Raw genomic sequence first — 57,671 nt, 5'->3', positions numbered from 1 at the left:
CCGCCGCCGCCAGTTCGGTGAGCCGGGCGGGCCCGTGCCGACAGAGTCTGTCCAGCGTCGAGACGCTGGTCAGACTGAGGTCGCCACCGGTCATCAGGTGGCGCAGCACCAGCAGTGCCGCATCTCCCAGTGCCTCGGCGAGTCCTTCGGGGCTCTGTCGGCTGCCTGTCTCGTGCATGAGCGGGGTTCCCGTACGCAGGAACGGTGGGGCGGGTGGGCAGCATCCTTTGCCGGCTGCCTTCGCGTTTCGTTTTCAACAATTACATAGGGATTCTATGACTTTTATGAGTAAAAAGGCGTTAAAAGGTGCATTATTTCTAGATCGCTGACTTGACAGAGCGATCATCCGTTGCTGGACGGGGCCGGGATACGGGGCCGCCCGTTCCGCCGTGGCCTGCAGGCCACGGCGGAACGGGCGGATGGTGCGACGCGGTCGCATCGCCGACAGGGGCGGGCCTCTTGTGCGTGCCCTGACCCTCTGGGGGGCGTCCGGGACGCCGAAGGGCCTCGCCGGCGGTTCAGCTGCAGGTCAGCAGGCCGGCCTTGTACTTGGCGTCGAGCACGCGGTGGACGCTCGCGTTGACCTTGGCGCGGAAGGAGGCGTCCTGCTGCATCCGGGCCTGGACGGCCTGTGCCATGGCCGGGACGGTGCTCGGATTCACCGTGAGGATCATGTCTCCGCCCGCCGAGACGAAGTTCACCGCGCGCTGGGCAGGGGTGAAGGACCGCACCGCGACGGCGTTGCCGAGGTCGTCGGAGATGACCACGCCCTTGAAGCCGAGCTGGGTGCGGAGCATTTGATTGATGACCGTCGGTGAGAAGGCCGCCAGGTGCTTGGAGTCGATCTTCTTGTAGGTGGCCAGCGAGACCATCACGAACGGCGAACCGGCCCGGATTCCGTTTCGGAAAGGCGTGATGCTCGAGCTGTTGGCGGTGGTCACGGAGTCCACGACGTTCGCGGTGGTGTCGGTGTTGCCGATCACCTGGCCCAGCCCCGGAAAGTGCTTGATGGTCGTCAGCACGCCCGACTGGGCGAAACCGGCGGCGAAGGCGTTGCTGTGCGAGGAGACGACGTCGGCGGTGTGACCGAACTCCCGGTTGAAGAAGCCGATCGGGCGGTTGCGGGTGCCGAGGCTCGCCGGAACCACGTCGGCGACCGGGGCCAGATTGACGTTGAGCCCGGCGGCCTTGAGCTGTTTGGCCCAGTCCGCGGCCCGGGCGCGCAGTGTCGTGGTCGACCAGCTGCCCTGAGTCAGTCCACTGGGCATGGTCGAGAAGCCGGGGCCGCTGAGCACCTGCACCCGGCCGCCCTCCTGGTCCGTGGAGACCAGCATCCCGACCCGTCGGCCGGCGACCTGGTCCGCCTGGCTCCGGATGGCGTCGACCACCTTCCTGGTGGCCGCCACTCCGGCGGTGCTGCGCCCGGTCAGCATGATGGAACCCACGTGGTATGCCCGCAGAGTGCGCAGCTGTGCCTGGTCGGGGCGGGCCGCGGAGACGCCGCCCATGAAGAGCTGCCCGACCCGCTGGGCCGTGGTCATGCCGTTGAAGTAGCGGTCGGTGCAGGTGGTGGTGGTTGCCGCCGGGGCGGCGCTGGTGACGGACGGGGCCTCACCGGTCGCGGAGCTGAGATCGGGCCCGGGGCTGAGCGTCCGGGGGGTCGCAGTCCGGGGCGTGGTCGCGCTTTGGCCGGTGGCTGACGGACGGGAGTCCTCGGAGCCCACGTGCAGGGCTGGTTCACCACAGGCGGTCGAGGCCAGCACCAAAGTGACCAAGGGGACCGCGGTGCGCAGGGTTGCTGAACGGCGGCCCCGCGGCCACCGGACACGTGCTGTCATCGATCTTTCTCCTGCCCTAGGTGCTTCCCGGACCGCTTGGGGCCGCGGGCTTCAGAGCCGCTTCCGGCACGGCGGACTGGGCCCACCGCGTGAAACACACCGTACGTTATGCGTACTTGTCCGACTCTTTGCATGTCTGGGTGATATTGCGACCTGAACGGGGCGGGGCGTGCGCTGCGGGCGCGGGATTTCCGCGTCGGCACGGTCCGCGCGTGTGTCCGAGTCGGCCTGCTCCAGGCGTCGGAGGTGCCCGCGACGCAGCCCGGCAAACCTTGTCGGAGCTGCCAGGTGCTCGTTCGACCGATGGTGTGAGGTGGCGGAAGCGGCCGCCGCCCCACCCCGCGGCAGTGCCGGGCCCGTTGATCATTCCGCCGGGGGAACACCCCGCGGACGTTTCGTGCGGACATCCGCCCGTTGCCGACGGACCGGAGGGCACCCCCGTCCGGGAGAGCTTCGTCCGTTGGCGCAGACGGGTCGCGCAGCGGGGAAGCGGTCGCGGCGACGGCATCGATGCGAGCCGGATGCGGCCTGGTCGCTCGGTCGGACTCCACGGCCGGGCTCGTTCACCCCAGAAAGGCCGCGACGGCGGCGGTGAAACGGTCGGCGTCGTCGAGCCACGGAAAGTGAGCCGCGCCGGGCTGGACGACCAGCTCGGCACGGGGGAAGAGCCGGGCCGTCTCGGCCACCGCCGGGGGAGGGGAATTGAGATCGACCTCCCCGGCGAGCAGGAGCACCGGCTGCCCGAACAGCGCCAGCGCCGTGCGGGTGGCGTCCGGAGCGAAAGCGCCCTCCGCGCCGAAGACGCCCGCGGCTTCGCTGTTCCGCTGCGTGTTTCCCGCAACGTGATGTGCCTGGGCCGCTTCGTCCCAGCGGCCGTACCAGAACGGTGCGATGTCCTGCCACGAGTCGGCGGTCGCCCGGCCGGAGGTGATCGATTCCAGAGCCGCGTACGCCGCCGGAAACCACGGCTCGCCCCGGCGGAGCCGTGCCGTCTCGCGTCGCACGTCCCCGGTGATCGTGACGCCGACCGCGGCGACGCTCGGCGTGATCAGCGCGAGCCTGCCGACATGTGCCGGGTGTCGCTCCGTGTAGAGCAGCGCCAGGTTCGTACCGGCGGAGTGCGCGAGCAGATCCATCCGGTCGAGGCCGAGGTGCTCACGGAGAGCTTCCACGTCGTCCACGAGCCGATCGCAGCGGTAGGAGGCGATGTCCTTCGGTGCCGCCGACCGTCCTGTGCCTCGAAGATCCAGCATGATCAGCTGCCGGTGCGCGGAGAGACCGCCGAGCTCGGCGAGGTACGCCGAGTCCTGCATGGGTCCTCCGGGCAGGCAGACCAGGGGAGGACCGTCCCCGAACGCCTGGTAGGCGAGCTCGGTTCCGTCGTGGGCGGAGAAGGAAGGCATAGGGCATGACCTTGCCAGTGGGGCCGCCGTGGAACAACCTCATTGGGCGACGCGCCTGAAGACCGCACCGGGAAGAGTGGGTTGAGTGCGCCGGAAGTCGACTTCCGCAGCGGGCCCGCCGCATCGATGACGGTGGCGTCCAACGTGCCCTGAAGGTGGCCGAGTTGTCAGGCGGCCGAGACCTCGATGAGCTCGATGAGATTGCCCTCGGGGTCGTGGACGTAGGCGTAGCGCATGCCGTCGGTCACACCGGGGGAGGGCGGCGACACCCGCACCGCGCCGCACTCGTCGACCAGCCGGGCGAAGGCGGCGTCGAGGTCGGGCACCTGGAGGGCGAGGTGGGTGAAGGTCTGCGTGGCGGTGGCGGCGAAGGGGTCGCTGTGGCTGATCGGTGTGGATCCGGATCGCTCGACGAATTCCACGCGCAGGCCGGCGGAGTCGCTCAGCACGGCGGTACGCACACCCGCGTCGGGAAGTTCGAGCCGCTCCTCCACCCGAACGAGACCGAAGGCGGCTCGGTACCAGCCCTCCTGTGCGGGCAGATCGGCCACGGAGAGGCTGATGTGGTGGAAACGGTAGGTGGGAACGGTGGCCACGGGTCCTCCTGGTTAATGCTTATTACCTGGTGAGTGATGTTAACCTTAGGCCCGTGAGCTCACCTGTCAAGCGGCGTCCCACCGGTCACCACCACGGCGACCTGCGCAATGCCCTGCTGCGAGCGACGCTGGAGCTCGTGGCCGAGCGCGGGCCGCACGGCTTCACCCTCGCCGAGGCGAGCCGCCGGGCCGGAGTGAGCGTGGCGGCTCCGTACAAGCACTTCGCCGACCGCGACACGCTGCTGGCCGCGCTGGCCGCACAGGGCTACCGCGAGCAGTGCGGGCGCTTTGCCGCAGCCGTGGGCACCAGTGACGACCCCGTGGAACAGTTGGCGGCCTTCGCCGCCGCCTATGTGCGCTTCGCGGCGGACGAGCCGGCCCTGTTCGACATCACCTTCCACGCGGGGCTCGACAAGTCCCGCCACCCTGAACTCGAGGCTGCCGGGCGTGAGGTGGCGGAGACTGTGATGCCGATGGTCGGCCGCCTCACGCCGGATCCCGACAGCGCCTACGATCTGCTGCTCCGGGTCGCCGGAGCCGCCCACGGCCTCGCCGTCTTCCTCCGTCAGGGCCTCTTCGGGGTGACGGAGAGCGCACTGGCCGAAACGGAGGACAGGGCCGCACGGACGGCTCGGGCGATCGTCGAGCAGGGTGGGTGAGCGGGGCGGCCGGCGCTTCTGCGCGAGGAAGTCCGCCCTGGTACCGAGCCGCAGTGTCGCCAAATGAATGGGGCGGATCGCATCCATTAGCCCTGGAGTTACCCTGGGGGTATGAGCAATGAGGGTGTGATCACGAGCGCGCCGCTGCTGGGCGAACCACTGCCGGTCGAGCTGATGAACACCGTCACCGCCGACCACGGCCGTACCCACGACGCCCTCGACAGCGAGTCCGGCGCCGCCGCCTGGTTGCGTGCCGTCGCCGACCGGCTGGCCACCGACAGCGCGATCACCGCCGAGCAGCTGGACGAGGACGCGGTGCGCGCGGTCGCCGGCCCCCTGCGCGCACTGCGCGACGCACTACGACGGCTCGCGGCGGAGACGACCGAGGACCCACGCCCTCCCGCCACCGCACCCGGCCTGGCCCGCCCGGAAGCGATCGGCACCCTCAACCGCCTTGCGCAGACCTGGCCCGAGCTGGTCTGGCCCACCGACGGGCACCCCACACGGACCTACCGAGGACCCGGCACCGCCGCCGACCACGCCGTCCAGCTCCTCGCCCACCAGGCCGTCCAGCTCTTCGCCGGCCCCGACCGCGACCGGCTGCGCCCCTGCCTGGCACCCAACTGCCTGCTCTTCTTCGTCAAGAACCACGCACGCAGGGAATGGTGCTCACCCACCTGCGGCAACCGCATGCGCGTCGCCCGGCACTACCGTCGCCACCACACACCACCACACGCCTGAGGCCGCAGAGCCGCCTCCATGGCGACGGCGCGAGTACGGGCTCACCTCGGATGGCCTGTTCGTCCACGAGCCCTTCACCGAAACGGTCGCCGGCGAGGTCGTGCGCCGTTGGTGGCAAAGCGTTCCGCGTCCGCTTGCGCCTACCGGCCGGTGTGCCCGGCGCGCTCAACAATCTCCCTGGTCATGTCGTAGGGGACATGTCGAGCAGACCGAGGAGAACGGCCGATGGACAGGACGGGACAGCCGGATCGCAGAACCCTGCTGGGCAGCGGGCTTGCGGTGGCCGCCATCGGGCTGGCGGGGTGTTCGTCCACGCGTACGGCACCGCTGGCCGCCCGCGCTCCGGCGGACGCGCGGCCGGTCACACCGGCCCAGGCCTTCGCAAGACTCATGGACGGCAACGACCGCTGGGTGAGGGGAGACCTCCGGCATCCCGACCGGGACCCCACCCGACGCGAGTTCGTGGCCCAGAAGCAGCAGCCCTTCGGGTCGGTCCTCGCCTGCATCGACTCGCGAGTGCCGCCCGAACTCCTCTTCGACACCGGGCTGGGCGACCTCTTCGTGATGCGCACGGGCGGCGAGGCGGTCGGCCCGGTGGTCACGGGTTCCGTGGAGTACGGACCCATGACGAGCGGCACTCCGCTCGTCGTGGTGCTCGGACACCAGCGCTGCGGTGCCGTCGAGTCGGCCCACAAGTCCATTCGGGACGGCAAGCCACTGCCCGGCAACCTGGAGGCGATCGCGAAGGCGCTGCGGCCCGCCTACGAACAGGCGGCCCGGGACGGCGGGTCCGACCCGGTCGAGACCATGGCCCGGGCCCAGGTGAGGCTGACCGCCGACGCGTTGCGCTCCAACCAGGACCTGGCCCCGCTCGTGGAAAAGGGCTCGCTCGCAGTGGTCGGCGCCTACTACTCGCTCGACGAGGGCAAGGTGGAGGTCCTGACCGGCGCGCCCTCCTGAACGAAAGAGGCCGCCGGCCGCGGCTCACCGCACCGACTGCGCCGGCGGCCGCTCGCGCAGGGCACCGTAGCCGATGAAGTACGCCGGCAGGCGCTTGAGCCAGGGTGAGCCGGCGAGGAGTTCGCTCGCCCGCTCCGCCAGCCGTGCGTGGCCGAACGGCGGGTCGCCCGCGAGTACCGGGGCGATGACCCGCGCATGAGCGAGCCGCTGCAGTGCCTGCGTCAGCGCGGTGGTCGGCCATCGGCGGCGCTGGACACCGCGTACGTCGCGCAGGCCGACCTCGCCCCTGAGCAGAGGCTCGACGAGGTACCGCGCGGCGGCCACCGCGTCCTCGACCGCGAGGTTGATGCCGATACCGAAGACCGGTGACATCGCGTGCGCGGCGTCTCCGATGCACAAGAGCCCCGGGCGGTGCCAGCGCCGGAGGCGGTCGAGACGCACATCGAGCATCTTCACCTCATCCCAGGACCGCAGCGCGTGGGTGCGGTCCCCGATCCAGGGCACGGCAGCGGAGAACTCGGCCATGAACCGGTCGAGACCGTCCCCGCGGCGCTCGGAGTCCGTCCCCTTGGGAATCAGCGCGGCACACTGCCAGTACTCCCCGCGGTCGATCATGGCGGTGATGAACCGGTCGCCCGCGCCCCCCACCAGTCCGTGCGGGTCACCGTCCCGCCGTGGCAGCCGGAACCACCAGGCGTCCATGGGGCAGGTGAACTCCGTCAAGCCCAGCTCGGGACGGGTACGGGCCAGTGAACCCCGGCCGTCGCAGGCCACGGTGAGCGTGGCCCGCAGTTCGCCGCTACGGCCGTCGGAGGTGCGGTAGCGCACTCCGGTCACCCGTCCGCGCTCCACCAGGAAGGAGGTGGCCTCGGTGTTCATCCGCAGCGAGAAGGACGGCTCCTTGCCCGCCTCGTCGGCGAGGAGGTCGAGCAGATCCCACTGCGGCACCATCGCCACGTAGTTGTAGGGACCCGGAAGCGCGCTGATGTCCGAGACGGTGATCAGTGCGTCGTCGGCGCCGAGCGGAAGTTGGAGTGCGGTCACCCTGCGCTGCGGCAGTCCGGCGAAGCGCTCGGCGAGTCCCAGGTCGTCCAGCAGCGCCAGGGTCGACGGATGCACGGTGTCGCCGCGGAAGTCGCGCAGGAAGTCGGCGTGCTTCTCCAGAACGGTGACGGCGACCCCTGCCCTGGCCAGCAGCAGACCGAGGATCATGCCCGCGGGACCGCCGCCCACCACGCAGCACGTTGTCCGCTCCATCACAGCCGGCCCTTCTCTTCGACGACACCCACGACTCACGCCACTTCGAGATATATCCCTGCCCGGGAATCGACGTCACGAGGCGGGGCGGCGAGTGGCGCAATCGGGCCGGGAACGTGACGGAACCGCAGCGCCCGTCGTGCGGTCTCGTTGTGGTCGGACGGTGGATGCCATGCCGGTTAATCATGTGACCCGTGGCGCCCGGTCGTCGATAATCCATGCGTGGCCACCACGAAGGTCGACCGGGCCAAGCGCGGCCCGTCGCCCCGATCATCCCTGACCGGACGGGCCGTCGGAGCGATCCCGCCGACGGCGCTGGTACTGCTCGGCATCGTCAGCGTTCAGTTGGGCTCCGCATTGGCCAAGCACCTGTTCAGCGAGGTGGGCAGCTTCGGGACCGTCGCTCTGCGGCTGTTCTTCGCGGCGGCGGTGCTGATGTTGCTGTGGCGGCCGTCCCTGCGATTGAAGCGTCGCACATGGTTCGTCGTGCTCGGCTACGGCGTGGTTCTCGGCCTGATGAACCTGTGTTTCTATCTGGCCCTGGCCCGGGTCCCGTTGGGGATCGCGGTCACCGTGGAGTTCCTCGGGCCGCTCGCGGTGGCCCTCGCGGGGTCGAGGCGCTGGCTGGACGGCTTCTGGGCCGTGCTCGCGGCAGGCGGTGTGGTACTGCTGATGGAGGGGCGGGGCGACCTCGACCCCGTCGGCGTTCTGTTCGCCCTCGCAGCGGGAACGTGCTGGGGGGTGTACATCCTGCTCGGCGCGGCGCTGGGCCGCCACACCACGGAAGGCAACGGTCTGGCGCTGGGAATGGTCGTCGCGGCACTGGTGGCGGTGCCGTTCGGCGTGGCCGAGAGCGGAGCGGCGCTGATGCAGCCCTGGGTCCTGGTCGCGGGGCTCGGCGTGGCGTTGCTGTCGTCGGTGATCCCGTACTCGCTGGACCTGGAGGCGCTACGCAGGATCCCCCCGCGTGTGTTCGGCATCCTGATGAGCCTCGAACCGGCGATGGCGGCCCTCATCGGACTCGTCGTGCTGCAGGAGCGGCTGCACTGGGCGCAGTGGATCGCGGTGCTGTGCGTGGTGGCCGCATCGGCGGGCGCCACCCGCGGCGCCCGCCCGGACGAAGCCCGAACGTCGTCGGGGCCCACGAGTTCGTGATCCGCCGAGCCGCTGCTCACTGCCGAGGACCGCGAGGTCCTCGGCGTCCACGGACGGAACGAGCAGCCCGGCAACCGAACCCCTGGCCCATACGGATGATCCCCCCGCGCTGCCGGGTGAACCACGCACTCGTGTGCCCCGCGCCGCGATGACCTGCGGCTCACGGCCGATAGCGTCCACTCTCGTGTCGCTGAGCTATGCGTTTGTGAACCTGAAACCCGGAGTGGGAAAGACGACCAGCGCGGTCTGGTTGGCTCACGCACTTCACGAGTCGGGTCTGTCACCGCTCCTGGTCGACAGCGATCCCGCGTCCTCCGCGCTGCGTTGGAGCGAATTGGCAGGCGGCTTCCCCTTCCCTGTGATCGCCCTTCCGGTGGGGGACGTGCACCGGCGCGTGAACGACTTCCTGGGCAACCGGCAGGCCGTGGTCTTCGACGCCCCGCAGATGGAGGACCACGCACACATCACCCGCAGCATCATGAGGTACGCGAGCGAGTGGATCGTCCCGGTGACCCCGGCCCCCATCGAGCTGGACCGCATGGCGCCCATCGGCGGTGAGATGGGTGACGTGCAGTCACTGCGGGTCAGTCCGGCGCGCGCCGCCGTGCTGCTGAACCGCACCAACCGTGCCGACGCCACGCGCACCGGTCCCGATGCCGATGCCCGGGAAGCCCTCACCGAGCGGGGCTTCGACGTGCTGTCGACCCATGTCCCACGGCTCGACCTCTACGCCCAGTCGTTCGGCAGCCCGGTCCGGGTCAAGGGCTCGGCGTACATGGATCTCGCAGACGAACTCATCAAGCGTCAGGACAAGCCGTGAACCAGCGCAAGGACACCTACCGGGCCGCTCTGCAGCGCGGACCGGAGGCCACCGCACCGCGTCCGGCCAAGGTCGCCCAGCTGCACACCCGGTACGTCCGGGTGACCATCGAACTCGACACCTCCCTGCCGCGCGATGTGATGCGGTGGGTGGAGGGACCCGTGTCCGCGATCGTGCGAGCCGGTGCCGCCGTACTGCAGCCGTTGAGAAGCACCCCGTAGGGGAGCGGCGCTGCGCGGGCAGGCCGACGTCTGTCCCCGGAGGAGGAGGTCCGCGGCGCGTTCGGCGATGCCGCAGTCGGTCGCGTTGATGTCGGCGGACACGGCCGGCTCCGCGGCGGTGTCCAGGGACTCGCGCCGACCGGCCTCCAGAACGAGGACGGTCGCCTCGGCGCTCCGTCCCCGTCGTGAGGCGAAAACGCACCCCGCCGTACCCGCCCCCACCACCACGAAGTCGTAGCCGGTCGGTCGTCTCCCCGAGGGAGGCTCGAGGTCATGCTTCCGGCCGGATGCGATCCGCGGCCCGTTCCGCGATCATCATGGTGGGTGCGTTGGTGTTGCCGCTGGTCACCGTCGGCATGACCGACGCGTCCACGACCCGCAGACAGTCCACGCCGTGGACCTGGAGCGCAGGGTTCACGACGGACTCCTCGTCCTCCCCCATCGGGCAGGTGCCCACGGGGTGGTAGCACGTGGCGCTCCACCGGTGAACGTGGTGTTCCCAGTCCGCCTGGTCGAGGTGGTCCAAGTCCGCACTGTGCGGAAGGTAGGGCCTTGTGAGGTGGTCGGCGAAGGGCGGGCACCGGGCGATGCCCACGGCCGCCCGGAGGCCTTTCACCATGAGCCGCAGATCGGCGGGATCGTCGAAATACCGGGGATCGATCAGGGGGTGTTTCCGAGGATCGGCCGACGCCAGACGGATCGACCCGCGCGCGGAGGGATTCAGGACGGTGGCGTTCATGGTGAACACCGAACGCCGAGGTACTTCTTCTCCGCTGAGGATGAGGGCGGTTGGACCGCCGGTGAGCTGGATGTCGGGCCCGGGCCCGCTGCCGGCGACGGAGAGGAAGGCCCCGACCTCACCGTAGTTGGAGGCGAAGGGCCCGTCGCCCGAGGTCCGCCACCGGGCCAGATTGGCGGGGGTGAGCAGGTCCAGGACGACGTCGCCGGCTTCCCGGGTCTCCCACACGAGGGGTACGAGGAGCTGGTCCTGGAGGTTCCGTCCCACTCCGGCCAGTGGCACCCGCGGCTCTATGCCCACCTCGCGCAGCTCGTCGGGCGGACCGATGCCCGACAGCAGCAGGAGTTGAGGGGAGTTGACGGCGCCGGCGCAGAGCAGGACCTCGGCGTCCGCGTACGCCGTCACCTCCCCGCCGTTCACGACGTAGGACACCCCCGTCGCTCTGGAGCCCGCCAGAAGGATCCGCGTGACGAAGGCACGGGTCCGTGTGGCGAGGTTCGGACGGCTGAGTGCGGGGCGCAGATATGCGTCGGCGGCGGACCAGCGGCGTCCGTCGTGGCATGTCACCTGAAAGGGGCCGGCGCCGAGGGGAGACCGCCCGGCGAAGTCGTCGTTGTACTCCAGTCCCCATTGCTGGGCGGAGGCCAGCCAGGCATGGGAGAGCCCGTGCGTGTAGGCGCGGTCCTCGACATGCAGCGGGCCGTCCTTGCCGTGGTAGGGCGGGCCCAGCCGGCGATGCGCTTCGGATTTCACGAAGTAGGGGAGCACGTCGTCGTACCCCCAGCCGACCGCATGGAAGCGGTCGCGCCAGCCGTCGTAGTCGTACCTGTTGCCGCGAATGTAGATCATGACGTTGGTGGAGGACGATCCACCCAACGTCTTCCCGCGCGGCCAGTAGAACGTGCGGCCCGCCTCCGGCTGAGCGACCGTACGGTAGTTCCAGTCCACCTCCGACTTGAACAGCATCCCGAGGGCGGCGGGTATGCGTATCGCCTCGTCGCTGTCCGAGCCGCCGGCCTCGAGCAGGAGCACGCGGGCGGAGCCGTCGCGGCTGAGCCGGTCGGCCAGGACGCATCCCGCGCTGCCGCCACCGACGATGATGTAGTCGAAGCTTTCCGTGCTGCGCATCGGTGCTCCCGGGCGTGTTCCGAGTCCGCGACGACTGCGTCGAGCAGCGTTCCACCGACGCGCCGAAGGTCGGTGACCGGTCGCCTGCGTGGAGGAGAACCACGCTCAGACGTGGATGCGACTCCGGTTCACGACATTCCGCGGCATGTGTCTCTTCCTTGTGTACCAGCTTACTTTTGTTCGACGAATTCAGTCGTGGTGGTCGCCGCACTCGCGACCGGGCCTGGATCCCGAGCCTCGGGGCCCTGCATCCGGTTCACGGAAGCTGTTGACAAGAACGTCGACAGACCTGCCCGCGGCAATGGGGAGGTTGTCGCTCGATTCGTGTGGGCATGTGCAACGGGGTGCAGAGGGCTGCCGGGGATCAGCCCGGCACAAGGGTGCGGTGCTGACCATGCCAACTGCGTGCTCAGGCCGCTGATTTGGTGTGCAAGACTGAGCTGATCGAAAATACTTTCTGATCTACTCGCGCGACGGAGCATGTCATGACGACGGGCACCCCCAACCCTCGGAAGATCGACACCAGTGTGGCGCATCCTGCACGGGTGTACGACTGGCTGCTGGGCGGCAAGGACAACTATCCCGTCGACGAGGCGGTCGGCAAGATGCTGCCGGCCGAGGCGCACGACGCCGCTCGACAGAACCGCGAGTTCATGCGCAGGGCGGCTGCCTGGCTGGCCGGACAGGGCATCGACCAGTTCCTCGACATCGGCACGGGCATTCCCACCGAGCCGAACCTGCATCAGATCGTGCAGGAGATCGTGCCGTCGGCGAAGATCGTCTACACGGACAACGACCCGATCGTGCTGCGGCATGCGGAAGCGCTTCTGGTCAGCCGTCCTGAGGGACTCACCGACTACATCGAGGCCGATGTCCGCCGCCCCGCGGAGATCCTCGAGCACGCCCGGCAGGTGCTCGACTTCGATCGTCCCATCGCGATGTCCCTGATCGCCCTCATGCACTTCATCCCCGACGAGCAGGACGCCCACGGCATCGTCGGCGAGCTGCTCGCCGCTCTGCCGTCGGGCAGCTACCTGGTGCTGTCGCACGCCGCGTCCGACCTCTACCCGGAACTGGCGGAGCAGGTCACCGCCGAGTACGCGAAGGGCGGGATTCGCCTCGGCTTCCGCACCCGCTCCGAAGTGGCCCGCTTCTTCGACGGACTGGATCTGGTCGACCCGGGCCTGGTGACCGCCACGGAGTGGTTCAAGGCCCCGCCGGCGCCCTCCGCCGAGGGCAGCGGTATCTACGCCGGAGTCGCCGGCCTCCGCTGACGCCGCCTTCGCCCCGTGGCCACCGCGGTGGCCACGGGGACGTGTGACGGTCCCGTCGGGCGCGTTCGGGCCTGCGGATGCCCGGTGTTGCGACGCGATGCCGATCCGGTCCGCCGGACATCAGAAGAGAGTTCGTCCGTGGCGACCGTCTGTCAGCAGGCGGTCGCCACGGCCTCCGGACCTTCGGATGAGCGGAGCGGCGGATCGCGCACCGCCGGAGGCGGGGACGCGGATCGCGTCGGCCGGAGCTGTCGGGCAGGAACCAGCAGCCCGGCGTGCCGCGTTCAGGGGCGGCGCATCACCGGACGGCCGGGGTGGTTGCTCCCGGTCGTGCGGGGGATGCGGTGGGATCAGACGAGAGGCTGCCCACCGTCCACGGACAGGGACACGCCGGTCATGAAGGTGTTCGTCATCGCGAAGAGGACCGCGTGGGCCACATCCTCCGGGGTGCCGATCCGCCCAACGGGGTTGGCGGCGGACAGACGCGCGAACAACTCGGCCTTCTTCTGTTCGCCGAGCGCGTCCCACGCGCCGGTGTCGATCGTGCCGGGCGAGACGGCGTTGACCCGGATCGGGGCCAACTCGACGGCCAGGGAACGCACCACGGTGTTGACCGCGCCGTTCGTCGCCGCGACCGCGAGGAATCCTGGGTCCGGCTCCAGGGCGGCCACGCCGGAGAGCAGGACGAAGGAGCCGCCCGCCCGCATGGTGGGCGCGAAGTGCTTGGCGAGCATGATCGGTCCGACGACCTTGGTGTGGAACGACCGGAGGATGGCCTCGGGCGTCAGTTCGCCGACGGTGCCCCTGGCCCGGGCGGAGGCGGCCGTGACCACGTGGTCGACAGGGCCGACCTCTGTCGCCAGTGCCGCGATGGAGGCCTCGTCGGTCACGTCGACGGTGGCGACGGTCACCTCGGTCCCGTCGTAACTCTCCTGCAGTGCGGCCTTGTCGCGGCCCGCCGCGATGACACGGGCCCCCTCTCCCAGGGCCACGTCGCTGACCGCGCGGGCGATTCCGCTGCCGCGGCCCACCACGAGAACTGTTCGGCCCTGCAGGGATGCTGACATCACTACTCTCCTTGTGATCGATCGGTGCCGAGGCCGGGACGAACAAGCCTCGTGCTGCACGGTTCTGATACGTGAATTTCCGTGCTCATGGCGTGGGTTCGCGAATAACGGCAGGCCGCCCGCGCGGGTGGACGTGCGGTCTCTCCCGCCGGCGGTGCGTGGTGCGGCCGGCGCCCCGGCGGTTCAGCGGGAGCCGACCTCGTCGATGTCGAGGCCGCGGTCGATGCCGTGCGGGACGACCTTCTGCCCGGGCTCGGGTGCCAGGTGCTTGCCGTCGAGCCGGACCTCGATCTTGTCGGGCTCGAACGACACCATGTCGCCGATCCGGCCGACCTGCTGGTAGGCGTCGGGGTACGACCAGGCGGCACGACGCGCGTCGCCGATGTCGTAGTAGTCGCACAGTCCCTTGTAGGGGCAGAAGGTCCGGCCTTCGACGGGGCGCAGCAGGCTCTCGTCGATGTCGGCGCGCGGGACGTACCAGCGCGGGGCGAATCCCGACTCGTAGAGGACGACCGGATGTTCGGAGCGGGCCACCACGGTGTCGCCGAGGCGGACCTCCAGAGAGCGCGAGGTGTCGCGGATGTCGATGCGGTGGTAGGGGTCCGCCGCGTGGCCCAGAATGCGCTCGTCCTCCTCGTAGAAGGCGTCCATCGCGCGCCATGCGAAGGCGACGCGGTCCTGGAACTCCGCTGCGTACTCGGGCGGCGCGGTGAACTCCCAGGCGGCGCGTTCGGCCGTGCGCTCGCCGGCGCGCACCGCGAACCAGGCGGTGTCGCCGAGATCCCTGTGGTGGGTGACCCTGTCGGTCGCGACCAGTGCCTTGTCGTCCACCTCTGCGCGCGGGAAGTAGGCCACCGGGTAGCGACCGGGCTCGTGCAGCAGGACGACGTCCTCACTGTCGGCGATCCAGGTGCCGTTGAACCTCACGCGCATGCGGCGGCGCAGTCGCTCGGCGAACGGCAGGCGTTCCGGCAGGGGTTCGGCGGTGAGGAAGTGTCCGATCGCTCCTGCGGACAAGGGGCCTTGCTGCCAGGACAGTCCCATGGCGTGTTCCTTTCGGGCGGGAGCGCGGCCTACGGCGTGCGCTCCGGGGTCGACCTGTCGCTGCGGTCGACGGGCCGGGGGGCGAGGACAGTGGGAACCGCTGCTCCGGGGGCCTTCGGAAGCCGGTCCGGATGACTGCCGAGTTCATGGCCATAACCCTTATAGGGTCTCTTTGCTGGTTATAGAGCCAGTCGACCATGTCGCACCTAACCTGTCAAGTGAAGAATGAGGGTTATGACTGATGGGTGCTGCGCCTGCCGGTCCGGCGTCACCCTCGGCGCCCCGCAAGGCGCAGGGTGCGATGGATGTCGGGGCTAACCGCTAGGGGCTGCTTGTTTGGTTAGGGCGGGTGTGTTCATGTAACCTGTCAAAGTAATCTTTCTGGTTAGGAGGCGGCCGTGGTGGTCGATCGGGAACAGCAGGACGCACTGCTCGAGCTCCTCAACACCACGCCGGTGGTCAACGGGGTGGTCGAGGATCAGCTGGCCGACCCGGAAGCGGCGAAGTCCTGGCAGATGGCACATGGCGGCCGCGGGGGAGCGGCGGAGCGCCGGCGCCTCCTCGACGCGCGCGACGTCCTTCAGGGTGTGGTGCGCGGCAGTCGGCCGGCCGAGTCACTGGCACCGTTCCTCGAGGGTGTCGTCTCCCGGCCGCGTCTTTCCCCGGCGGGCGTTTCGTGGGAGCTTGACGCGCCCAGGGAGCACCGGATGGCGGTGGAGGCCGTGCTTGCCTGGAGCGCGCTGCAGGAGACGATGCCCGGCAGGCTGCGGCCGTGTGACAATCCCGAGTGCCGCCGGTTCCTCCTCGACCGCAGCAAGACCAACAATGCCCGGTGGTGCTCCATGGCCGTCTGCGGCAACAGGATGAAGGCCAGGCGTCACTATCAGCGCACCCGCGACGGCGCGGCCGGATGACGGCGGCGGACCGATGGCGGAGACCTGTGGGCCGACCCGGTCGGCAAGCCGTCCTCGGGCAGAGGCCGCCGCACCTCTCGGCGATCGCGGCGTGACCGTGCGTGACTGCCGTTGGTCGACGCAAGGCGCAGGGCCCCCATTGCGCCGAACCGAACCGTCGAACCTGGGCGAGCGCCCGGCGGTCGGCTGTGCGTAATGAGGTCCGCCGTGGAATTCGGCGGCAAGAGGGCAACAGTGTCGCGCGGCGGTACACGTCCTCGCCACCGTGAAAGCATGCGGATTGTGAATCGCCCGGCGAGGGAAAACGAATGGGCGCGTTTTCGTGCGTCCCTCGGGAAATGTCAGCGATTGTGCCGGTGGACTCGGGATCACGGAATCGCGGCGCCACCGGGTGAAGAACTACTATCGGCCCGAGTGCACAGACCCGCGTGATGAGGGGTTGCGCCGGTCGGCCACCCACGCAGGAGGTCCGCGATGGCGACGCTGCTGTCCGTCAACGTAGGGATGCCCAAGGACGTCTCGTGGCAGGGAAGGACCGTCCGCACCGGGGCATGGAAGGCCCCCGTGGACGGGCCCCGGATGGTGCGGCGACTGAATGTCGACGGGGACGGCCAGGGCGACCTGGCCGGACACGGCGGCGAAATGCGGGCCGTACTCGTCTATCAGGTGGAGTCCTATCAGTACTGGCGGAAACAACTCGGCCGCGACGACCTGACCTTCGGGATCTTCGGAGAGAACTTCACCGTCGACGGCCTGCCCGACGACGAAGTGTGCATCGGCGACCGATACCGCATCGGCGAAGCGGAATTCGAGGTCTCCCAACCCCGCGTCACCTGCTATCGCGTCGGTATGCGCCTGGGCGAACCCACGATGGCCGCACTCCTGGTCGCCCACCATCGCCCCGGCTTTTATATGCGCGTCATCGCCGAAGGCCGTGTCCAGGCCGGCGACGAGATCAGCCTCACCCGAAAGGGCCCCGAGAGGCTCAGCGTCGCCGACACCGATGCGCTGCTCTATCTCCCCGACCGCGACCCCGTGAAGCTTCGCAAGGCGCTGAACATCCCCGCGCTCAGCCCCGGTTGGCAGGGCTCCTTCCGTGAACTGGCCGCCGCCGAGCAACCCGCTCAGGAACCCGGATGGCCGGACGAACGCGCCACCGCCCAGCAACACAAAGGCGAACCGGCATGGCCCGGCTTCAAGCCGATGCGGGTGGGCAGCATCGTCCCCGAGACTCCCGCCGTCTCGTCGATCTACCTCGACACCACCGACGGTATGCAACTGCCCGAGGCGCGCCCGGGCCAATACCTCTCCATCCGCCTGCCGGTAGGTGACCCCGCGCCCGCGGTGCGCAGTTACTCCCTGTCGTCGGCGCCCGGCGCAGGCACCTACCGCATCAGCGTGAAGCACGAGCCCCACGGTCTGGTCAGCGGTTATCTCCACACCAAAGTCCACCCCGGTGACCTCGTCGACATCGCCAGCCCTCGGGGGACCTTCGTACTGGAGGCGGGCACCCGTCCGGTCGTGCTCGTCTCCGCGGGCATCGGCGCCACCCCTGTGCTGGCCATGCTCCACCGACTGGCCACCACGAGGGACCCCCGCCCGGTGTGGTGGATCCACATCGCGCACGACCGGGCCCACCACGCCTTCGCGGCCGAGGCCCACGCACTCCTGACGCAGCTTCCGGGCGCCCAGGAGTTCATCTACTACACCCGCGAAAGCCCGCACGCCGACGAGCCCCGCATCGTCCATGGCCGGCCGACCGCCGCATCACCGGCGGCCATGGGCATCCCCCGGGACGCCGACGCCTACCTCTGCGGACCGGCCCCCTTCATGGACGACTTCGGCGGCTTCCTGCGCGAACACGGCCTGGGCTCCGAACGGATCCACGTGGAGCAGTTCAGTGCCCTGCCCGCCATCAACCCCGGTGTCACACCCACCGCCGCGGTCCGGCCGCACCAGCCACCCGGTCCCGAGGGCACGGGCCCGCTCGTCACCTTCGCCCGCAGCGGCATCACCACTCCGTGGTCGGCGGACCATACGTCCCTGCTCGACCTCGCCGAGGCCTGCGACGTCCCCACCCGCTGGTCCTGCCGAACGGGGGTCTGCCACACCTGCGTCACACACCTCGTCGAAGGCGATGTCACCTACACCACCCCGCCCTTGGAACTGCCCGAGCCGGGCACCGTCCTCGTTTGCTGCAGCGAGCCCACGACCGAAATCGTCCTCGACCTCTAGGCCGTTTCGGCTGGATCACCACGAGCGATTCTGTCCTGGAGGCGGGATCAATGCTTTCGCGTTGTCTCCTCGAGCAACGCCGTGTACTTCCGGGAGAGTTGGTCGTAGCGTGCATCGTCACCGCTCGCCTGACGCTTGCGCCTGGTCAGGAGGTACAGAGCCGCGGGCCCGGTGATCATCGAGACGACCGGGATCAGCGCCCACCACGGCATGGATCCTCCCCTGTGTGCGGTGGTCCGGGGGAGCACGGGTGCGCTCCGGTGGAAGCGTAGCCGCTGACGCGCCGTCGGCGGCTGCGTCAGCTCTTCGCCAGGTACGGCATTGGGCGGAATGCGTCTTTCCCGGCCTGGACGGCCTGTCGGCGCCGCCGGCCAATCATTCACCCCGCTTCCTGCTGAGTGTCCGCCTCACTCTCGAGACGGGGACGGCCGCGCTGGTGTCGACGGCCCTGGCGAGGCTCGGGACGGCCGAGGCGGCGCAGCCGGGGTGATCTGGCACCTTCACGGGACATGGTGAACAGTGGAGGGATGGGCATATGGAACAAACGGGACGACATGGTGGTGCACGAGGTCGAGCCGTACAACGCCGAATCGCCTCCGCAGGCCCTGGCCGGCCGTATCACTCCCGTGGACACGTTCTACGGCCGCAACCACGCTCCGATCCCGCAGCTCGACGCCGAGAACTGGCGGCTGCGGGTCGAGGGCCTGGTCGGCCGTCCTCTCGAGATGTCGATGGACGAGCTGCGGGACCGTTTCCCCGAGCGGAGTGTGGTGGCGACCTTGCAGTGTGCGGGAAACCGGCGCGCCGATCTGATGGAGGTCTCCGACATACCCGGTCTGGTTCCGTGGGGGCCCGGGGCGATCTCCACCGCGCGCTGGAGCGGGGTGAGCCTGGCCGACGTGCTGGCCGAGGCGGGAGTGCGGCCGGATGCCGCCCACGTCTCCTTCACCGGCGCTGATGTGTCGGACCAGGCCTATCCGCCGCAGCACTTCGGCGGTTCGATACCGATGGCGAAGGCGACCTCGCACGAGGTACTGCTGGCCTGGTCCATGAACGGGCAATCGCTCCCGGCCGTGCACGGCGCGCCGCTGCGGGTCGTCGTCCCGGGCTGGATCGGCGCCCGCAGCGTCAAGTGGCTGTTGCGGATCGGCGTACAGGCCGGACCGTCCGACAACTACTTCCAGACCGAGTACAGCATCCTGCCGCCCGAGGCCGACCCGCACACGGCCGAACGCGGCGAGGGCATCACGCTGGGGCCGGTGGCCATTCACTGCGCCATCCTGCGACCCGGCAAGGATGCCCGGCTGCCCGCCGGACCGACCGAGGTCGCCGGCTTCGCCTACGCCGGGGACGACCGGACCGTGGAACGTGTGGACGTCTCCGCCGACGACGGCGACACCTGGACCCACGCGAAGGTGGACCTCCCCGAGAGCCCCTGGACGTGGCAGCACTGGCACACGACACTCGATCTGCCGTCGGGCGATACCGAGCTCATCGCCCGTGCCTGGGACTCCACCGCCGCCGTGCAGCCCGAATCCCCGGCGACCGTGTGGAATCCACGAGGCTACGCCAACAACGCCGCCGCCCGGCTGCATGTCACCTGCCGTTCCTGACCACGCGGTGCGAGGCGCGCCCGGAACACGAACTCCACGCGGGTCGAGCCGTGTTCGTGCCCCGCACACCAAGTCGACGCACCATCGGTGAGCGGCCGGGATCCGGGTGCGGAGGAGGTCGGACGGGAGCAGACGTGCCCCCGCCCGCCGGGTGTCCCACACATCGGTTCGAGGCGGTTCAGGCCCCGGCCGCTCCCGTCAGGAAGCCCCTCAGGCCGTCGAGGAGCATGGTGCTGCCCTGCTCGGCCATGTCGCGTTCCTCGGCGGTGTCGCAGGTCTGGCGGAGCACGATCTGTGTGTGCCGGTCGTCCTGCTGGTCCAGTTCCACGGTCATGGTCTGGGGTGCGGGCTTGCCGGGTGCGTCCATGCCGATCACCAGCAGGCGGTTCTCGGCGACCTCGAGATACGAGCCGGTCAGCGGGTATTCTCCGCCGTCGGGTGTGACCACGGTGGCCTTCCAGGTCCCGCCCGGCCGTACGTCCATCTCGACGGAGCCGGGAGCGGCATAGGCCCACTGGGCGTACTGGTCGGGGGTGGTCCACGCCTGCCAGACCTTCGCGGCCGGGGCGTCCAGCGTTCGGGTGAGCGTGTAGGAGTGGCCGTCGGCAGTGGTGGTCTGCTCGGTGCTCATGTCTCGTCTCCTCGTCGTCGGGCCTGTCGCATCTGTAGACGCCCGGGTACGCGAAAACTCATCGCTCCGCCGGGGGTCTCCTCGGTGGACGGGCGGTGCCTGTTCTGGCGCTCGTCGCGCCGTGCACGCCGGGGCGGTCGGCGCGCCCCGCAGGACCGCTTCCGGCGCGGAGCGACGAGTGCGCCCCCGAGCAGCGCACGATTCGCTCGGGGGCGCGGTAGTCGGGCAGACGGTGCTAGGAACCGTGGGGCTTGACGACGTGCAGCGAGACCGGGATCGCCGGCAGCCAGTACGGACTGTCGCTGCGCAGGATCAAGGACGCCGTGCGGTCACCGGCTGATGTGATGTCGTGCGCGTTCAGCGTGACCGTGAACGACGCCTTCCGGCCGGGCTGCAGGGTCAGCCGACCGGGATTCTCCGACAGCCAGTCCACGTTCGCCTCGATCCGGTCGTATCCCGGCAGTTGCTCCACGGTGGCCACCGGTACGGGGAAGCGGCTCTGGTCGCTGCCGCCCACGCGATACAGGCCTGGGGTGGCGCCGCCACGGTAGACCGCCGTCGGGGCGGCGGGCAGAGCGGTCCAGGCGTCCTGGCCCGGGTCGTAGGCGTAACCCTCCGCCGTGAGGACCCTGTTCACCCCGACCCGCTTGAAGCCGCCGGAGACCAGAAGCTGCCCGTTGGCGGCGGTGTAGGCCGCGGTGGCGAGACCGACGGGCATGGGCGCGATGCTCTGCCAGCTGCGGGAGGCCGGGTCGTAGACGTAGGCTGCGTCCGTTTCGACGCCCTCGTGGATGCCGCCGGCGCAGTACAGCTTGCCGTTGACGGCGCCGCACGAGGTCCAGCTGATCGACTGGGGGTAGTCCGGGGCCTGCGTCCATCTGCCCGAGCCCGGGTCGAAGACGTACAGGGTGCTTGCGCACTCGGTGTTGGTGCAGCCGCCGACGACGTACAGGTCCCCGTCGAGGACGGCGCTCGCGGTGCCGAAGCGTGGCTGGGGCATGCTCGCCCCCTTCGACCAGGTGCCGCTCGCCATGTCGTAGACCTGCATGGTGCTGCTTACCGTTTCCTCGGGGCCCCAGCCGCCCACCGTGTAGAGCCGGCCGCCGATGACACCGTGCGCCGTGGCCTGCCGGGGCGCGGGCGCGTCGGCACCGCGCGTCCAGGTGCCCGCCGACGGGTCGTACACGTTGAGCTCGGCGGTGGGGCCGGAACCGTCCCACCCGAGCGCCGAGTAGAGCTTGCCGCCGTAGGTCTCCACAGCGTTGTCCATCACCGGTTCGGGAAGGTCCGGCACCTGGCGCCAGTCCGTGGCCGGTGCCGCGGAGCCGGGCCCGGTGCCGGTGCGTTCACCGAGCCGGAGCGTCGCGGGGGCGGTGCCCGTGTTGCGCACGGTCACCTTGCGGACCACCTTGCCCCCGGGGGCGGTGGTGGCGTCGATCCGTGTGGTGTCGAGCCTCAACCGGCCCGCTGCCAGGACGAAGGAGGCCCTGGTCACCCGGTCGGCGGAGACCGTCACGGTGCGGGCGTTCGTGCGGTACGCGGGTTTGGCGGCCGTGGCGGTGCGGCTGCCGCCGCCGGGGACGAACAGCCGGTACAGGCCGTCACCGACACGCGGGTCCCCCGTGGTGGGCACCGTCGGGGCCGAGGGGCCGTTCGTGGGGCCCGAACGCACGGTGGCGCCGACCAGGCCTTGCCCGGTGTTCGCGTCGGTGACCGTGCCCGTGAGCACTCCGCCGCGGACGGGGGAGAGGACCCGCTGCGCGATCGTCACGTCGTCGACGGCCCAGAACAGGCCGGGTCCGGTGAAGTGGAAGCGCACCTGCACCGCGTGCTTGCCCGCGTAGGCGGTCAGGGGGATCTCGACGCGGCCGATGTCCCACAGCTGGTCCTGGTGCCAGACGGTGGTCCAGGTCCTGCCGCCGTCGTCGGTGACGTCCACATCGCCCCGCTGTTCCGCGGAGCCCTCGTAGTCCGTGCCGAACACCAGCTCCGGGTCGCCCTTGCCTCCGAAGTCGTACACGGGGCTCACCAATTGGGTGTCGAGCGCGGTGTCCCAGCCGACATGGTCGTTGTCGGCGACGGCGAAACCGCCGGAACCGCCGGTGCCGTTGCCCCGGCCGCCCGGATCGTCGAACGCCCAGCCCTGCGTCGTTCCGGGGGCGTTGACCACGCTCCAGCCCTGCGGTGCCCGCGTCGGGACGTCGAAGGACTGGGTGTCCAGCGTGTCGACCTTCAAGGAGTAGGCGGGATCGTCGATCGCCCAGGTGTCCGCGGGAAGCGCCAGGTCCACGGTCCGGTCGGTGCTCCGCAACGCCACCTGCCGTACAAGGGACCGGTAGTGCGGATCGTCGCTCGTGACCCGCAGGGTGTAGGTGTGTTTCTCGGGCAGGTCGAGGCGGTACGCGCCGGTGTAGGCGTCCGACCACACCGGAGCTCCGGGAACCCCGTCCACGGTGATTCTCGCGTGCAGCGGCCAGCCGTGTCCGGATCCGTCGCCGACCGTTCCCGACACCCGGTGCACCGCCTGTTTCCGCAGGGCGAAGTCCCGGGTGACTGCCGCGGCGTCGGCGACAGGGACGGCCGATGCCTCGGCGGGCTCGTAGCCGTACACCGCGACGTGGACGTCGTGGCTGCCGACGGGCAGTGGCAGGGTGTAGTGGCCGCCCGCGTCGGTGGTAGTGCCGAACTTGCCCGCCGTGACCCGGGCCGCGGCCACGGGAGCGCCGGTGGCCCCGTCGGTGACGGTTCCCGTGACGGTGCCGTGCGGTCCCATACGGAAGGCCGACAGGCCGTCGGGGGTGCCGAGGCCGGTGGGTCCGTCGTAGCCCTGGCCGGCGGTGCACAGATACGCGGGTGAGCAGCTTCCGTTCGTGCCGGTCGTCACGTCATGAAGCCCGGAGCCGCCGGAGGCGTACGGGTACACGTTGGGTTCGGTCCCGGCGACCGGGGTGCCCGCGTCCGCGTAGACACCCGTGATGATGGGCGCCGAGGCGCTGGTGCCGCCGATCACGCCCCAGCCGCCGGAGGCGCTGTCGTACACGGCCACACCCGTGGCCGGGTCCGCCACCGCGGAGACATCGGCGACGGTCCGCCCGGCACAGCCGCCGTCGTGCTGGAAGGCGGGCTTGGGCTCGTACAGGGAGCAGCCGGAGCCGGTTCCGGCGCCGTCGTGGCTCCACACCGACTCGGTCCAGCCGCGAGTGGCGCTGGAGTCCCGGGTGAGTGTCGTACCGCCGACCGCCGTGACATGCGGGGATGCGGCCGGGTAGGCCACGCCGTAGCGGGAGTCGCCGGAGGAGGCGACGATGGCGACACCCGGGTGGTCGTAGTGGACGTCGGCCGCCGACTCGCCGGAGTCCTCCGGGAAGAACGCGTAGTTGGAGCCGTAGGAGTTGGAGACGTACCCCGCCCCGAGCGACACGGCCTGGTCGACGGCGGCACCCAGATTCTCGATGGTGGCGCTGTCGGCCTCGACCAGCACGATGCGGGCGTTCGGGGCGATGGCCGAGACCATGTCCAGGTCGAGGGAGATCTCACCGGCCCAACCGGCGTCGGGCTCCGGGTAGTGGGTTCCACCGCGCTGGTCGACCTTGGTGAAGCAGCCGTCGGCGCCGGTGCAGGGGGGCAGTGAGTACTGCTCGCGGTAGACCGCGAGGTCGGCCTCGGCGTCGGGGTTGTCGAAGGCGTCGACGACGGCGATGGTCCTGCCCGCACCGCCGTCCTCGGGAATCCCGTAGGCGCTGCGCAGGTCGGCCGGGCCGAATCCCTGTGGGGCGTCCTGTGCGGCCCTCAGCCCCTTGCGAGCCGTGACGTCGGTGCGGCGCAGGCCGAAGCAGGTGAACTCGTGCGGCTCGGGCGGCCCGCAGAGCGGCTCCACGTGCCCCGGCTGCGGGTGCGTGGACGGCGAGGCGGCCTTGGTCTCCTGACGGCCGGAGGCCAGGGCGGGGCTCTGGGCGCCGAGTGTCGCCAGGAGGGCGGCGCTCAGCAGGCCTGCACCGAGGGATCTGAGTCTCCGCCGGTGGGGCACGGGTCTATGCGATATGGACAAATCATCACTCCTGCGGACTTACCGTCTCCGGCGGCGAACGCCGCCCTTGGACAGGTGAGTTGCGGGAGGATCGAAAAAAGTTCGCCGTCCGTCCACAGAATTTCGGTCGGTGCGGATCGGCCTCCGCCCTTGAGCGCCGGTGCGCGGATGGCCGAGGTCGACGGGGCCGGCCCGGCGCGCCGTCCCTGGTCGTGCCGGAGAGCGATCGAAGGAGCCTCGATCGCCGCAACTGCCGCAATCACAGGGCGTATCAGCCGACGGGCACCACGGCCGTCGAAGGGTCCGGTTCGGGGAGAGCGCGGCGGCACGATCGCGCAGGGTGCGCGGCATGGCCTCTGAGCGAGGACGTGCTCATGTCGGCGATCCGGCGCCTCGGCCCACTGTCGTCGTGCGGCGCGCCCGGCTAGCCACCGGTGGTGTCCCGCCCGCCGCCGCGCATCGCCCGGTGGTCGCCCGCCCGCGCCGCTGCGCCGGGCATCCGCGTCGGGCAACGCTCCCGCCGCCGGGCGTCGTTGCCGACGGTGCAGGCGGCTCGGCGTCGGGACCGTTGTGCGGCTCCGCGGGGCCGTCGGGCCCCGCGGAGGTGATGACGGCCCGAAGGGCGGTCAACTGCCGACGTACGCCGCGAGGTGCGCCGCGGTGAGTGTGGAGCGAGCGGCGACCAGGTCGGCGGGTGTGCCCTCGAAGACGATCCGGCCGCCGTCGTGGCCGGCGCCGGGGCCGAGATCGATGATCCAGTCGGCGTGGGCCATGACGGCCTGGTGGTGCTCGATGACGATGACCGACTTGCCGGAGTCGACCAGCCGGTCCAGCAGACCGAGCAACTGCTCGACGTCGGCGAGATGGAGGCCCGTGGTCGGCTCGTCGAGTACGTAGACGCCGCCCTTGTCCGCCATGTGGGTCGCCAGCTTGAGGCGCTGCCGCTCACCGCCGGACAGGGTGGTCAGCGGCTGGCCGATGGTGAGGTAGCCGAGCCCGACGTCGGCGAGGCGCTCGAGGATGCGGTGCGCGGCCGGCGTGTGCGCCTCACCGGCGCCGAAGAACTCCTCGGCCTCGGTCACCGACAGGGCGAGGACCTCGCTGATGTCGCGGCCGCCGAAGCGGTAGTCGAGTACCGACGCCTCGAACCGCTTCCCCTCGCACTCCTCGCAGGTCGAGGCGACACCGGCCATCATCGCGAGGTCGGTGTAGACCACTCCGGCGCCGTTGCAGGTGGGGCAGGCACCCTCGGAATTGGCGCTGAACAGCGCCGGCTTCACGCCGTTGGCCTTGGCGAACGCCTTGCGGATCGGCTCGAGCAGTCCGGTGTACGTCGCCGGGTTGCTCCGGCGCGAGCCACGGATCGGGCCCTGGTCGACCGACACCACGCCCGCGGCGGCGGGGATCGACCCGTGCACGAGTGAACTCTTGCCGGAGCCCGCGACGCCCGTGATGACGGTCAGCACCCCCAGCGGCACGTCGACATCCACGTCATGCAGGTTGTTCGCCGACGCACCACGGATCTCCAGCGCGCCGTCGGGCTTGCGCACCGTCTGCTTGAGGGCGGCCCGGTCGTCGAAATGGCGGCCTGTGATGGTGCCCCCGGCGCGCAGCCCCTCGACGGTCCCCTCGAAGCAGACCGTGCCGCCTTCCGTACCGGCGCCGGGCCCGAGGTCGACGATGTGGTCGGCGATCGCGATGACCTCCGGCTTGTGCTCCACGACGAGCACCGTGTTGCCCTTGTCCCGCAGCCGCAGCAGCAGGTCGTTCATCCGCTGGATGTCATGCGGGTGCAGACCGACGGTCGGCTCGTCGAAGACATAGGTGACGTCGGTGAGTGAGGAGCCGAGGTGGCGGATCATCTTGACGCGTTGCGCCTCGCCGCCCGACAGGGTGCCGGCCGGCCGGTCGAGCGCGAGGTAGCCGAGTCCGATCTCGCCGAACGAGTCCAGAGTGTGCCGGAGTTTGGTGAGCAGCGGCGCCACGGACGGCTCGTCGAGGTCGCGGACCCATTGCGCCAGGTCGCTGATCTGCATCGCGCAGGCATCGGCGATGCTGATGCCCTCGATCTTCGAGGACCGGGCCCCTTCGCTGAGCCGCGTGCCGTCACACTCGGGGCAGGTGGTGAAGGTGACCGCCCGCTCCACGAACTCCCGGATGTGCGGCTGCAGCGCCTCGGTGTCCTTGGAGAGCATCGACTTCTGGACCCGCGGGATCAGCCCTTCGTAGGTCATGTTGATGCCCGCGATCTTCATCCGGGTCGGCTCGCGGTGGAGGAAGTCGTGCAGTTCCTTCTTGGTGAACTTGCTGATCGGCTTGTCCGGGTCGAAGAAGCCCGACTCGATGTAGAGACGCGAGTTCCAGCCGCCCCCCTTGTAGCCGGGGACGGTGATCGCACCCTCGTTCAGCGACAAGGAATCGTCGAAGAGCTGGCGGAGGTCGATGTCGGAGACGGCGCCGCGGCCCTCGCAGCGCGGGCACATGCCGCCGGTGCGCGTGAACGTCGCCTTCTCGGTCTTGCGGGCACCGCGCTCGACGGTGATCGCGCCGCTCGCCCTGACCGAGGGCACGTTGAAGGCGTACGCGCTGGGCGGGCCGATGTGCGGCGTGCCGAGCCGGCTGAAGAGGATGCGCAGCATGGCGTTGGCATCGGTGGCGGTGCCGACCGTGGAGCGGGGGTCCGCGCCCATGCGCTGCTGGTCGACGATGATCGCGGTCGTCAGCCCGTCGAGCACATCGACCTCGGGACGCGTCAGCGTGGGCATGAAGCCCTGTACGAAGGCGCTGTAGGTCTCGTTGATCAGCCGCTGCGACTCGGCCGCGACGGTGCCGAACACCAATGAGCTCTTGCCCGAGCCGGAGACTCCGGTGAACACCGTCAGGCGGCGCTTGGGGATCTCGACGCTGACGTCCTTGAGGTTGTTCACTCGCGCGCCGTGCACGCGGATCAGATCGTGGCTGTCGGCGGCATGCAGCGCAGGCGATTGCGCATCCACCTTCGTGACCTTGCTCATCGGGTCTCCATGTGTGAGGCGGGTCGGCCTTCGCGGTCTTCCCGTCGGCGTCGCCTGGCTCGATCTGACGAGCTTCGAGGGTACGTGCTTCGTCCGGGCGCGGGGCCCGCGTTTGAGGTCGGGGGTGACCTCCCGGTCACCGGCCCGGGCCGGAGGGGCTCATGGCCACGATCGCCGGAGGGCTCAACGCCGCTCGTTGATGCGGATCAGACTGCCCGCGGGATCCCGGACGGCGAAGTCGCGCACTCCGTACGGGTGCTCGGTGGGCTCCTGGACGACCTCGACGCCGGCGGTCCGCAGTCGCGCGAAGGCGCCGTCGAGGTCGGGGGCGGCCCGCAGGACGCGGGCGTAGCTGCCCTTGGCCATCATCTCGACGATGGTGCGGCGCTCGTCCTCGGTGACTCCGGGATCCGCGGCGGGCGGCTCGAGGACGACGGATGTGCCGGGCTGATCGGCGGGGCCGACAGTGATCCACCGCATTCCGCCGTATCCGACGTCGTTGCGGACCTCGAAGCCGAGGGTGTCACGGTAGAACGCGAGGGAGGCTTCCGGGTCGTCGTGCGGGAGGAAGCTCGCGTGGATGCCGATGTCCATGGCCGTCACGCTAGCCACCGGTCCGCGACCCGCGCTTCTCCATTCCTGACCGGTCCGCTCAGGAGCGTCGCCACGCGTGATGGAGCCGGCCGGCCAAGGGCGCTAGCCTCGTCACGGCGTCCTTGGCGTTCGCCGGCGGGCCGGTGCAGGATCCGGGCCCCCCTGCCGCCGCGTCCCCTCGCCCCCTCGGCCTCGGCACTTGTTTGCTGTGGGAAACTGAGCAGGTGAGAAGGCAGGACCTCGACGACCTCGTCCGGCTGCGGCGGGCCCGCGACCGGATGGACCGCGACTATGCCGAGCCGCTCGACGTCCCGGCCCTGGCGCGCGACGCCCTGATGTCGCCGGGCCACTTCTCCCGCAGTTTCCGCGCCGCTTTCGGGGAGACGCCCTACAGCTATCTGATGACCCGCCGTATCGAGCGGGCCAAGTCGCTGCTGCGCCGCGGCGACCTCACGGTGACCGAGGTCTGCTTCGCGGTCGGCTGCACCTCGCTGGGGTCGTTCAGCGCGCGGTTCACGCAGTTGGTCGGGGAGAGTCCGAGTACCTACCGGGCCAGGAGCCACGATCATGGCGCCGCCATCCCGGCATGCATGGTCAAGATCCATACGCGGCCCGTGAGGAACACCGGTCAGGAACGGAGAAGCGGGTCCCACGACTCGGCCGTAGCGTGAGCGGCATGGACATCACGCTTTCCCAGTGCTTCATCGCCGTCGACGACCACGACAAGGCGATCGCCTTCTACCGCGACGTACTCGGCCTCGAGGTACGCAACGACGTCGGCTTCGAGGGGATGCGCTGGGTGACCGTCGGGGCACCCTCGCAACCGGACGTGAACATCGTCCTCGAACCGCCCATCGCCCATCCGAACGCGTCGGCGGACGACAGGCGGGCCATGGCGGAGCTGATGGCCAAGGGCCTGCTGCACGGCGTCATCTTCGCGACGGACGACTGCGACGCCACCTTCGAGCGCATCAGCGGCGCAGGCGGTGAGGTGCTGCAGGAGCCCATGGACCAGCCCTACGGCGTCCGCGACTGCGCATTCCGCGACCCCGCGGGCAATCTGCTGCGCTTCACCCAGTCCCTCGGGAAGTGAGCCGGGAACACGGACACGCCCGGCCCCCGTCTCGCGGGTGGCCGGGCGCGTACGAAACCGCCCGGTGGTCAGGAAGGCGCGTTGTGCCGCCGCTCCGCCGCCGGGCGCGGTTCGGCCGCGGTGATCGGCCGGCCGCTCTGCGGTGCGTCCCCGGCAGGGCGATGGCCACCCCGCAGGGCCGAGGCGACGGCGGAGACCAGAGCCATGCCGGCGGCGACGCTGAAGACGATCGCCAAACCGTGGTGGAACGGTCCCGAGACCAGTTGCGGGAAGAAGCTGTGACCGGTCAGGGCGGCGTGCTGGGAGGGTGAGAGATGGTCGAGCGTCCCTTCCGACGAGAGCAGGTGCTCGATCGGGTTGTTCCCGAGGAACGTGGCGAACAGAGTGCTCACGGGTGGCAGCGATGCCGCATGCTCGGCGGCGCCGGACGGGACCCCGTGCGCCTCCAGGCCACCGCGGAGCGTGTCGGGCAGCGACGAGGCGAGGCCGGAGACCATCAGCGAGAAGAAGACGCCGATGGACAGTGCCGTGCCGGAGTTCTGGAACGTCGAGCGCATGCCCGAGGCGACTCCTCGGTACTCGGCCGGCACGCTACCCATGATCGAGGAGGTGTTCGGCGAGGAGAACATCCCCTGTCCCAGCCCGTTGAGCAGCAGCAACGCGGCGAAGACCCCGTAGTCGAAGTCGACGGGGAGCGCCAGCAGCCCGAAGAAGGACGCCGCGACGACGACCAGACCGGCCGTGGAGAACATGCGGGCGCCGAACCTGTCCGACAGATAGCCGGAGACGGGGCCGGCGATCAGGAAGCCCACCGTCAACGGCAGCATGAAGATGCCGGCCCACAGCGGGGTGTCCTCGAAGGCGTAGCCGTGCAGGGGCAGCCAGATGCCCTGCAGCCAGATGATCAGCATGAACTGCAGTCCGCCGCGCGCGATCGCGGTCAGCAGCGCGGCGAGATTCCCCGCGGCGAACGCCCTGATCTTGAACAGCGCCAGATTGAACATGGGCTCCGCGATGCGCGTTTCGACGACGCAGAAGACGAGCAGCAGCGCGACGCCGCCGATCAGGCCCGCGAGCACCCACGGGTTCGTCCAGCCGGTGGGGTGGGATCCGTAGGGCTGGATTCCGTAGGTGATACCGGCCAGCAGGATTCCGGCGCCCGCCGCGAACGTGGTGTTGCCCACCCAGTCGATGCGGCCGCGGCGGCCCGCCGACGTCTCGCGCAGGCTCAGATACGACCAGATCGTGCCGGTGATGCTGACCGGCACGCTCACCCAGAACACGGCACGCCAGTCGACGGCGGCCAGCAGTCCGCCGGCGAGAAGGCCGAGGAACTGTCCCGCGAGCGCGGTGATCTGGTTGATGCCGAGGGCCATGCCGCGCTGCCGCGCCGGGAAGGCGTCGGTCAGGATGGCGGCCGAGTTGGCCGTGAGCATGGAGCCGCCGAACGCCTGCACGATGCGCCACAGGATCAGCCACAGGGCTCCTGCGCCGGCCCGGAACGGGTCGAGGGAGAGTGCGACGGACGCGCAGGCGAAGATGAGGAAGCCGAGGTTGTAGATCTTGACCCGGCCGTACATGTCGCCGAGCCGGCCGAGGACGACCACGAGCACGGCCGACACCAGCAGATACCCCAGGATCATCCAGAGCAGATAGCCGATGTTGCCGGGCGCCAGGGGGTCGAGCCCGATGCCCCGGAAGATCGCGGGCAGGGAGATGATCACGATGGAGGCGTCCATCGTCGCGATCAGCACGCCCAGCGTGGTGTTGGACAGGGCGACCCATTTGTAGCCCGGGCCCGCGGGTGTGTCGTTACTGCGAGCCGACTGCAGGGTCCGCAGCGCGGAGGCGGTCCTGCCGCGCGGGCGGTCGGTGTGCCGGTCGCCGGAACCGGGGCCGTGCGCCGTCACAGCCGCTCCGCCAGTCGGTCGAGGAGGGGCAGGGCCGCGGCGAGGGTCTGGCGTTCCTGCGCCGTGAACTCGTCAAGGGCGGTGGAGAGCCGGTGGACGGATTCCGAGCGCCGCTCCGCGAGCATGGCCCGTCCCTCCTCGGTGATCGCGACGATGGCGCGACGTCCGTCCGTCGCGTCGGGGGTGCGGCCGACGAGCCCGCGCTGTTCGAGCACGGCGAGCGTGCTCGCCATGGCCTGCGGCCGTACGCGTTCCAGTTCGGCCAGGGATCCGGGGGAGTCGGGGCCGTCGGCGGCCAGTCGCGCGAGCACCGAGACGCCGGAGAGCGACACGTCTCCCACGGCATGCGCCTGGCGCAGTCGCCGGGTCATGCGGCCCACGGCCAGCCGGAGGCGGTACGCGAGCCCCGCGGTGTCACTCGAGCCGCGTGGATGCTCGTGTCCTGTCTGTGCATCGATGTCCACAGGTATTAATAGTAGGTTTATCAGTCTGGACTGTTCAATCAAGGGTTAGTAATGATCGGGACGGTGGGCGCCACCTGTCGGTGGCCGATCGCCGGACGGTACTGACACGGCCCGGGTGGGGGCGCGAGGATGGCGGCACAAGCCGGGCCGGGGGTTCGAGTGGGGAGATCAGCACACATGAGCACAGTTGCCGTCACGGGTGCCACCGGGAAGACCGGTCGGGTCGTGGTCGCGGATCTGCTGGAGCAGGGGTACGACGTACTGGCCGTGGACGTGTCCGTGGGCCCGGTCGAGCGTGCGTGGGCGGACGGCCTCGGCCTGCAACTGCTGCGCGCGGACCTCACCGACTACGGTCAGGCGGTGGATGCCCTGAGCGGCGCGGGAAGCGTTGTCCACCTGGCCAACATCCCGGCCCCCGGCCTCCGGCCCGCCGCCCTCACCCTCACCACCAACACGGCGATGAACGACAACGTCTTCCTGGCCGCCGCGCACAACAAGCTGGACCGCGTGGTGTGGGCCTCCAGCGAGACGACCCTCGGCCTGCCCTTCGACGTCCCGCCCCGCTACGCCCCGGTGGACGAGGACCACTATCCCCACCCCACCTCCACCTATGCCCTGTCCAAGGTCCTGGGCGAGACCGCGGCCGAGCACATCTCCGGCTGGTCGGGCATTCCCTTCGTGGCCCTGCGCCTGTCCAACGTCCACCTGGTGGAGGACTATGCGCGTGTGCCCGGCTACTGGTCCGACCCGCACGCCCGCAAGTGGAACCTGTGGGGATACGTGGATGCGCGGGACGTGGCGCAGGCGTGCCGGCTCGCGCTGACCGCCGCCGTCACGGGCGCCTCCAGCTACGTCATCGCCGCGGCCGACACGATCATGGACCGCCCCTCCGCGGAACTGCTCGCCGAGGTCTTTCCCGAGGTGAGGTTGACCCGGGAGATCGGCACCCACGAGACGCTGCTCAGCGTGCGGCGGGCCCGTGAGGTGCTGGGGTACGAGCCGCGGTACTCATGGCGGGACGTACTGGACCACTGAGGCGGCCAGGGGCCGTGTCCCCGGCGGGCCGGGGGTTCGACGGGCGACGGGCACCAGGACCCGGTCGGCGGCCAACCGTGGAACGTGCCCGAGGGGGTGGGGGTCAGCGGGTCGCCCACGCCTCGAGGGCGGTCGTCACCGGTGCATGCGTACGCGCCGACTCCTCGACGGCGAGGGCGAGGAGGTGGTCCTGGCAGCCGTCGGCAAGGGGATACGGTTCCGGTCCGGAGTCCCGTACCCATGCCCCGGTACGGCACAGCAGGTCCACCACCGCCAGGTCGTCCTCGGAGAGACTGGCCCCGAGATGGTCGTTGCGCCACACGACCTGTCCGTCGAAGGAGATGTGGTGCACCTCCGATCCCTCGAGGTTGAGGTCGGTGCCGGTGCGACGGCGCACCAGCGGGGACTCGACGGGCGTGCGCGGGTCGGCCATCCGCACCACCGTGTCGTCGACGATCTCACCGAGCGAGCCGCGCACCACGATTCGGCGGGCGCGCAGAGGGTTCCACCACTGGTTGTCGGTGAAGTCGTACAGGCCCGTGCGGGCTTCGCCGAAGTCCAGGAACGCGAGCGTGGTGGTGGCGTCCCTGGGGGTGAGGTCGTCCGACCAGCCGCGTGGGGAGAGTGGGTCGGCGAGCGGGGCGATGAAGGCCTGTGCCGTCACGGTCGTGGGCTCGAATCCGACACCCAGGGTGTGCCGGATCAGTGACATGGCGTGGTACATGTGCGTCGACGACACCTGGACCGAGGTGGGCCTGCCGATGACCCCCTCTCGCACGAGCGCGATGCGGGCCGCGTGACCGGGCATCAGGGTGTACTGCTCCGCGACCTGGACGAGCCCTCCGCCGTCCGGCCGTGTCACGCCGCCCACGGCGGCCCACAAGGCACGCAGTCCCTCCGCGTCGGGTGCGGGGGGAGTCTCCGCGAGAACGGGCACGCGTTGCTCGACCAGGTCCCGGACGACCTCGGGCGTGATCTGCCACGGCACCGACGCGATGACGAACTCCGGCCGGGTGCCGCGCAGTTCGCCGATGCTCCGGAAGGCGGGCACCCCCCACTCCGCCTCCACCTGCGCTGCCCGCGCGGCCGAGCGGGTCACCACGCCGGATACCTCCAGCCGCCCGGGCAGCGCCCTGGCCAGCCGGGCGAAGAACTCGGACCGCCAGCCACTGCCGACCATGCCGAACCGTATGGGTGCCTGGCTCACGTGTCCGCTCCTCATTGGCCATCCAGTCCTGCGCCGCGGGCGGTCCGGTGCCGTCCGTCGTGGACCACCGGCGCGGACCCGGGCGGTTTCGGGACGCGGGGTCCGGCCGGCCGCAACCACTCGCCCGGACCGCACTCGCCGTCGGCGCCCCGGACCGCAGTGGGCGGCGCCCCATTATCGCCACGCGCCTGTGGCAGGCCCTCGGCGGGGGCGTGGGGCCGGCGAGGACTTCGACGCGGTGAGGGGGGTGCTCCTCGCGTCCGGGGAGGCGGAACACCGGTCTCCCGGACGCGAGCAGTCAGAAGAACATCCCTGCGCTACCGGACCGTCACGGTGTTCTGTGCGTCGTGTTGGTCACGAAGCCCGCCACCGCCCGCGCGAAGTCCGCGGGTTCCTCGATATGGCCGAAGTGCCCGCTGTTCTCGAGGATCAGCAGTTCCGAACGGGGGATCAGCTTGTGCAGTTCCTCCGCCCAGCGCACCCCGCAGATGACGTCATGGCGGCCTACGACCACCAGGGCGGGCACCGAGAGCGCACCGAGAGCCTCACGGTCGTCGATGATGTCCGGGACGAGGTCCTCGTCCAGCCCCGAGACGTAGGTGGCGCTCAGTGAGGCGCGCAAGGGAGCGAACTCCTCCTCCCGTCCCCAGTAGTCGGTGAAGTACGACGGCAGCAGGCCCTTGGCGACGGATGTCATCCGTGCGTCGTCGGAGATGGTGGGAATCGCTTGGAAAGCCTCCAGGACCTCGGGGAGCTCGGGGCGGCCGGCATGACGCACGGCGAACTCCTGGACCAGGCGCATGGCCTCGGCGCCGTGCTCGGGACCGGTGAGCGGTGCGCTGTCGTAGAGGATCACTCCGGCGATCCCTTCGGGGTGGTGCAGGGCGTGGTACTGCACGACGAAGCCGCCGTGCGAATGACCGAGCAGATGCACCTCCGGGACGCCCAGGTGAGCGACCAGGGCGCCGAGGAAGCGGCTGTAGCGGCCGCGGGTGTAGCCGTGGGGGTGGGAGGGCAGGCGGCCGGAACCCCCGGTGCCGACCGGCTCCGGGTAGACCACGGTGAGATGCTGCTCCACCGCGGGCATGCGCAGGTACTCCCAGTGGATGCCGGGACCGCCGGAATGCGCCACGCACACCGGTCCTGTGCCATGGACGTGGTAGCGCTGCACGATCCCGTCGACATCGAAGGTGTGGGTGCCGGGGGCCAGAGGATCGGCCGGGGAGTTGTTCACAGGTGTCTCCTGTCCAGCTGGTGTTTACGACACCGGCCAGACGCGGGAGAGCCGGGCAAGTTCGATCCCGATCATGTGACGGTCGTCACACATAGGACGCCGGGTCGGTGGCCGGCGTCTGCCTCGAGTGGAAGAGCCGCAGCCGGTGCACCCGGCCGGCGCCGTCCAGGGTCATGAGCCAGGCGACGGCAGGCGGGCAGTGCTCCGGATTCTCGGGCGGATTGAGCAGGTCCATCTCCCACACGGCGAGCGACCGCCCGGCGACGGCGTGGAAGAGCCGCTGCCGCACACCCGCCTCGAGGTCGCCGTCCATGCCGCGTACCAGCAGGTCCCCGTTGCCGACCGGGGTGTTCCCGCTGAGCAGCGCGACCTCGGGGGACCACCGCTCCGCGAGCAACGCGGCGAAGCGCCCTTGCTCGGCCGCGGCCAGCGTCTCGTGTGCCTCGATGCGACTGGCCCGAACGCGCCGTGCGGCGTCGGAGTGCGGGGCATCGGCCGTGGCGGCGAGAGCCGCGGCCAGCTTGGCGCGTCCCAGGTTGAGACGACTGCGGACGGTACCGACCGGGACACCGCACGCGCGGGCTATCTGCTCGTAGGAGGTGACGCCCGTGCTGAAATGGCGCAGAACCAGGGGCATGCGCAGTGCCGGGGACAGTTCCTCCACGGCTTCCCAGATCCAGTCCCGCAGTGTGTTCTGCTCCAGCCAGCGGTCCGGACCGCTGTCCGTGACGGACATGTTCAGGTCCTCGACCGGCTGGGACCTCACGGAGTCCCGCAGCAGGGAGCGGCAGGTGTTGCGCACGATCATCCGCAGCCATGCGCCCACCGCCGCCGGGTCGCGGACGTCGCGTATGTTCCGGAGCGCCCGCACCGCCGCGTCCTGGAGCACATCGTCGACATCGGGACCCGGCCCCAGAATGCTCAGGGCCACCGCCCGCATACCCGCCCGGTGCCGCTCCAGCAGCAGGCCCAGTGCCGTGGCCTCACCCGCCTGGGCAGCACGGGTGAGCTGCGCGTCCTCGAGGCGCGCGGCTTCGTCCTCGTCCCGGATCATGCGGTCCCTTCCGGCCTTCTTCCCCCACACGTAGTGTGCCGCGTCCGCCGACCGAACTGCCCGGCGGGAGCGGGTCGCTCCCGCGATCGTCCGGGTACCGCCGAGGTCGACCCGGGCTGCGATCTCCGGCGCCCGTGGGGCCGACCGTATGCCGTCCGGCCTCGATCGCATGCTGAGTGGTCGTCAACTCCCTGGCGGGCGCGCGGGGATCACGGTAGCGACTGTCGCGGGCAGAAGCGGCGCTGCCGATTGCGCGTTCGCGTGTTCCGGCCCGTGAGGCGGGTCCAGTGGCAAGAAGGCGGTGCACGTGTCACCCGCAGTACTGGCCGGTCGGGTCCCATGGATCCGCGTGGCCGTGGCAGCGCGAGCCCGGCAGGGTCGGCCGCGGTGTCGACGCGCGTAAAAGGTTCGAAGGGCGCGTCGGCCGGCCTGGCGTTCGCGCAGGTCGGAAGGGTCGGGCTCGGGGCGGGCCGGCGGCGGGCCGGGAACGGCGGCACCGCAGTGTAGAGGGCCGTCACGGCTGGGTCTAAGGTCGGAAACACGGGACCAGAACGATGGGAGGCAGTCGGAAATGGCGCAGGACGAGGCCGTGATCGGCTGCACGGGGGAACTGCTCATCGGCACTCGTGGGTCCGCCGGTCCCGGCGAGATCCTGGTGCGGGTCAGAGGCGGTTCCGAGACATTCCTCGCCTGGTCGCAGGAGCCCCTGCCGACTGGGGCCACCGTGCTCGTGATCGACTCCCGCGGACGCCGCGAAGTGGACGTCATCGAGTGGGTCGATCCGTTGGATGCGTTGTGCGGCGACGCCGCCGACGCCGGCTAAGGAGAAGAGGATGTTCGGTTACCGCGTTCCCGCCCCCGACGAGGCGATGCTGATCTCGGGAGGACGGCGGGGACTGGGGGGCGCGCCGTTCCGGGTGGTGACGGGGCACGGGAAGTTCGTGCTGCCGGTTTTGCGCAAGGTCCGTTTTCTCACCTTGTCGATGTGCGAGGCCGAGGTCACCGAGACTTGTGTGACAAGGCAGGGCATCGCGCTGAACGTGCGTGCCGTGATCGCCTTCAAGGTCGGCAACGACACGGAGAGCATCATCAACGCCGGCCAGCGGTTCCTCTCCGACCAGGACCAGATGTCGGTCCTGACCGGGAGGATCTTCGCCGGTCATCTGCGGGCCATCATCGGCTCGATGACGGTCGAGGAGATCGTCACCGAGCGGCAGAAGCTCGCGGCCGAGGTGCTGGACACGTCCAAGACGGAGATGGCGAAGATCGGCCTGATCGTGGACTCGTTGCAGATCCAGTCCATCGACGACGGCGACACCGGCTACATCGATGCGATGTCCGCGCCGCACAAGGCGGCCATCCAGCGCCAGGCCCAGATAGCCCAGGCCCAGGCCAACCAGACCGCGGCCGAGGCGGAGCAGGACGCGGCCCGTAAGCAGGCCGAGTACGCCCGGCAGACGGCGGTGGTGAAGGCGGAGTACTCGGCCGAGGTGGACCGCGCCCAGGCGCATGCGGCCCAGGCCGGACCGCTGGCGCAGGCCCACGCCCAGCAGGAGGTGCTGGCCGCCCAGACCGAGCTGGCGCTGCGCCAGGCCAAGCTGCGGCAGCAGCAGCTCGTGGCCGAGGTCGTGAAGCCCGCCGAGGCCGAGGCGGAGCGGGTCAGGATCCTCGCCGCCGCGGAGGCGGAGCGCATGAAGATCCAGGCCGAGGCCGCGGCCTCGCACGACCGCGTCGCCCTGGACCGGATGCTGATCGACCAGCTTCCGCAGATCGTGAAGGAGGCGGCCGGTGGCCTCTCCGGTGCCAACGTCAACGTCCTGAACGGTGCGGACGGACTTGGCGAGATCGCGGCCGGTCTGGTCGCCCAGGGTCTGACGATCCTGGACTCGGTCCGGCAGAACCTGAACGGTCAGAGCGGCCAGAACTCCCCGAATTCCGGCGGCCGGCCGGAGCAGGGCAACGGGCGGCTCGAACTGCAGGGCCCGCGGTCGCGGGAACAGGGCACGGGCGAGGAGAGCTGACGCGTTTCGCAGTGGCAAGCCCGGGCGCGTGAGGCCCGGGACGGTGCCTGACCGCCCACGTACCTTCCGTACGTGGGCGGCCTTCGTCCGTGGGGTGCGCAGCACCGGACGCCGCGGCCAGGCTCAGGCGCTGGCCGCGGTGCTTCTTCTCCAGCAGTTCGGCGTAGTTGTGCGCCGCGTTGCCCCGGCCCCATGGACCCGCAGGCGCGTAGGAGTGGGTGCCGTCCCGCATCGCGCTCAATACGGCCTCGGCGGCCGTCCACCCGAAACCGGATGCTCCCATCGGGGTAGGCGCTGACACGCACTTTCCGTCCGTCGGGACATCGCATGCGGCGCGATAGCGGGACATCTGGGAACTCGATCGATCCAACTCCTTTATTGTCCGACAGGAGCGTGGATTTCCAGAACTATGTCACTATCCGGAACAGGTAAGCCAATACGGCCATACCGCCTGACGGGCCATCACCTCGGCTACCCCATCGGTGAAATTGCCGACGCCCTTTTGTCCCGCTCCAGTTGGATTCGGTTCCGTGGTGCGGAGGTCCACGACGGTTGCCGTATCGGATCAGGGTTGTGCTGCCTCCGGCCTGCAACCCGCCTCATTCTCAATAGTTGGCCGAAAACCCACATCGGTCGGCGGGGGTTCGGTCCGGCGTATACGGTGATGGGCTGACATTGCACCCGGAACGCCGCTTTCGGCCTACGCAAGATCGGTCATGATCGGCGACCGATCCGGTACCACGCACCAGTCCCGTGGTGGTCATTTCCCGTCGAAGTGAATTCGTACGGAGGTCGAACTCATCGGCCGGTACCGGTGTTCTCGGCCCGGTGACTAGCATGTGCGGCAAAACCCTGATCCGGAACAGCGCCGCCCTCGGTCGGCCCCCTTCCGGGCCGTCGGCGTTGTTCAGCCGTCCAACCACCCCTGCTCTCACGGACCGAGGGACCGCGGAATGTCAGTGCCAACTCGCCCCCGCCAGCGCCGAAGCGCCAAAGGAGGGCGATCGTCCCCGGTCGCGTTTCCGGTGATCCTGCTCGTCACCGCCGCGGGCGCCGCGGCAGCGGGTGTCTTCGCTCCCCAGGACTCCCGCACCTGGGTCCTGGCTACGGCGGTTGTCGCCTGGTGCTGCGTCGCCGTTGTCGTCGGCACCGCCTCGTATCTGGTGCGCCGCGCCCACCGGCAGGCCGTCGCGCAGGGCAGCGAGCTCGAGATGAGCGAGAGCGTCTGGCGCCAGCAGGTCTCCGAGAGGTCGCACCTGGTCAACACGACCATGCCGGGGGTCGCCGAGAAGGTGAAGAACGGCGCGGAGGCGGAAGAGGCCCTGTCGCGGTTCCCCGTGCCTTCGGACCCGCATCTGCGGCAGCTGTCACAGGTGTTCGCCACCGTGCTCGCCGAATCGGTCCGGCGGGCAACCGCGGCCGAGTCCGACCGGCAGCACCTGCGCTCCGAACTGGACCGCGGCAAGGCGGAGCTCGAGCGGCTGGCCGAGGAGACGCTGCCCGCAGCGGTGGAGCTGTTGCGGGAGGGAAGCTCCGCCGACACCGCGCTGGCCAAGGTCGACTGGCCGCAGAGCACCCTGCTGCGGGAGTTGGCCGAGTGGGTCGTGCGTGAACTCGCCTACAGCGAAAGGCGTTCCGCCGCCGCGCAGGCCGCTTCCGCCAAGGCGCTCAGCCGAGTTCAGGCCAAGACCGTCAGCATGCTCGCCGATCTGCGCGAGATGCAGGACCGCCACGGTGAGGAGGTCTTCGGCGACCTGCTGCGTCTGGACCACAGCACCTCGCAGCTGGGCCTCATGACCGACCGGCTTGCGCTGCTGATGGGCGGGCGCTCCAGCCGCGTATGGAACAAGCCGATCGTCATGGAGAGCATCCTGCGTGGTGCCGTCGGCCGTATCGCCGCCTACCGGCGGGTGCGCCTGCACTCCTCCAGCAAGGCCGCGATCAACGGTTTCGCGGCCGAGGGCGTGATGCATCTGCTCGCCGAACTCATGGACAACGCCGCCAACTTCTCCCCTCCCATCGACGAGGTCCACGTCTATGTGGAGGAACGCAGCGCCGGCATCGTCGTCACCATCGAGGACAGCGGTCTGAAGATGTCCGACGCGGCCATGCGCCGGGCGGAGGAGTCCGTGTCGGGCAAGGTAGTCGACCTCGCCGCGCTGCAGGGAACCCGGCTCGGACTCGGCGTGGTGGGACGGCTGGCCGTCAAATACGGCATCAGCGTCAACTACCGCCCGTCCTCGCGCGGCGGCACCGGTGTGGTCGTACTGCTGCCGCCTCAGATGGTCGCCCAGCAGCGCGAGCCGATCGTCTCCGAGCCTCTCCGGGGTGGCACCTCCGCGCCGAGCGTGCCCGCCCCCGCGGCCGAACCCCCGGTGATACGCCCGCAGTCGGTCGCGCCGGCCGAAGGAGGACCCGCGCCCCGCGCGGACATCCCCAGCAGGCCTGCCGGGGCCGCAACCGGCGGCCTGCCCTTGCGGACCCCGGGTCGGACCATGGCAGAGGCGGAGCGGGAGCGGCGGAAGCAGGGCCCACAGACGCCCGCCGAGCCGGGTGAACCCGGCCCCGCACGCGACGCCGGCAGCCGCTTCGGGGCCTTCCACCGCGGTCGGCGGAGCGCCGGCGGCGCCCAGGGCGGTGAGGACACGGGCCACGCCTCCACCGACGACTGAGGGCCGGACCCTCCGCACAGCCTGGGCGCCCCAGCCCACCACCCCCCGCATCGATTCGCCGCACCACGTTGGATTGGAGGAACGGGTCGGGTGACCTTCGACCGGTCAGAACCCGCCCCGCCCACGATGGAGACCACTGACAACAGCCTCACCTGGCTTCTGGGAAACCTGCTGGAGCGTACGCCGGGCACGCGCCACGCTCTCGTCCTGTCGCGGGACGGCCTGAAGCTGTGCTGGACGGAGCACTTGACCGAAGACCAGGCCGACCAGCTGGCGGCCATCTGCTCCGGTATCCAAGCCCTCTCCCAGGGCGCTTCCGCCGAGTTCGGTGACGGATCGGGCGGTGTCCGGCACTCCATGACCGAGTTCCACGGCGGCCTGCTGTGCATCGTGGAGGCGGGCGAGGGCGCGCACCTCGCGGTCGTCGCGCAGGAGAGCGCCGACCCGGGCGTGGTGGGTCATCACATGACGGAGCTGGTGGAGCAGATCGGGGACCATCTGAGGGCCGAGCCGCGCGCCTCCGTCGGCCCGGGTGCCTCCGCGTGATCCGCAAACCCGTGGACGTCGGCGATCCGGACCGGCTGTACATGGTCACGGACGGTCGCAGCGAAGCCGACGACACCTTCGACCTCGTCACGCTGATCGTCAGTGAGTGCGAACCCACCGCGGGGCTGCAGTCGGAGCACGTGCGGATCCTCGAGCTGTGCCGGCATCCGACGGCACTGGTCGAGATCGCCGCCGAGTTGAAGCTCCCCATCACCGTCGTACGCATTCTGCTGGGCGACCTGCACGACATGGGCAAGGTCAGCGCCCGGCACCCCCGCGCCGCCGAGTCCGTCGCGGGCCTCCCCGAAACAACCCTGCTCCAGGAAGTGCTTGATGGACTCCGCCACCTCTGAGCTGCCCTTGCAGCGCACGCCGCTGGCCGATGCCGCCGAGACCGGTCTGAAGATCATCGTCGTGGGCGGCTTCGGCGTCGGCAAGACCACCTTGGTCCGCTCGGTCAGCGAGATCCGGCCGCTGAACACCGAAGAGGTGATGACGCAGGCGGGTGAAGGCATCGACGAGACGGCCGGTGTGGAACGCAAGACCACCACGACCGTCGCCTTCGACTTCGGGCGCATCAGCCTGAGCGAGCAGATGGTGCTCTACCTGTTCGGCGCGCCCGGTCAGGAGCGCTTCTGGTTCCTGTGGGACCGGCTGTTCTCCGGCACGCTCGGCGCGGTCGTCCTCGTGGACACCCGCCGCATGGCGGACTCCTGGTATGCGATCGACCGGCTCGAACACCACAAGACGCCCTTCGTGGTGGCGGTCAACCGCTTCGACGGCGACGAGAGCCGGTTCACGCTCGACGAGATCCGTCAGGCACTGGCCCTGGGTGAGCACGTGCCCATGATCGACTGCGACGCGCGGGTCAGGGGCTCGGTCAAGGAGGTCCTCATCGCTCTCGTGGACCACCTGTACACACTGGCGCTGGCCCAGGAGAGGACACCGTGAGCGACACCGCCGACTCCCCGTCCACGAACAATCCTCCTCCGGGGTGCCCCGCGCACTCGTCCGCCGTGCATCTGGCCGGACTGGAGTACCAGCAGACGCCGTCACAGCTCTACCGCGCCATGCGCCAGAAGCACGGGGCGGTCGCACCGGTGCAGCTCGACGGCGACATCCCCGCCTGGCTGGTGCTCGGTTACCCCGAGGTCTGTTATGTGACCGTGCACGACGAGCTGTTCGCTCGGGACTCCCGGCGGTGGAACCAATGGCCGCACATCCCGGACGACTGGCCTCTTCTGCCGTACGTGGGCTACCAGCCCTCCGTGCTGTTCACCGAGGGAGCTGAGCATCAGCGCCGCGCGGGTGTCATCACCCAGGCGCTGGAGGGCGTGGACCAGTTCGAGCTGGCCCGCGAGTGCCAGCTGATCGCCGATCAGCTGATCTCCTCGTTCTCCGGAAGCGGCCAGGCCGAGCTGATGAGCACGTACGCGCACGCCCTGCCCGCCCGTGGCGTGCTGTGGATGTGCGGCATGCCGCAGGGCAGCGCGGACACCGAGCGTCTCGTCGAGGATCTGCGGATCTCCCTCGACGCCGGCGAGGGAGACGACCCGGTGGCGGCGTACATGCGCGTCGGTGAACGCATCATGCAACTGGTGAAGGAGAAGCGGGAGCGGCCCGGTCCCGACGTCACATCGCGGATGCTGCTGGATCCCGCCGGGCTCAGCGACGAGGAGATCGTGCAGGACCTGATCTCCGTCATCGCCGCGGCACAGCAGCCGACCGCCAACTGGATCTGCAACACCCTGCGGCTGCTGCTGACCGACGAACGCTTCGCGGTCAACGTCTCGGGCGGTCGTGTCAGTGTCGGCGACGCGCTCAACGAGGTGTTGTGGCTGGACACACCGACGCAGAACTTCATCGGCCGCTGGGCCGTACGTGACACACAGCTCGGCGGACGCCTCATCCGCGAGGGCGACTGCCTGGTCCTCGGTCTCGCGGCCGCCAACACGGACCCGCACATCTGGCCGGAATCACACGTCGGCGCCGAGAACTCCGCTCATCTGTCCTTCAGCAACGGCGAACACCGCTGCCCGTATCCGGCACCGCTCCTGGCGGACGTGATGGCACGGACGGCGGTGGAGACCCTCTTGGAACACCTTCCCGACCTCGTACTGGCCGTGGAACCGGAGGAGCTGACGTGGCGCCCGTCCATCTGGATGCGCGGTCTGACCTCGCTTCCGGTGCAGTTCACTCCGCAGGTGCGGTAGCCGCATGCCCTCCGCGTGCCGGGCGGGATTCCCGGCACGCGGAGGAGGCAATTCAGCGGGACAGCGGCATCAGGCCGCGGACGGCGTGAAGTTCACCGGCAGGGCCTTCGGGCCGCGGGTGAAGACGCCCTGCTCGACCGGGTCGAATCCGTCGGCGAGACGGAGGTCGGGCATGGCGTCCAGCAGTTGGTTCACACCGACCTCGACCTCGGCCTTGGCCAGCAGCGCGCCCACGCAGAAGTGCCTGCCGAGCGCGAATGCGAGGTGGTCGGCGGCGGCGGAGAACGCCGAGGTCGTGGTGAGGTCGTCACGGAAGATGTCGAACCGGTCGGGCTCACGGTAGCGCTGCCCGTCCCGGTTGGCGGCGCCGATGAGGCAGGTGATGGTGGCGCCGGCAGGGACGGTGCCACCGGTGAGCTCGACCTCGGTGGCCGACTGCCGCATGATCATGTGGACCGGCGGCGTGTAGCGGAGGGTCTCCGCGAAGGCGGCGGGGATCAGGCTGCGGTCCTCGCGGACGGCCGCCAACTGGTCGGGGTTGACCAGCAGGTTCGCCAGGATGCTGGCGATCGCCTTGTCGGTGGTCTCCCCGCCGGCAGCCAGCAGCAGGCTGCAGAAGGCCTTGATGTCCTCGTCGCTCATGCGGACGCCGTCGACCTCGGCGGCACACAGTGTGGACAGCAGGTCGTCACCCAGGCTGTCGCGCCGCTCGCGGATGATCGGGATCATGTACTCGGCGAATTCCACCCGGGTACGTTCCCCTACGGCCGTCACCTCGGGATCGCCGGACAGGTTGCCGAGGAAGGCGATGACAGCCGTGTACCAGCCGTGGAACCGGGCGTGGTCGGCCTTGTCCAGGCCCAGCATGTCCGCGATGACGTTGACCGGGAAGCGGGTTGCATAATCGCCGACGATGTCGGCGGATCCGGAGTGCCGGAAGGCGTCGATGAGTTCGCGCGAGTTGCGCTCGATGACCGGCAGGAACTTCTCCTGCAGATCGCTGCCCCGGAACGCGGGGGCGACCAGGGCCCGGCGCACCGCGTGTTCACGGCCGCTGAGCTGCAGGATCGTCTTGCCGTGGACCGGTTCGAGCTGCCAGTCGTAGTTGTCGGTGGTGAACTGGCTCTGTTTGTCCTTGAAGACGCGTTCCACGTCTTCGTAACGGGAGATTATGTAGCTCTTGGTGGCCTCGTGCCAGATCAGGGGCTTTTCTTCCCGCATCACCGCATAGGCGGGGTAGGGATCCGCGGCGAACTCGGGCGAAAGAATGTCGGGAAGCTGCTGCGCAGCGGACACGGAACTCCTCAGGTAGATGCCTGCCGTCGGATGCCAGGTTATTGATCTTTTGACTCGTCAAACAGGCCAGTACTGGCGAAAGTTGAGCGTCGTATCGTCTGCCGCCGTCGGGTGGCGCGACCCCCGGCCGACGGCATGAGCGGACTGCGTCTCAGCGCAAGGACCGTGCGCCGGGGCGAAAGACGGCTCGGGCCCGGTGCCCGAGAGTGGACGCCATACCGACGGCCGGCCGGCACATCGGCTCGGCCGCGCCGACAGAACGCGGCGGCGTCCAGGCCGCCACTCGCCCGGATCACGCCGACGCCCTCGGGTGAACCGCAGGAAATTGGCGCGATCGAGGACACCCTCACCCCTGGCGTGGAGCGGGTGATGCGCGCAGTGGCCCAGGCCCATCTGCGGACCGGGGCACCGATCACCGTGCCCTGCTGCACGTAGCGGGTCGACCGGCCGAGATCCCGCGCGACGGTGACGACGTCGAGATCGTCGTCGCAGGCGTGGGTCCTGACCAGGGCGCGCCACGGTCCGCCACGGTGATCCGACTTGCGCCGTGCAGATCGGTGAAAGCATCGTCCCAGGCGCTCACCGAGCAGATGGGCTCAGTCCAATTCCGGCGATACAAGCCTCATGGTATCCGTCCGACCTGCGACCGAAGCGACCACCGTTGCCCGAGCGGCGCGGTGTCTCGTCGCAACTACAGGGCCAGAAGGGCCTGTTCCACGACCTCGGTGAGTGCGGGGTGGATGTACAGGACGTCCCGGCCGATCCGGTCCACCGTGAGGCCCAGCGTCATGGCCTGGAGCAACGGCTGGATGAGCGTCGCCGCCTGAGGGCCGATGATGTGTGCCCCGAGAAGCCTGCGGTCGTGAGGACTCGCCAGGACCTTCACGAAGCTGGTGGTGTCCTCCAGCGCCCATCCGTATGCGGTGTCGGCGTAGTCGCGGACGCTCGCCAGATAGTCGATCTCGCGGTTGCGTGCCTCCTGCTCGGTCAGTCCGACACCGGCGATCTGAGGGCTGGTGAACACAGCGTGCGGAGCCAGGGCGTTGGGCAGGGTGCGCAGGTCCTCGGGATGCAGAATGTTGTGGCGTACGATCCGCGATTCGGCGTTCGCCATGTGCTTGAGCTGAAAGTGATTGGCCACGTCACCCAGGGCCCAGATGCCGGGTACCGACGTGCGGTAGGCCGAGTCGGTCACGATGTGGCCGTGTTCGTCGAGTTCCAGCCCGCCGGCGACCGCGTCCAGCCGATCGGTGTTGGGCCGGCGGCCTGCGGACACCAGGAGCATCTCGGCTTCGACCACCTGCTCCCCGTCGGGTGAGGTCACAGTGAGCGCGACGCCTCCGGAACGCCGCTCGACGGAGGTGATGCGGGCATCGAGCAGCACGCGATGCCGCCGCGAGGCGAGTTCGGTGAACCGGGCGGAGATCTGCTCGTCCTCTCCGGTCAGCAGGCGCGGCCCCCGGGTCACGACCGTGATGTCCGTACCGAACGCGTCGAATACATGACCGAACTCCGCCGCGATGAAACCGCCGCCGATGACTGCCATGGAGGAGGGCACGTCGTCGATCCGCATGATGGTGTCCGAGGTGTGGAAGGGAACGGAGTCCAATCCCGGGATGTCCGGCACCACAGGCCGTGATCCGACGGCGACGACGAACGTGTCGGCGGTGATCCGCTCGGTTCCCACCTGCAGCACCTTGGGCCCGACGAAGCGTGCCTCCGTGGTGTACACGTCGACGCCGTTCTTCCTGCGGTAGTCCAGCGCGCCGTCGTGCAGCGGATCGATGCGCCGGAAGATCCGGTCGCGGACGGCCCTCCAGTCGACGCGCTCGACGGTGGCATGGACGCCGAGCCGGGCCGCGGCCCGGGCGTTTTCGACCGCGTCGGCGACAAGGACGTACATCTTGCTGGGAATGCACCCGCGGTTCAGGCATGTGCCGCCGAAGCGGTTCGGCTCCACGACGGCGGTGCGCAGATGGGCGAGTTCGTCGGCGAGCAGCATGTTGCCGCTGCCGGCCCCCAGGATCACCAGATCGTAGCGCTGCACGCCCGTCCACCTTTCTCCGGCGAGATGTGTGGCCTTGCGGCGCGTGGCCTTGCGGTGAGGCCACAGGCCCGCGGCTGTGTGAGGATCGACCGCACGGTCCGCTTCCCGCGGATGCCTCCTAGGTGTCTATCACGCGGAATGCGATGTCGAGGGATGACGCCGCTGCGGCATCCGGGCTTGGCGCGCGGTGGATGCAGGGCGCACCGGGGTCACGACGAGGGCGTGCGGTGCCGGGTCGGCTGCTCGGCCCAGATGGTCTTTCCCCGCTCGTGATAGCGCGTGCCCCACTGGTCCGTGAGGTGCGAGATGATGAACAGCCCCCGGCCGCCTTCGTCGACGGTGCGCGCATGTTTGACATGCGGGGCGCTGCTGGCGGAGTCGGTGACTTCGCAGGTCAGCATGCGGTCGTGGATGAGACGCAGTTGCAGGGGTGGTGCGCCGTAGCGAATGGCGTTGCCGACGAGTTCGCTGACGATGAGTTCGGCGGTGAACATGGTCTCCTCGTCCATGTCCCAGGCCCGGAGCCGCTCACGGGTCACCTTGCGGGCGATGGACGCGGCTTCGGGGTGTGCGGGCAGTGCGCGGGTGAGTACGCGATCGCCGGGCAGTGCCGTCGTCCGGGCGAACAGCATCACCTGGTCGCCGGTGTGGGGCGCGCCCGTGAGCGCATGGGCGACGGCGTCGCGGAGATCGGACAGAGGCCCTGCGCCGACGCCGTCCGCGAAGGTGTTCTGCGACGCGGACCGCATCAGGACATGCGGGGCGAGCCCGGTCGTGCCCAGGGCCAGTGTGCTTCCCTCGGGGAGGCTGACGGTGGCGGCGGGGAAGGGGGCGTTGCCCTTTCCGGCGAGCGGGGGACCGGGAGGTACCGGCAGGACGAGGGTGGACCCGTCGGGGAACACGGCGACCGGCTCGGGGAGGCCGGCCCGGGCGATCGTACAGTTGAGCTCGATCGGGTCGTGGACGGCGATGATGCAGCCCGCGGTGAGCTGTTCGGTGTGCAGTGGATCACCGGGGGGCAGCGCGGCGCATGCCGCGGCGATGCGGTCGGCAGTGTCGTTCAAGCGCGCGAGCAGCTCGTCGGGCTGCAGGTCCTGCGCGACCAGGGTGTGCAGCGCGGTGCGCAGGAAGCCCATCGTGAGGGCCGCGGCGATGCCGTGCCAGGCGACGTCGCCGACGATCAGCGCGGTCCGTGCGCCGGGCAGAGCGATGGTGTCGCAGAACGCGCCGCCGCCCTCCGGGTCGGCGATGTGCAGATGGCAGGTCTCGACGGTGCTCTGTGTGGTTGGTTGTTGTGGCAGGAGCCTGCGCTGGAGGGTGGCCGCGGTGATCCACTCACGCATGTAGCGACGGGCGTCCTCGATACAGAGCGCGGCATGCGCACACACGGAGGAAGCCACCTCGAGGTCCTCCTCCTCGAAGGGGTCCTGCTCGTGGACGCGGTAGAAGGCGACCATGCCCAGCGCCCGGTCGCGCAGTGCCAGAGGCGCCACGATGAGCGAGTGGGCGCCGGCTCTCCTGATGGCCTCGGCGCGGGCCGGATCCGCCGCGGGCCAGGGGTTGTCCTCCCCGATCGGGACGAGGCGCGGCCGGAGATCGGACAGCACGTTCCTGAACGGCGTGCCGGCCGGCGGCGGGCGCACATCGGCCATCGGGTGCGCCGGGCTACCGCCGTGGAAGGCCGCTCGGCGCAGGGGGATGTCCTCGCGGACCGGGACCAGCGGAGGCTCCTCACCGCGGACGACGTCGTCGATGACCTCGACCACGGCGATGCCAGCGAAGGCGGGAACGACCACCTCGACGAACTCCTGGCACACGGCGCCCACGTTCGGGCCGTGGCGTACCCGCGCGCGGACGGAGTTCAGGAGGTCCAGCCGGTCCCGTGCGTTCTCCCGATCGGTGACGTCGAGGGTGGAGGCCACGAGTCCGAGCACCTGGCCCCGGGAGTCCTCCAGACGGACGTAGGAGACGGAGTGGACGCGGCGCTTGGTGCCACCCGGGGTCCTCGCGCTTCGCACGAGCCGGTTGACGACCGCCGCTCCGCTGTCGAGGACGCCCTGCGCCACGGCCGTCTCCCGCTCGGGGTCCTCGAGGTCGTACACCCGGGTGAAATGCGTGCCGAGCAGGCGTCCCGTGGATGTGTCGCGCAGTCCGGGGGTGCTCGCGCGGACGACACGAAGCCGGGCGTCGAGGACGTGCAGCCCCGTGGGGGAGTGGGCGAACAGCGTCTTCAGGATCGCCGCATCCTGCTCCGGCGTGGGCTCCGACGACGTCCGTACCTCCCATGTCACCCGTGCGCCGCGCAGTACCGGCCTGACCAGGACCGCGGCCGCCTCGGGGATTCCTCTTCGGCGTCCTGTGTCGTCGGCGCCCTCCCGTACGAGTGTGGAGACGTGCCGGCCGACGGCCTCCTCGGCCGACCACCCGAACAGTTCCTCGGCCGCATGCCCCCACTCGACCACCCTGCCGGCCTCATCGATGAGGATGAGCACGTCACCGCTGGGCATGGCAAGCACCTCCGGATCCATCTGTGCCCGTCCTGCGGCGACGACAGGCCCCCGCGCACGGCAGCTACACCGATCGGCTCAGCCCGCGTTTCTCCGGCGGCGCCGCTGCGCCATGGGCGCGGCCACCGCCACCCCGCTCTGCTCCAGCCGGGTGAAGGACTCGCGTCTCGGGTGCCGGCTCGGTGCACCCCCCGGACGGGCAGGTGCCTGTCTGCGCCGTCGACGGACCACAGGGGCGTACGGGGGCAGGCGGCCGGACTCTGGTGCGCACGACGTCAGGGGGGCGGTGGGGGGGTGATTCAGCGCCGGGCGAAGCGATCGGCCGTCGCGGGCGACGGAAGGGTTTCCGGGACAGCCGAAGGCCGGTCGCGGGGTGTGCCGGAGCCCGGGACGAGCTAAGGCACGCCGGCGCCGTCGGCGGACGGCGGGCACGGCGCGGACGACCTGGCAAGGGGCACGATGCTCGTCCGCGCCGGGGATCAGTGACGTTGGCCGTCGGACCGCTCGCGGTACAGGGTGAACCGCTCGAAGACGCTGAGCTCGCCGTTCGGCCTGTTGACCTTGTAATACGTCACATGCATCCGCGTGGTGTCACCGGGGAAGCGGCCGGGATCGACGGTGAAGGCGGCCAAGCCGTAGGGGTGGTCGACATCGCGCGTGCCCATCCAGATCACCTCCTCCTTGGCGTACACCGAGGTGTGTCCACCGTCGGGGTCGCCGGTGACGGCGGTGATGACCTTGGCGGTGCCGTCCTTGAAGAAGGACTGGTCGATGGTGCCGGACACACCGCGCGATGACGGCTCCTCCAGCGTCCGAGTGGATGACCGGACTTGCATACGCCGGCTGCGTCGACGGGGTGAATCACGCATGGCGACCGCAGGAGCGGACGGCGCCCCGGCCGCAGATGTTTTCCCAAGACTCCGTCTTGATGGAGCACGGTCCCCGACGCCCTCGCGGAGCGTGAGTGGAGGGCGATCTCGCGCCTTCGAAGCCTCACTTGACGTCGTGTCAGGCGAGGTCGTCAACGCCCCTTCACTGTGGTCGAGTCAGGGCCGGCGCCGGGACCGCGGCGGGTGCCGAGGCGTTCTCGCAGCACAGGGTGCCTCCACTGGGCGTGGAGGCACCCGGGCTCCCGGCGGGCCGGTGACTACTCGGTGAGGCGCAGGTAGTCGAGGTTGAAGCCGCCGGTCCCGCAGTAGACGGTGATCGGCTGCTCCCCGGCTGCGAGCGTGACGGTCGTGTGCACGGACCGGTAGTCGCTCCAGGCGTCCGTCGCGGGGACCGACACCGTGGCCAGTGTGGCTCCGCTCCGGTCGCGCAGGGACAGGGCGTCGGGCGCCGCGCTACCGGTGCCGTTGGCGACGCGCAACTCGACGTCGTAGGTGCCGGACTGCGGCACGTCCACGTCGTACCGGAGCCAGTTGCCTGCGGCCGTCCAGCCCACGTTCCTGCCCCCGCTCGCCGCGGCGTTGCTCTCGACGAAGTTGCTGCCGTCCGCGGGCCAGCCGTGCTGGTCGGTGTAGTTCTCCGCCTCGATCCTCTCGCCCACCGGGACGGCGTGCGGCCGCACGGTCAGGTGGACGCCCAACTGGTCGCGGGCCCGGCCGTCGGTGGCGTAGAAGGTCATGTCCTGCTCGCCCGCGGCCGTCGGGTGGATCGTCACCAGGCCGGTCGCCGGGTCGACGGCGACCCCGTCCGGCAGTTCCTCGGCGTAGTAGGCCGGCCGGTCCCCGTCACGGTCGGTGGCCCGCAACTGCAGGTGCACGGTGCTGTACTGGTCGGCGACCACCTCGGTGCTCCCGCTGAGGACGGGGGCGTGGTTGCGGTGGTCCGCGGGGGCGTGGTCCTGCCAGCGGTAGGTGGCGAACGAGCCCGCCGGGACGGTGACCACGAACGAACTGCCCGCAGTGACGACCCTGACCTCGGTGTCGGTGTCGTTCGTGTTGCCGAGCACGGCGACGAACCTGTCGGCGCCGGACCGGAAGACCACGTTGCTGATCCCGTGCTCCGCCGCGCTGGACTCCAGGCGCACATCACCGGGGGAGAGGTACTTGGCGAACTGCCCGAGGCCGTAGAGCTCGTCGCGGACGGTGAAGTCCTTGGCCGTGGTGTCCACCGTGACCAGCCGGTCCGGCCACTTGGTGGTGGCGGCGACCTGGTCCCAGTCGATGTTGTTGTCCCGCGCGGGCGTCCAGTGCAGTGTCCCGCCGTCCTGGTCCGTCGTCTGGGCCCACAGGATGTAGGAGCCCGCGTCGAGACGGAAGTCGCTCAGCAGGGTCGAGGACGACAGGTCGCTCGTCTCCGTGAGGTGCACGGGCTTGCCGGTCTCCTCGTAGGCGTCGCGCATCACACGCGGATCCCCCCAGTAGGGGTGGAAGGCGATGGCGTCCGCAGCCTTCCGGACCTGCCTTCCGGTCACCGAACCGTCGGGGGCGTCGTCGAAGATGCGGTGGTAGTTCTTGGTGGCCGTGCTGTTGGGGTCACGCCAGTCCCAGAAGTTGAAGTCGTGCACATAGAGCTGGGTGTCGAGATGGGCGGCCCGGAACTCACGCTTGATCGCCAGGGCCAGCTTCTGCTGCTGGGCGACGCTGATGTCCATGGCCGGGTAGACCACGTCCATGCCCGGCTCGTTGAGCATGGTCAGGGCGTCGACGCGGACGCCGTGCCTGGCGTAGGCCTGGACGAACTTGACGTAGTAGCGCGCGAACACGTCGATGCAGTCGTCGCGCAGCTTTCCGACCTGGTAATAGTCCGTGGTGCTGCCGGGCCTGAGTGCGACCTCTCCGGTGAACCGGTTGTTCGTCTTCATCCACGCCGGCGCGCTCCACGCGGAGGCGAAGAAGGTCGCCTTCGGGTTGTAGCGCTGGATGAGCTTGATCGTGTCGACGATGTGGAGGTCGGTGTCCCGCTGGATGGAGAAGTGCTTGAGGCCGAAGTCCTCCGAGACGCCCGCCGGGAGGTCGTCCTCCGACCAGAAGGGCAGATGCTCGATGAGGTCCGGACTGCCGATCGTCAGCCGGAAACGGTCGAGGCCCGCACCGTGTCTGGGGTCGACCAGGAGCTTGACGGCCTCTTCGCGCTTCGCGGGGGTGAGCTTCCACAGGTTGGAGACGCTCGTCTCGTCGAGGGAGAAGCCGATGCCCGTGTACTGCTGCCGGGTGGTGCTCGGATCGACGACCACGGTGGCATCGGCGGGGGCGTCCTTGTCCTCGCCCACGCGGACGCTCGGCAGCGGTTGCCATGCGTGGGCGGCGCCGGTGGAGTAGGTGCCGGTCACGACCGGGCCCCGCCCGGCCGGTTCATGACCGGAACGGTCCGCATGTGCGGTGGGGCCCGTGCCTACCAGTGCGGTCAGCGCCGTGACCGCCACGGCGGCGATCGCGCTGAGAGAACGTCTCACAGCTTCTCCTGGAGTCTGGGGATACCGGGGATTTGTGCTGTGCCAGGTCGGTGGTAGGGAGCCCGTCGCATCGGCAACGGCAGCCGTGGTCATGTGGCTTGTCAGGGCCTGCCGCCGCGGTGTCGACCTCCCTCGGCGACGCGGGCCGGCCTTGTTCCGGAAAAGGGACCGGCCGGCCTGTTGCCGCGGTACGGGCGCCCGGAAAGGGGTCGGTGGGCGTACACCCCGACATGGCGTCAGTCACTCCGACCGCCCCCTCCCGCCTCACCGACGGGTTGGATCCAAGCAATTTCACTGGTGTTAAGTCAAGGTGTGAAGAAAGGGTTTCCGGCTGATCCCGGAGTGGGGAGCGGAAGGGGCGCCCGCTCGGCGGGATTTGCGTGGACCTGTACGGCGGACGGGCCTCCGTCCGCCCGTGACGCGATCGCCGTCGCGGCGCAAGGGCGGGGTGGGTTCCCCGCTCCCGAATCGGGGCGCTCGGCAGTAAAAGAAAAAATTTCGGCAAAGTGGTTGGCGGCCGAGAACCGGGGCGGCGTTCCTTCCAAGGAAAAGGCGTGTCCGGCCTGTGTTCATGGTGCCGTTCTGCGCGAAGCACCCCCGCGCCAGTCGTTGCGGCCGCAACTTCCCATACGTCCCGCCCCTTTCGGGCAGGTCTCGATCCCTACCGGGAGTCTTGACAGAAGCCGCTTCGCGGAACAGCCTTTGGCAACGTTGTCAGGCAACGTTGTCATACCGCTGAAGCTCGTGCTGGCCGAGCCGTCCATCCTGCCGGCGTCTTCTTGTGATTGGACTTCCCACCCATGGCACATCAGGCGCATCCGTCGCGTCACCCCTCTCGACGTTCCGTCGTCGCAACCGGCTCCACTCTTTTGGCAGGGTTCGGTCTCGGCACCGTGTTCCCGGGGACGAGTTCTGCCGCTGAGCCCGCGTCCACCGGAGCCACGGCGGCCCCGGGCGAACTCGCCGCGTACCGTCCCGTCTCGGTCTCCTCGACGGACTACGCGCCCACCCCGGGCGAGTTCGTCGTGGACCGGATCACCGCGCAGGGAGTCCGGGGCACCGGCTGGCGCGCCGCGGCCGGCGACCCTCAGTGGATATCGGTCGACCTTCAGGCGGACTGCCAGGTCACCTGGATCCGCCTCACGTTCGAGGCCGACGCGAGCGACCCGGTGTTCACGCCTCCTTCCAGCGGCAACTGGGCCGACGGCACCACCGGCAAGGAGATCCTGTCGAGCTACGCGGTGGACTTCGTCGTCGAGACCTCTCGCGATCACAAGTCCTGGACCAGCGTGTATCGCACCACCGCGGGCACCGGCGGGGTCGTGGAGATCCAGCTGCCGAAGCCGGCGACGGCCCGCTGGGTGCGGATGACCGCCCGCAAGCGGTCCAACCCCAACCCGCTGGGTCTGAACGGTTTCGAGGTCTACGGCATCGCCAAGGGCCACCGCCCGTCGGCCACCGGCTGGACTGACTGGGGCACCCATCACGACAGGGCGCCGCAACTGGTGGTCGCCGACGACGGCACGGTGCCGCTGGAGTCCGGCTGGACCCTCACCATGGACGACTGGGCGGGCGGCGACGGCGCGCAGCTGTCCAGGGCGACCGTGGACACGAGCGGCTGGCTGCCTGCCACGGTTCCCGGCACGGTGCTGGCCTCGCTCGTCGACCAGGGCAAGCTGCCCGACCCCGTCATCGGCCTGAACAACCTGCACATCCCCGAGGCGCTGTCGCGCCACTCCTGGTGGTACAAGCGCGACTTCGATCTGCCGCGCGGCCTGCGGACCGGGGCCGGACGTCATGTCTGGCTCGAGTTCGACGGCATCAACCACCGGGCGGACATCTGGCTCAACGGGCAGCAGGTCGGCGGGGTGACCTATCCCTTCGCCCGCTCGTCGCACGACATCACGGCGCTCCTTGCCGCCAAGGGCGAGAACGCCCTGGCAGTGAAGATCACGCCGATGCCCGTTCCCGGCAGCCCTGGTGACAAGGGCCCGGCCGGTGAGTCCTGGGTGGATGCAGGCGCCCAGCAGATGAACCTGAACTCGCCCACCTATCTCGCTTCCTCGGGATGGGACTGGATGCCCGCGGTGCGCGACCGGGTGGCGGGCATCTGGAACCATGTGCGGCTGCGATCCACCGGGCATGTCGTCATCGGCGACCCGCGCGTCGACAGCGTGCTGCCGCAGCTCCCCGATACGTCCGTCGCGGAAATCACCATCGTGGTCCCGGTTCGCAACGCAGACTCCGCCGACCACAAGGCGACCGTCTCCGCCTCCTTCGGCGATGTGCAGGTGTCCAAGGTCGTCACCGTCCCGGGCGGCAAGAGCCTCGACGTCACCTTCACCCCTGACGCCTTCACTCGGCTGCGGCTGCGCAACCCGAAGCTGTGGTGGCCCAACGGCCTCGGCAGCCCCGACCTGCACGACCTCACCCTCGTCGCCTCGGTGGACGGTGCGGAGAGCGACCGGCGCGTCAGCCGCTTCGGCATCCGTCAGTTCGGCTACGAGTACAAGGTGCCGCTGCCCTTCGTCGCCACGGGTGACGCCTATACGCAGTCGGTCGACCTCGGCAGCCGGCAGGCCCGCTACGTCCGGATCAGATGTCTGACCCGGGCCACCGGCTGGGGCAGTTCACTGTGGACCCTGTCGGTGTTCGACAGCGACCGGCCGGGCACCGACCTCGCCCTGCACGCGCCCGCCACGTCCTCCAGCGTCGACGGGGACGACCACGGCCCGGCCAACGCGACCGACGGCGACCCCGGCACCCGCTGGTCCTCCTCGTACGAGGACGACCAGTGGATCCGCGTCGACCTGGGCTCCCAGCAGTCCTTCGACCGGGTCGACCTGGTCTGGGAACAGGCCTACGCCGCGAGCTACGTGGTGCAGGTGTCCACCGACGACGCCACCTGGACGGACGCCAAGTCGGTCGACAACACCGCCGTGCCGCTGCCGTTCAACAACGGCGACGCCAGCCTCCAGGTCGAGGACTTCACCGCGCAGACCGCGCGCTACGTCCGCCTCAACTGCGGCCTGCGCAACACCAGCTGGGGCAACTCGCTGTGGTCCCTGTCCGTCATCGACAGCACCGAGCCGGGCACCGACCTCGCACTGCACCAGAAGGCCACCGCCTCGACGGAGGACCCCGACCACCCGGCCGCCCACGCGACCGACGGCAACTCGGGTACACGCTGGTCCTCGCAGTACGAGGACCACCAGTGGATCCAGGTCGACCTCGGATCCGCCCGGCGTTTCGACCGGTTGGCGGTCGTGTGGGAGCAGGCCTACCCCAAGACCTATGTCATCCAGGTGTCCGCCGACGGCGACAGCTGGACCGACGTGAAGTCCGTGTCCAACAACCCCGACCCACTGAAGATCAGCGTGAACGGGGTGCGGGTCCTGGCCCGCGGGGGTAACTGGGGCTGGGACGAGTTGCTGCGCCGCATGCCCGCCGAGCGGATGGACGCCGCCGTCCGGATGCACCGCGACATGAACTTCACGATGATCCGCAACTGGGTCGGCAGCAGCAACCGTGAGGAGTTCTACGCCAGTTGCGACGAGCACGGCATCCTGGTGTGGAACGACTTCCCCAACGCCTGGGGCATGGACCCGCCGGACCACGACGCCTTCAACACCCTCGCCGCCGACACCGTGCTGCGCTACCGCATCCACCCCAGCGTGGTCGTGTGGTGCGGTGCCAACGAGGGCAATCCCCCCGCCGCCATCGACAAGGGCATGCGCGACGCGGTCGAGCAGCAGGCGCCCGGGATCCTGTACCAGAACAACTCGGCCGGCGGGATCATCACCGGTGGTGGCCCCTACGGCTGGGTCGAGCCCGAGAAGTACTTCGACCCCTCCACCTACGGCAGCAGGGACTTCGGTTTCCACACCGAGATCGGCATGCCCGTGGTGTCCACCGCGGCCAGCATGCGGAACATGACGGGCGACGAGCCGGAGTGGCCGATCCGTGGCGCGTGGTACTACCACGACTGGAGCGAGCACGGAAACCAGGCGCCGCAGAACTACAAGGCCGCCATCGAGGACCGGCTCGGCACGGCCACGGACCTGGACGACTTCGCCCGCAAGGCACAGTTCGTCAACTACGAGAACATGCGTGCCATGTTCGAGGCGTGGAACGCCAACCTGTGGGACAACGCCAGCGGCCTCATGCTCTGGATGTCCCACCCGGCCTGGCACAGCACCGTCTGGCAGACCTACGACTACGACTTCGACGTCAACGGGACCTACTACGGTGCCCGCACCGCCTGTGAGCCCCTGCACGTCCAGGCCGACCCGCTGAAGTGGGAGGTCCTCGCGGTGAACCACACCGCCAGGGCGGTCAAGGGGGCCACCGTCACCGCGCGTGTGTACGACCTCTCCGGCCAGCAACTGGGGAGCGTGAAGCGCGCCAGGGTCGACATCGCCTCGTCCGCCACTGCGTCTGCCTTCACGACCGACTGGACGGACGATCTGCCCGACCTGCACATGCTGCGGCTCACCCTGGAGGACGGCGCGGGCCACCTGCTGTCGAGCAACACCTACTGGCGCCATCGCACGCCGGCCGCCATGAAGTCGCTCAGCACGGCGAAGCAGGTCAAGCTGTCGGCGTCGATCGAGAAGGTCTCCCGCTCCGGCAGCCGGCACGAGTTGACGGCCACGGTCCGCAACCGCGGAACGGCCGTCGCGGCGATGGTCCGGCTCTCGCTGCTCGACGGCGAGGACGGCAGCCGTGTGCTGCCCACGCTGTACAGCCACAACTATGTGTGGCTGCTGCCCGGTGAGTCCCAGACCGTCACCCTCTCCTGGCCCGCCGGGGCGCTGCGTTCGGGCCGTCCCACGCTCGAGGCGGAGGCCTACAACAGCAGCCCCACGAGGGCCCGTTCCTGACGGAGCGCGACCGGCCCGGCCGACCTCCGCACGCACACGTCCGCCCGGCGCGACACCGGGACCGTATGACTCGGTGAGCGCGGGGCGGCGTACGGGCGTGCGGGGTCGCGCGCGCGTCGGTCTCCGTGCTTCGGGCTCGTCGGCCACGGCACCTGCCGT

General features: G+C 69.9%; 45 protein-coding genes (1 of these 45 running past the window's edge). 22 read left to right on the top strand and 23 right to left on the bottom strand.

The features are described from left to right. The 4 genes from RCR19_RS02330 to RCR19_RS02315 all read right to left on the bottom strand — a co-directional run. Positions 1–178 carry the start of a MarR family transcriptional regulator gene (locus RCR19_RS02330; protein WP_331263503.1) on the bottom strand. The gene continues 320 nt to the left of window position 1, outside the view, so 178 of the gene's 498 nt are visible here — the first part of the coding sequence; its start codon is at positions 176–178; its stop codon lies off the left edge, out of view. A 340-nt stretch (positions 179–518) separates the two neighbouring features. Next, a complete protein-coding gene (locus RCR19_RS02325) occupies positions 519–1,838 on the bottom strand; it encodes a glycoside hydrolase family 3 N-terminal domain-containing protein (RefSeq protein WP_331263502.1) in 1,320 nt (439 codons plus the stop codon). A gap of 563 nt (positions 1,839–2,401) precedes the next feature. Further along, the gene (locus RCR19_RS02320) at positions 2,402–3,241 is read right to left on the bottom strand and encodes an alpha/beta hydrolase (RefSeq protein WP_331263501.1); all 840 of its coding nucleotides are present in this window, start codon (positions 3,239–3,241) and stop codon (positions 2,402–2,404) included. Positions 3,242–3,408: 167 nt separating this feature from the next. Next, complete coding sequence (locus RCR19_RS02315; protein ID WP_331263500.1) at positions 3,409–3,837, bottom strand: VOC family protein; 429 nt, start codon at positions 3,835–3,837, stop codon at positions 3,409–3,411. 53 nt (positions 3,838–3,890) lie between these two features. Between RCR19_RS02315 and RCR19_RS02310 the strand changes: the two genes are divergently transcribed. From RCR19_RS02310 to RCR19_RS02300, 3 genes are all read left to right on the top strand, one after another. Then, positions 3,891–4,496, top strand: coding sequence for a TetR/AcrR family transcriptional regulator (locus RCR19_RS02310; protein WP_331263499.1), 606 nt, complete (start codon positions 3,891–3,893; stop codon positions 4,494–4,496). A gap of 111 nt (positions 4,497–4,607) precedes the next feature. Continuing rightward, positions 4,608–5,237, top strand: coding sequence for an ABATE domain-containing protein (locus tag RCR19_RS02305; RefSeq protein WP_331263498.1), 630 nt, complete (start codon positions 4,608–4,610; stop codon positions 5,235–5,237). A 225-nt stretch (positions 5,238–5,462) separates the two neighbouring features. Further along, positions 5,463–6,197: a carbonic anhydrase gene (locus RCR19_RS02300; protein ID WP_331263497.1), complete on the top strand. Its 735-nt coding sequence runs from the start codon at positions 5,463–5,465 to the stop codon at positions 6,195–6,197. Positions 6,198–6,221: 24 nt separating this feature from the next. On the opposite strand, the gene RCR19_RS02295 is transcribed toward RCR19_RS02300, so the two are convergent. Next, positions 6,222–7,454, bottom strand: coding sequence for an FAD-dependent oxidoreductase (locus RCR19_RS02295; protein ID WP_331263496.1), 1,233 nt, complete (start codon positions 7,452–7,454; stop codon positions 6,222–6,224). Positions 7,455–7,676: 222 nt separating this feature from the next. Between RCR19_RS02295 and RCR19_RS02290 the strand changes: the two genes are divergently transcribed. The 3 genes from RCR19_RS02290 to RCR19_RS02280 all read left to right on the top strand — a co-directional run bounded on the left by RCR19_RS02290 (position 7,677) and on the right by RCR19_RS02280 (position 9,650). Then, positions 7,677–8,609: a DMT family transporter gene (locus tag RCR19_RS02290; protein WP_331263495.1), complete on the top strand. Its 933-nt coding sequence runs from the start codon at positions 7,677–7,679 to the stop codon at positions 8,607–8,609. Positions 8,610–8,793: 184 nt separating this feature from the next. Beyond that, complete coding sequence (locus RCR19_RS02285) at positions 8,794–9,429, top strand: ParA family protein (RefSeq protein ID WP_331263494.1); 636 nt, start codon at positions 8,794–8,796, stop codon at positions 9,427–9,429. Continuing rightward, entirely contained in the window at positions 9,426–9,650 is a 225-nt protein-coding gene (locus RCR19_RS02280) for a hypothetical protein (protein ID WP_331263493.1), read from the top strand. The genes RCR19_RS02285 and RCR19_RS02280 overlap by 4 nt, the downstream gene beginning before the upstream one ends. A 271-nt stretch (positions 9,651–9,921) precedes the next feature. Here RCR19_RS02280 and RCR19_RS02275 read toward each other — a convergent pair whose 3' ends face one another. Continuing rightward, positions 9,922–11,517 carry a GMC family oxidoreductase N-terminal domain-containing protein gene (locus tag RCR19_RS02275; RefSeq protein ID WP_331263492.1) on the bottom strand — a complete coding sequence of 532 codons (1,596 nt, stop codon included), beginning with the start codon at positions 11,515–11,517 and terminating at the stop codon, positions 9,922–9,924. Positions 11,518–12,002: 485 nt separating this feature from the next. Between RCR19_RS02275 and RCR19_RS02270 the strand changes: the two genes are divergently transcribed. Further along, on the top strand, positions 12,003–12,791 hold the full coding sequence (locus RCR19_RS02270; RefSeq protein WP_331263491.1) for an SAM-dependent methyltransferase: 789 nt from the start codon (positions 12,003–12,005) through the stop codon (positions 12,789–12,791). 350 nt (positions 12,792–13,141) lie between these two features. Here the strand turns inward: RCR19_RS02270 and RCR19_RS02265 are convergent, their stop codons facing one another. Then, positions 13,142–13,858: an SDR family oxidoreductase gene (locus RCR19_RS02265; RefSeq protein ID WP_331263490.1), complete on the bottom strand. Its 717-nt coding sequence runs from the start codon at positions 13,856–13,858 to the stop codon at positions 13,142–13,144. Between the two features lie 183 nt (positions 13,859–14,041). Beyond that, positions 14,042–14,902, bottom strand: a complete 861-nt coding sequence (locus tag RCR19_RS02260; protein WP_331263489.1) for a DUF427 domain-containing protein — start codon at positions 14,900–14,902, stop codon at positions 14,042–14,044. A 398-nt stretch (positions 14,903–15,300) separates the two neighbouring features. On the opposite strand from RCR19_RS02260, the gene RCR19_RS02255 reads away from it, so the two are divergent. Both RCR19_RS02255 and RCR19_RS02250 read left to right on the top strand, forming a co-directional pair. Next, positions 15,301–15,816, top strand: coding sequence for a CGNR zinc finger domain-containing protein (locus RCR19_RS02255; RefSeq protein WP_331263488.1), 516 nt, complete (start codon positions 15,301–15,303; stop codon positions 15,814–15,816). A 474-nt stretch (positions 15,817–16,290) separates the two neighbouring features. Continuing rightward, entirely contained in the window at positions 16,291–18,051 is a 1,761-nt protein-coding gene (locus RCR19_RS02250; protein WP_331263487.1) for an MOSC and FAD-binding oxidoreductase domain-containing protein, read from the top strand. 47 nt (positions 18,052–18,098) lie between these two features. Here the strand turns inward: RCR19_RS02250 and RCR19_RS02245 are convergent, their stop codons facing one another. Beyond that, complete coding sequence (locus RCR19_RS02245; RefSeq protein WP_331263486.1) at positions 18,099–18,263, bottom strand: hypothetical protein; 165 nt, start codon at positions 18,261–18,263, stop codon at positions 18,099–18,101. Positions 18,264–18,578: 315 nt separating this feature from the next. Between RCR19_RS02245 and RCR19_RS02240 the strand changes: the two genes are divergently transcribed. Further along, a complete protein-coding gene (locus RCR19_RS02240; protein WP_331263485.1) occupies positions 18,579–19,664 on the top strand; it encodes a sulfite oxidase in 1,086 nt (361 codons plus the stop codon). A gap of 178 nt (positions 19,665–19,842) precedes the next feature. Here the strand turns inward: RCR19_RS02240 and RCR19_RS02235 are convergent, their stop codons facing one another. The 4 genes from RCR19_RS02235 to RCR19_RS02220 form a co-directional block, all read right to left on the bottom strand. Further along, positions 19,843–20,295, bottom strand: a complete 453-nt coding sequence (locus tag RCR19_RS02235) for an SRPBCC domain-containing protein (RefSeq protein ID WP_331263484.1) — start codon at positions 20,293–20,295, stop codon at positions 19,843–19,845. A gap of 235 nt (positions 20,296–20,530) precedes the next feature. Continuing rightward, positions 20,531–24,322: a carboxypeptidase regulatory-like domain-containing protein gene (locus tag RCR19_RS02230; RefSeq protein WP_331263483.1), complete on the bottom strand. Its 3,792-nt coding sequence runs from the start codon at positions 24,320–24,322 to the stop codon at positions 20,531–20,533. Between the two features lie 626 nt (positions 24,323–24,948). Beyond that, on the bottom strand, positions 24,949–27,336 hold the full coding sequence (locus RCR19_RS02225; protein WP_331263482.1) for an excinuclease ABC subunit UvrA: 2,388 nt from the start codon (positions 27,334–27,336) through the stop codon (positions 24,949–24,951). Positions 27,337–27,519: 183 nt separating this feature from the next. Next, positions 27,520–27,930 carry a VOC family protein gene (locus RCR19_RS02220; RefSeq protein WP_331263481.1) on the bottom strand — a complete coding sequence of 137 codons (411 nt, stop codon included), beginning with the start codon at positions 27,928–27,930 and terminating at the stop codon, positions 27,520–27,522. A gap of 278 nt (positions 27,931–28,208) precedes the next feature. Here RCR19_RS02220 and RCR19_RS02215 point away from each other — a divergent pair, with 278 nt between their 5' ends. Both RCR19_RS02215 and RCR19_RS02210 read left to right on the top strand, forming a co-directional pair. Beyond that, on the top strand, positions 28,209–28,601 hold the full coding sequence (locus RCR19_RS02215; protein WP_331269317.1) for a helix-turn-helix transcriptional regulator: 393 nt from the start codon (positions 28,209–28,211) through the stop codon (positions 28,599–28,601). 5 nt (positions 28,602–28,606) lie between these two features. Continuing rightward, positions 28,607–29,023 carry a VOC family protein gene (locus tag RCR19_RS02210; protein WP_331263480.1) on the top strand — a complete coding sequence of 139 codons (417 nt, stop codon included), beginning with the start codon at positions 28,607–28,609 and terminating at the stop codon, positions 29,021–29,023. A 68-nt stretch (positions 29,024–29,091) separates the two neighbouring features. On the opposite strand, the gene RCR19_RS02205 is transcribed toward RCR19_RS02210, so the two are convergent. Together RCR19_RS02205 and RCR19_RS02200 are read right to left on the bottom strand one after the other, a co-directional pair. After that, on the bottom strand, positions 29,092–30,798 hold the full coding sequence (locus tag RCR19_RS02205) for an MFS transporter (RefSeq protein WP_331269316.1): 1,707 nt from the start codon (positions 30,796–30,798) through the stop codon (positions 29,092–29,094). A 131-nt stretch (positions 30,799–30,929) separates the two neighbouring features. After that, the gene (locus tag RCR19_RS02200; protein ID WP_331263479.1) at positions 30,930–31,397 is read right to left on the bottom strand and encodes a MarR family transcriptional regulator; all 468 of its coding nucleotides are present in this window, start codon (positions 31,395–31,397) and stop codon (positions 30,930–30,932) included. A 177-nt stretch (positions 31,398–31,574) separates the two neighbouring features. On the opposite strand from RCR19_RS02200, the gene RCR19_RS02195 reads away from it, so the two are divergent. Then, positions 31,575–32,432, top strand: coding sequence for an NAD(P)-dependent oxidoreductase (locus RCR19_RS02195; RefSeq protein WP_331263478.1), 858 nt, complete (start codon positions 31,575–31,577; stop codon positions 32,430–32,432). Positions 32,433–32,535: 103 nt separating this feature from the next. Here RCR19_RS02195 and RCR19_RS02190 read toward each other — a convergent pair whose 3' ends face one another. The 3 genes from RCR19_RS02190 to RCR19_RS02180 form a co-directional block, all read right to left on the bottom strand. Next, positions 32,536–33,639 (bottom strand): Gfo/Idh/MocA family oxidoreductase, encoded by a 1,104-nt coding sequence (locus tag RCR19_RS02190; protein ID WP_331263477.1) that lies wholly within the window; start codon positions 33,637–33,639, stop codon positions 32,536–32,538. A 328-nt stretch (positions 33,640–33,967) separates the two neighbouring features. Continuing rightward, positions 33,968–34,873 carry an alpha/beta hydrolase gene (locus RCR19_RS02185; RefSeq protein ID WP_331263476.1) on the bottom strand — a complete coding sequence of 302 codons (906 nt, stop codon included), beginning with the start codon at positions 34,871–34,873 and terminating at the stop codon, positions 33,968–33,970. An 85-nt stretch (positions 34,874–34,958) separates the two neighbouring features. Further along, the gene (locus RCR19_RS02180; RefSeq protein ID WP_331263475.1) at positions 34,959–35,927 is read right to left on the bottom strand and encodes a sigma-70 family RNA polymerase sigma factor; all 969 of its coding nucleotides are present in this window, start codon (positions 35,925–35,927) and stop codon (positions 34,959–34,961) included. A gap of 571 nt (positions 35,928–36,498) precedes the next feature. Here RCR19_RS02180 and RCR19_RS02175 point away from each other — a divergent pair. From RCR19_RS02175 to RCR19_RS02145, 7 genes are all read left to right on the top strand, one after another. Beyond that, the gene (locus RCR19_RS02175; RefSeq protein ID WP_331263474.1) at positions 36,499–36,750 is read left to right on the top strand and encodes a hypothetical protein; all 252 of its coding nucleotides are present in this window, start codon (positions 36,499–36,501) and stop codon (positions 36,748–36,750) included. A gap of 10 nt (positions 36,751–36,760) precedes the next feature. Next, positions 36,761–37,948: a flotillin family protein gene (locus RCR19_RS02170; RefSeq protein WP_220290149.1), complete on the top strand. Its 1,188-nt coding sequence runs from the start codon at positions 36,761–36,763 to the stop codon at positions 37,946–37,948. A 953-nt stretch (positions 37,949–38,901) separates the two neighbouring features. After that, complete coding sequence (locus RCR19_RS02165) at positions 38,902–40,620, top strand: ATP-binding protein (RefSeq protein WP_331263473.1); 1,719 nt, start codon at positions 38,902–38,904, stop codon at positions 40,618–40,620. Between the two features lie 126 nt (positions 40,621–40,746). After that, complete coding sequence (locus tag RCR19_RS02160; RefSeq protein WP_059126539.1) at positions 40,747–41,166, top strand: roadblock/LC7 domain-containing protein; 420 nt, start codon at positions 40,747–40,749, stop codon at positions 41,164–41,166. Then, complete coding sequence (locus RCR19_RS02155) at positions 41,163–41,519, top strand: DUF742 domain-containing protein (protein ID WP_331263472.1); 357 nt, start codon at positions 41,163–41,165, stop codon at positions 41,517–41,519. The genes RCR19_RS02160 and RCR19_RS02155 overlap by 4 nt, the downstream gene beginning before the upstream one ends. After that, a complete protein-coding gene (locus tag RCR19_RS02150) occupies positions 41,500–42,117 on the top strand; it encodes an ATP/GTP-binding protein (RefSeq protein WP_331263471.1) in 618 nt (205 codons plus the stop codon). The genes RCR19_RS02155 and RCR19_RS02150 overlap by 20 nt, the downstream gene beginning before the upstream one ends. Further along, positions 42,114–43,379, top strand: coding sequence for a cytochrome P450 (locus RCR19_RS02145; protein WP_331263470.1), 1,266 nt, complete (start codon positions 42,114–42,116; stop codon positions 43,377–43,379). Before RCR19_RS02150 ends, RCR19_RS02145 begins: the two co-directional genes overlap by 4 nt. Positions 43,380–43,448: 69 nt before the next feature. On the opposite strand, the gene RCR19_RS02140 is transcribed toward RCR19_RS02145, so the two are convergent. Beyond that, on the bottom strand, positions 43,449–44,675 hold the full coding sequence (locus RCR19_RS02140; RefSeq protein WP_331263469.1) for a cytochrome P450: 1,227 nt from the start codon (positions 44,673–44,675) through the stop codon (positions 43,449–43,451). 135 nt (positions 44,676–44,810) lie between these two features. On the opposite strand from RCR19_RS02140, the gene RCR19_RS02135 reads away from it, so the two are divergent. Further along, positions 44,811–45,110 carry a hypothetical protein gene (locus tag RCR19_RS02135; RefSeq protein ID WP_331269315.1) on the top strand — a complete coding sequence of 100 codons (300 nt, stop codon included), beginning with the start codon at positions 44,811–44,813 and terminating at the stop codon, positions 45,108–45,110. Between the two features lie 256 nt (positions 45,111–45,366). Here RCR19_RS02135 and RCR19_RS02130 read toward each other — a convergent pair whose 3' ends face one another. The 4 genes from RCR19_RS02130 to RCR19_RS02115 form a co-directional block, all read right to left on the bottom strand. Then, entirely contained in the window at positions 45,367–46,722 is a 1,356-nt protein-coding gene (locus RCR19_RS02130; RefSeq protein WP_331263468.1) for a mycothione reductase, read from the bottom strand. 209 nt (positions 46,723–46,931) lie between these two features. Beyond that, on the bottom strand, positions 46,932–49,229 hold the full coding sequence (locus RCR19_RS02125) for a SpoIIE family protein phosphatase (protein ID WP_331263467.1): 2,298 nt from the start codon (positions 49,227–49,229) through the stop codon (positions 46,932–46,934). A 479-nt stretch (positions 49,230–49,708) separates the two neighbouring features. Then, entirely contained in the window at positions 49,709–50,014 is a 306-nt protein-coding gene (locus RCR19_RS02120) for a hypothetical protein (protein ID WP_331263466.1), read from the bottom strand. A 362-nt stretch (positions 50,015–50,376) separates the two neighbouring features. Continuing rightward, the gene (locus tag RCR19_RS02115) at positions 50,377–52,629 is read right to left on the bottom strand and encodes a carbohydrate-binding protein (protein ID WP_331263465.1); all 2,253 of its coding nucleotides are present in this window, start codon (positions 52,627–52,629) and stop codon (positions 50,377–50,379) included. An 800-nt stretch (positions 52,630–53,429) separates the two neighbouring features. On the opposite strand from RCR19_RS02115, the gene RCR19_RS02110 reads away from it, so the two are divergent. Then, entirely contained in the window at positions 53,430–57,512 is a 4,083-nt protein-coding gene (locus RCR19_RS02110; RefSeq protein WP_331263464.1) for a discoidin domain-containing protein, read from the top strand. Positions 57,513–57,671: the final 159 nt, after the last annotated feature.

Source organism: Streptomyces sp. WAC07094, assembly GCF_036320405.1.
GTDB lineage: Bacteria > Actinomycetota > Actinomycetes > Streptomycetales > Streptomycetaceae > Streptomyces > Streptomyces lannensis.
The sequence above is the reverse complement of the archived record's forward strand: the minus strand, read 5'-3'. Positions and strand labels throughout refer to the sequence as shown.

Bases quoted from the DNA above. Each gene is read 5' to 3' on its own strand.
- RCR19_RS02300 (WP_331263497.1), top strand. From the start codon at position 5,463: ATGGACAGGACGGGACAGCCGGATCGCAGAACCCTGCTGGGCAGCGGG.
- RCR19_RS02250 (WP_331263487.1), top strand. From the start codon at position 16,291: ATGGCGACGCTGCTGTCCGTCAACGTAGGGATGCCCAAGGACGTCTCG.
- RCR19_RS02180 (WP_331263475.1), bottom strand. From the start codon at position 35,927: ATGATCCGGGACGAGGACGAAGCCGCGCGCCTCGAGGACGCGCAGCTC.
- RCR19_RS02260 (WP_331263489.1), bottom strand. From the start codon at position 14,902: ATGGGACTGTCCTGGCAGCAAGGCCCCTTGTCCGCAGGAGCGATCGGA.
- RCR19_RS02275 (WP_331263492.1), bottom strand. From the start codon at position 11,517: ATGCGCAGCACGGAAAGCTTCGACTACATCATCGTCGGTGGCGGCAGC.
- RCR19_RS02135 (WP_331269315.1), top strand. From the start codon at position 44,811: ATGAGCGGACTGCGTCTCAGCGCAAGGACCGTGCGCCGGGGCGAAAGA.
- RCR19_RS02240 (WP_331263485.1), top strand. From the start codon at position 18,579: ATGGGCATATGGAACAAACGGGACGACATGGTGGTGCACGAGGTCGAG.
- RCR19_RS02160 (WP_059126539.1), top strand. From the start codon at position 40,747: ATGGAGACCACTGACAACAGCCTCACCTGGCTTCTGGGAAACCTGCTG.
- RCR19_RS02110 (WP_331263464.1), top strand. From the start codon at position 53,430: ATGGCACATCAGGCGCATCCGTCGCGTCACCCCTCTCGACGTTCCGTC.
- RCR19_RS02210 (WP_331263480.1), top strand. From the start codon at position 28,607: ATGGACATCACGCTTTCCCAGTGCTTCATCGCCGTCGACGACCACGAC.
- RCR19_RS02225 (WP_331263482.1), bottom strand. From the start codon at position 27,336: ATGAGCAAGGTCACGAAGGTGGATGCGCAATCGCCTGCGCTGCATGCC.
- RCR19_RS02165 (WP_331263473.1), top strand. From the start codon at position 38,902: ATGTCAGTGCCAACTCGCCCCCGCCAGCGCCGAAGCGCCAAAGGAGGG.
- RCR19_RS02175 (WP_331263474.1), top strand. From the start codon at position 36,499: ATGGCGCAGGACGAGGCCGTGATCGGCTGCACGGGGGAACTGCTCATC.
- RCR19_RS02220 (WP_331263481.1), bottom strand. From the start codon at position 27,930: ATGGACATCGGCATCCACGCGAGCTTCCTCCCGCACGACGACCCGGAA.
- RCR19_RS02320 (WP_331263501.1), bottom strand. From the start codon at position 3,241: ATGCCTTCCTTCTCCGCCCACGACGGAACCGAGCTCGCCTACCAGGCG.
- RCR19_RS02325 (WP_331263502.1), bottom strand. From the start codon at position 1,838: ATGACAGCACGTGTCCGGTGGCCGCGGGGCCGCCGTTCAGCAACCCTG.
- RCR19_RS02150 (WP_331263471.1), top strand. From the start codon at position 41,500: ATGGACTCCGCCACCTCTGAGCTGCCCTTGCAGCGCACGCCGCTGGCC.
- RCR19_RS02305 (WP_331263498.1), top strand. From the start codon at position 4,608: ATGAGCAATGAGGGTGTGATCACGAGCGCGCCGCTGCTGGGCGAACCA.
- RCR19_RS02215 (WP_331269317.1), top strand. From the start codon at position 28,209: ATGGACCGCGACTATGCCGAGCCGCTCGACGTCCCGGCCCTGGCGCGC.
- RCR19_RS02195 (WP_331263478.1), top strand. From the start codon at position 31,575: ATGAGCACAGTTGCCGTCACGGGTGCCACCGGGAAGACCGGTCGGGTC.
- RCR19_RS02235 (WP_331263484.1), bottom strand. From the start codon at position 20,295: ATGAGCACCGAGCAGACCACCACTGCCGACGGCCACTCCTACACGCTC.
- RCR19_RS02265 (WP_331263490.1), bottom strand. From the start codon at position 13,858: ATGTCAGCATCCCTGCAGGGCCGAACAGTTCTCGTGGTGGGCCGCGGC.
- RCR19_RS02270 (WP_331263491.1), top strand. From the start codon at position 12,003: ATGACGACGGGCACCCCCAACCCTCGGAAGATCGACACCAGTGTGGCG.
- RCR19_RS02295 (WP_331263496.1), bottom strand. From the start codon at position 7,454: ATGGAGCGGACAACGTGCTGCGTGGTGGGCGGCGGTCCCGCGGGCATG.
- RCR19_RS02170 (WP_220290149.1), top strand. From the start codon at position 36,761: ATGTTCGGTTACCGCGTTCCCGCCCCCGACGAGGCGATGCTGATCTCG.
- RCR19_RS02125 (WP_331263467.1), bottom strand. From the start codon at position 49,229: ATGCCCAGCGGTGACGTGCTCATCCTCATCGATGAGGCCGGCAGGGTG.
- RCR19_RS02245 (WP_331263486.1), bottom strand. From the start codon at position 18,263: ATGCCGTGGTGGGCGCTGATCCCGGTCGTCTCGATGATCACCGGGCCC.